This window comes from Paenibacillus sp. FSL M8-0334 (assembly GCF_038000405.1).
GTDB lineage: Bacteria > Bacillota > Bacilli > Paenibacillales > Paenibacillaceae > Paenibacillus_AQ > Paenibacillus_AQ campinasensis.
Map to the genome: position 1 here is coordinate 2,882,175 of NZ_JBBOCH010000001.1, position 57,671 is coordinate 2,939,845.

A 57,671-nucleotide genomic window follows, 5' to 3' on the forward strand; every position below is an offset into this window, starting at 1 on the left:
GACGCGCGATTTGCAGCAGGTGCAGTGCGCGGCGGTCAGCGAGGACGGTGTCACTTTCACGAAGGTGCCGCAAAATCCATTGATCTCGGCCGCACCTTCGGGGGATATCCATCCCAATCATTTTAGAGATCCGAAAGTGTGGCGGCAAGGCGAGTATTACTATTTTGTCCTGGGCTCGCGAAGCCGCAGTGATCGGGGGCAGGCGCTGCTGTACCGTTCCTCTACGCTGCTGGATTGGGAGTTTGTCAGTATATTGGCGCAAGGGGACGCACGCTTGGGTTACATGTGGGAATGCCCTGATCTGTTTGCCTTGGATGAGAAGCATGTGCTTATCATTTCTCCAGAGGGGATGGCGCCGGAGGGCGATCTGTACCACAACAAAAGCCAATCGGGCTATCTCGTAGGGAAGTTTGATGAAGAGCGCGGCACGTTTGAACATGGTGATTTTCATTTGCTGGATTATGGATTTAACTTTTACGCGCCACAGACTACGCTCGACGACCAAGGGCGCCGGGTCATGGTAGGCTGGATGTCCATGTGGGATGACGAGATGCCGGAGAAGAGTGATCAATGGGCGGGCATGATGACCATGCCTAGAGTTCTTACGATGAAGGATAATCAGGTGCTGAGCATGCCGCATCCAGAGCTCTCCCAGCTGCGGGGAGCAAACATTGCGTATAATGACATCACGCTAATAAATGAAGTGAACTTGGAAGGTGTTCGCGGGCATTGCCTGGAGCTGGAACTGAAGGTTCGTGCAGAAGAAGGCTCGGTGTTCGGTCTGAAATTCGGCTGCAGCGAAGACGGCACGGAGGAAACAGTGCTGACCTATGACGGCCGGGAGGGGAAACTGATTCTGGACCGCACGCGTTCTGGACAGGGTCCAGGGGGAGTTCGCAAGGCCCCGGTGCAGTTGCGGGATGGGCGGCTGGTTCTGCGCATCTTTATCGATCAGTCCTGCGCTGAAATATTTGTGGGCGATGGCGAGCTGGCGATGAGTGCCAGATTCTATCCAGGCGAAGCCTCGGACCGCATCGTGTTGTTTGGCGACGGCTCTGCCGTTGTGGAACAACTGGATAAATGGGAGATGAACAGCTGCTGGCTGTAATGATAGATGCATTGATTCTCTGAAGGAATGGGGACGGAGGTTCATGATGAGAGAGCAGAAACGACAATGGTGGAAGGAAAGTGTGGCGTACCAGATTTATCCGCGCAGCTTCCAGGATTCGAACGGAGACGGCATCGGCGACCTGCGCGGCATTACGGAACGCCTCGATTATTTGCAATACCTGGGGATCGATTTGCTATGGTTAAGTCCGGTTTACGATTCGCCGAACGACGATAACGGATATGACATCCGCGATTATCACGGCATCCTGGATGAATACGGCACGATGGAGGATATGGATGAACTGCTGGAGGAGGCGCGCAAGCGAGGCATCCGGCTGGTGATGGATTTGGTTGCCAACCATACCTCGGATGAGCATGCCTGGTTTATCGAGTCCCGTTCCTCGAAGGACAGCCCGAAACGGGACTGGTATATTTGGCGCCCGGGGAATGAGGGGGCGGAACCCACCAACTGGGAATGTGCATTTGGCGGGTCGGCCTGGGAATACGACGAGAACAGCGGGGAATATTACCTCCACTGCTTCTCGAAGAAGCAACCGGACCTGAACTGGGAGAATGAAGAAGTGCGGCAAGCGCTCTATTCCATGATCCATTGGTGGATGGACAAGGGCATTGCCGGCTTCCGGGTGGACGCGATTACGTATATTAAGAAAAATCCGGCGTTCCCGCAGCTTGCTGCTGCAGATGGCAGACGTTACGCGCCGGTGGAACAGGCCAGCCTGAATCAGGAAGGCATCCTCGACTTCCTGCGTGAATTGAAGCAGGAAGCGCTGGAGCCGCGGGGCGCAATTACGGTTGCCGAAGCGCCGGGCGTGCCGCTGGAGCAAATCCGGGACTTTGTTGACGAAACGGACGGCGTATTCACGATGCTGTTTCAGTTTAGTCATGTCGACCTCGACATCAAGCCCGGAGGCAAAGCCGAATTCACCGACTGGGATATGAAGAAGTTCAAGGAGGCATTGTCTCTGTGGCAGCGGGAATCCAACCGGCACGGCTGGATGGGGTTGTTTCTGGAGAACCACGACCATGTCCGTTCGGTATCCAAATTCGGCGATGATGGACAATACCGTGATTTGTCGGCCAAAATGCTGGCGGCGTATTATTTCCTGATGCGAGGGACGCCGTTTATCTATCAGGGGCAGGAGATCGGCATGACCAACTGCCCGTTTGATTCAATCGATGAATACCGCGACATCAGCAGTCTTAATCTGTATCGAGAGGAGACGGCCAAGGGCCGGCCGGCATCAGAGATATTGGACTATCTAGGCAAACGCAGCCGCGACCAGGGACGGACACCTATGCAGTGGAATGCTGAGCGGGAAGCGGGCTTTACCTCCGGGACGCCGTGGATTAAGGTGAACCCTAATTACACCGAGATTAATGTGGAGAACAATATGCGGGATGAGCACTCGGTGCTCCAGTTCTACCGGAAGCTGATCGCCTTGCGGCGTCAGTATTCAGCGCTGGTGTACGGGTTCTATGAGGAGCTTTGCGAAGAGTCCGCGGACATCGGCATGTACCGGCGCGTCCATGAAGGAGAAACGTTTATCGTTGTCTGCAATTTTACCGCTGACCGCGTGGAGTGGGCTGGGCTGACGGAGACGCTGGCAGGCGGAGAACGGGTGTTGTCCAATTATGAGACAGAGGCGCAAGGAAGCCTGCGGCCTTATGAGGCTGCAGTGTACAGATGGGCAGCTGTAACGTAAGAACAGAGCACCCTATGGAGATATTACTACAGTGATCTAATTCTGCAGGTAAAGCAAGCGCTGCTCGGCCAGAATGGATAATGTCTGCAATCCATAGAGCGGGGCTTGCAGGATCTTCGAATACTTCTTGGAACACCCCTGGTTGTCCCTTGTCTGATGCGAGGGCAGCCGTTGACTTCAAAGTGCAGGATTCGATATAATATTGGCTAATCAACCGATGTTAATATGAATCTGCCCACGGGGAAACTTCCTCTCGTCCCTGGCGATGATACGCTATGGGGCGGGAGGTTTTTTGAGTTGAATCAATCGGGATACATGAATAAATAGAAGGAGGCTTGCCCCTGCATGGACGTCAAGGGAACAATGGAGGAGCTCATTGCGGAGCTGAACAAGTACAATTATCATTACTACACACTCGACGAGCCGCTGATCAGCGACAAGGAATATGATGCGCTGTATGATCAGCTTGTGGCACTCGAATCGGAGTCGGGAATCATCCTCCCGGACTCGCCGACGCAGCGGGTGGGTGGAGAGATTCTGAAGGGCTTCACACCGCATCGTCATCTGGCTCCGCTATGGAGTCTCGATAAAGCGCAGAATATCGATCAGCTCCGCACCTGGCATGAACGTGTGGTCCGGCTTGTCAACGACTACAACACGAAGAATCCGGACACTCCTCTACCTAGCCCGTGCTACGCGCTTGAGCTAAAGTTTGACGGACTGACGCTTAACCTGACCTATAAGGACGGCAAGCTTGTCCAGGCTTCCACCCGCGGCAACGGTACGGTGGGTGAAGGCATTCTGCCACAGGTGAAGACGATTAAATCCGTTCCGCTGACCATTCCTTATACCGGCGGGACGATCGAGGTTCAGGGCGAGGGCATTATGAACCTGTCCGTGCTGGAGGAGTACAACAAGACGGCGGCAGAGCCGCTGAAGAATGCCCGCAATGCTGCCGCAGGCGCCCTGCGCAACCTCAATCCGAAAGTGACGGCAGAGCGGAAGCTAAGCGCGTTCTTCTATAATATCGGTTATTCCGATGCCATCTCCTTTCGGGATCATCGGGAAATGATGGCGTTTCTGCAAGAGAACCGCTTCAAGGTGAATCCGTATATTTTCTACTTCGAACAGTTTGATGATGTGATGGAGCAGCTTGCGGATATTGAAAAACGGCGCTCCGAGCTCGACTATCTGATCGATGGCGCAGTTGTTAAGGTTACCGATTTTCGCACCCGAGAGGTGCTCGGTTACACGGACAAGTTCCCGCGCTGGGCGGTCGCTTATAAATTTGAGGCAGAAGAGACGACGACGGTGCTGCAGTCCGTCACCTGGAATGTTGGCCGAACCGGGAAGATCACCCCGCTTGCCAGAGTGGAGGCTGTCGAGCTGGCCGGAGTCACCGTACAGAACTGTACCCTGAACAATATCGGCGATATCGAGCGCAAGAACCTCAAATTCGCACTCGGCACACGGGTGTTTATCCGCCGATCCAACGATGTCATCCCTGAAATTCTCGGCAAAGTGACCGAGGAGAACGACGGGGAGGAGATTGTGTACCCGGAACAGTGCCCGGCGTGCGGATTCCCGCTGGAGCAGCGCGGCGCGCATTTGTTCTGCAACAACAAAACCGGCTGCAAGCCGCAGATTATCGCGCGGATTACGCATTTTGCCTCGCGGGATGCGATGGATATCGAGACGTTCAGCGACAAGACGGCGATCCAGCTGTATGATGAGCTCGGGGTGCGAGAGCCGGCAGATTTGTATGAGCTTTCGTTTGAGAGCCTGCTGAAGCTGGAACGGTTCGGTGAGAAAAAAGCCCAGAATTTGTTGGATGCCATTGAGAAAAGCAAGGAGCGGGATTTAGCCTCATTCCTCTTCGCGCTGGGCATTCCGAACACCGGGAAGTCTACCACCAAGATGCTGGCGGATCACTATCGTGATCTTCATCGAGTGATGGAGGCGACGGCCGAGGAACTGGTCGAGCTGCCGGACATTGGCGGCATCGTGGCCGAGAGCATCGCGGGTTACTTTGCCGATCCATTCGCCCAGGCCAGCATTGAACGCCTGCTGAGGCTTGGCGTGCAGGCGAAAGCGCCGGAAGCGCCGCAGCAAGTGACCAGCGACTCCTTCTTCAGCGGCAAGACGGTTGTGCTGACCGGTACGCTGCATCTGCTGACACGCGATGAGGCGACTTCGAGGCTGGAGGCGTTGGGAGCGAAGGTCACGGGCAGCGTCTCGAAGAAGACCGATCTGCTGATTGCCGGGGAGAAGGCGGGAAGCAAGCTGGCGAAGGCGCAGCAGCTGGGGATTGATATTATCGACAATGAAGAAGAGTTTGTGCGGCTGTTGAACGAATAGAGCGTCTTCTTCATCCCTTCAACGATAACGATGTGTAGCGATAAGTTTTTTGAATATGGAAAAGGATCCCACCCTCGACGGTGCGGGTCCTTTCTTTTTTTACATCATTCTACATAATTGATGGTTATATATATCGACATATGATGTCATTTTATGCTACACAAAGCTAAAAAACGATAAAGGATATTTTATTTTCTATCTAGAATTATTTACCTTGGGTCAGTTTTGTTGACAAAGGAGGGATGCGATTCATTGACGATATGCATGATGCATTCAGACCCGGACGATAGGTTGCAAGTCATTTATTGGGGAGGGGCGAAGCCTTGAGTAAAAAAGTGTTGTCTACATTGCTTAGCTTACTGTTATTGTTATCCTTGATCATCCCAGCAGCAGGTGCTGCACCATCAACGATTGAGCTGAAACAGGGATTAAGTGCAGAGGAAGCGCTGCAGCTTAAACGGATTCTGGATGAACGGGCTCTGCTTTCCCAGTCGCCTGTACTCGATGAAGCATTGGAGAATGTCGGGTCTGGTCCGGTTCATGTCATTGTTGAATTGTCTGAGGAGCCTGTTGCTTTGGCGAAGGGGATCTCCACGTTTTCCGGCCGGTCGTTCACCACATCGGCTGAAGCGAGAGTGGAAGCCCAGGTGCAGAAGCAGCAGGAGAGCTTTGAGCGTACTTTGAATGCAAATGATATTGAATTTGAGATTCATAATCAGTACAGCCATGCTTTTAATGGGGTGGCGCTTGAGGTGGAAGGCAGCCAGGTGGAAGAGCTGCTGGAAATTCCGGGGGTGCTTGGCGTATACCCGGATCTGGAAGTTGAGGTTGAACCGAAGAAGGGCGAGGCTAGCCCTTATATGAAGGATACCGGACCTTACATCGGAGCTCCTGAGGTGTGGGATCTGGGTTACAAAGGAAAAGGCATTAAGGTGGGGGTTATTGATACAGGCATCGATTACACCCATCCTAATTTAATAGATGCTTATAAAGGCGGATACGACTTCGTTGATAATGACGATGATCCTTATGAAGCAACGCCGCTTGACTGGGAGAATGATCCGCAGAACCGTCCGCCGGTGAATGCCAACGGAAGAACCTTCTGGACGGACCATGGCACGCATGTCGCGGGTACGATTGCGGCTCGCCCAGCCGGGGAATTCGGGGTGGTCGGCATTGCGCCGGAAGCCGAGATCTATGCTTATCGCGTGCTGGGCCCGTACGGCAGCGGATATTCCAGCTGGGTGCTGGGCGGGATTGACCGCTCGGTTGCGGATGGGATGGATGTGATCAACCTTTCGCTTGGCAACTCGCGCAATGATCCGGATTATATTACGTCCGTGGCGATGAATAATGCCGCGCTCGCGGGTGTCGTGCCGGTCGTCTCTGCCGGAAACAGCGGTCCGGCTCGCTGGACGCTGGGATCGCCGGCGGCGTCTGCGTTTGCGATTTCGGTGGGCAACTCAACGGGTCCAAGCCATCAGATTACCGCTACGACGTACTTTTTCACGGAGGATGATCCGGATTTGAATCTGCCGCAGACTGATGGAAGCAAGGCTCCGGCGGAGCTTGGTCAGTCCGGTAGTGTGGAGCCGGCGGTTCCGAATGCGGACGCTTCTCCGGAGGCATCTCCTGGAGAGGATGAAGCTGCAGGGCAGGGGGATGCCCCGGCTGAGATCGCCGCTGGATCTGACGGAAGCGCTGAAGCTCAAGCAGCAGAAGTAGCGAACGGCGACGTGGTAGAAGATAACGCGGCTGCGGGGTCTGATGAGAGCAGCGCGAACCTGCAGCAGGCTGGTGATAACGCGGAGGCAACGGATCATTCTTTAGCCGAGGCGGCAGATGAAGCTGCGCTCGAAGCTGCCGCTGCTGCAATCGCGCCTGCACCGGCGCCGGTGAGCGTAGTGTCTGCGACCTACGATATTGATTTTATGGCCTGGAATCTGGCTCATGATCCTGCTGATGTGTTACAGGGAGATTATGAATTGGTATTCGCCGGTCTTGGTTATCCTGAGGACTTTGCAGGACTGGACGCCACGGGCAAAATTGCGTTAATCCAGCGGGGGGTAATCCCGTTTGTGGACAAGATTGAAGCTGCCCGAGTGGCAGGAGCGGCGGGAGCGATCATATACAACAATGTGGATGAGTCCAATCCGGTCGCTATTCTTGGAGACAGCTTTTTCTTCATCCCTACGGCCAGAATGACCAAACAGGATGGGGAGCAGGTCAAAGCGCTGCTCGAGGCCAATCCTGGATTGAAGGTTCGATTCACTGATTTTGACCGGGTTCAGATTGAGGGCGATGACATCAACAGCTCGAGCTCTCGCGGACCGGCCAAGAAAACGCTGGATATCAAGCCGGATGTCGTTGCACCAGGAACGAGCATCCTGTCCTCGATCCCAGCCTACGGCAGAGATGATCCGCAAGCGGATTACGAACAGGCGTATGACCGTTTTACAGGAACGAGTATGGCTGCGCCGCATGTAGCGGGGCTGGCTGCGCTTCTGGTGGAGAAGAACAGAAACTGGAGTCCGTTTGATGTCAAAGTAGCGTTGATGAACAACGCGAAGGTACTGGATACAACAACGTACGACGTGATCGACCAAGGAGCGGGCCGGGTGCAGGCGCTGAAATCGATTCAGGCAGAAGCCTTGGTGAAGGTGCTCGATAAGACGTCTTACGAAGAATATGGTGTGAGAAACGAACATGATAATATTACGGGCAGCATCAGCTTTGGCAATTTCACAGGGTTGACGTCCAAGACGATCAGCAAAAAAATAAGGGTTGAACAGCTGGGGCCAGCCGGAGGCGGAGCGTACACGGTGGATGTGCGCACATTCAAACAAACGCCGGGGGTGTCCGTCACTGTCGATAAGACGTCCTTTACATTGAACGGTCAAGAGGAATTGACCGTCACGATCGAGGTTCCGGAGGGCATCTCCGGTGTGTATGAGCATCACGGATATATTACCTTGAGCAATGGTTCGCAGTCCTATTCCGTTCCGTTTGCCGCTTTCTTCAATCTGGAGATGACGGGCATTAAATACACCAAGGTATATAGCGATACCGAAGCATTTTTACCGCATTTCCAGCTGGATCAATTCCGGGAGCTGGATAAGATCAATCTGGCGTTTGAATTTTATAATCCGATGGAGATTGTCATTGTAGATCTGTACGACAGTTTAAATCCCGAATCCGGCAAGGATAAAGACGGGATTATCGGTCAAATCTTTGGTGCTCAGGGGTCGTTTGGTGCCAATACCGCCTACAGCATTGGCTGGGACGGGAAATATATCGACTACGAGACCGAGGAAGAGCGTGAAATCGAAGATGGGCTCTACTCCATTGAGATTGCAGCTTTGGGAACTAATGGCCGAGCGTTCGGTGACTATGCTTCGATACCATTCTTTGTGAAAAGAGAAGCGCCGGTTATTCAAGCGGATGCTCCTGTTAACGGAAGCCAGCCGGTGCTGACAGGAACGATTGACGACCTGTACGTCACAGCGGCACCTGCCGTGTGGGATGAATGGGCGCTGAAGCTGGATGTGAGTGAGTGGCTGGATGCCCGTTATACCATCAAACGCGGCAACCAATCGGTGAAGCAGGGAACCTTTGATGTGGAACAGGACGGTTCCTTCCGCATCGCGCTTGACGGGCTTGCGAATGGCAATTACGTCGTCGAACTGTCTGTGAAGGATCGCCAAGGGTTCGAAGGCAAGGCGTCCGCCTCGGTTCAGGTGACGGGTAGACCTAGCGATCCTGGTCCGGGTAGTCCGGGTGCGCCGGGTGGCGGCGGTAGTGGCGGCAGCGGTGGCGGCGGTGGCTCCAATGCGGGCGGCGCTCCAGCTCCTGTCCCGTCACCGGCTCCAGAACGGATCGGAGATGCCAGGGTGACCGAGAAGAAGAATGCTGACGAATCGGTTTCGGCTACGATTGAATTGCTAGAGAATGAAGTGACGGCACAACTGGCTGCGGAAAGTGAGGAAGTGCGGCTGGATGTTTCGAAGATTGATTTTGCGAAATACAGTGATTTTACATTTACGCTAAGTAAAGCAGCAGCGGATAGCATCAAGGAGTCCGGCAAGCCATTGGTGATTGAAGGTGCAGGATTTACGCTGACTTTGCCGGCAGATTCATTGAATGAGTTTGCGGTTTCCGGCGGAGGAATCGGGATCACGGCAGCCTATACAGGCATCGAGCGCAGCGATGACTCCAATCTGACGACGGTGACACCTGCGTTTGTGCTCAAGCATGAAGGCGAGCTGGATCAGCCGATCTTGCTCTCGCTGCATTATAATCCCGGTACGGTGAAGGACGCTCGCAAGGTCGGCATCTTCACGGTTTCGGCTGAGGGGACCTTGACGTATGCAGGGCTGCCGCACTCTTCTGCGCGAGGCATCATCAGCATCGAGATCGTTTCTCCTGGCAGCTACATCGCGGCAGAGAATAATGTGACCTTCAACGACATTTCCGGACACTGGGCGCAGCAAGAAATTGAGGTTGCAGCAGCTCATCACGTTACGAACGGCACCGGAGCTGGTCGATTCTCTCCAAGCAGTACGATCACGCGTGCCGAGTTCGCGACATTGCTTGACCGAATTTTTGCGACTGGCATCAGCTGGGAAGAACGAAGCCAGGAGCCGGGAGCCCGTGCCGCACTGACGCGTGAAGAGATGGTGGTCATGATCACAGGGGCGCTTGGCGCAGAGCTCGGCACCGGACCGCTGAATTTCGTGGATGCCAGCTCGATTGCTTCTGAAGCTCAGGCGGCGGTAGCATTTGCCGTGAACAACGGACTGATCAAAGGGATGAACGGCAACCGGTTTGCTCCAGAAGAAACATCGACCCGGGCGCAGGTATCGGTGATTGTATACCGTCTGCTCGAGTATCTGGATAAGATCTGAAGCTTTAAAGCGAGACAACAAAGACCCTGATATCAGGGTTTTTGTTGTTTTTTTCTGGGGATGCCCCTATGAATGGGGCAGGAACGCTTCATCTCACCAAATATCCCTCTTATGAGGGATGTATCTTGGTCTGGGCAAAAGATACTATTTTACTAGGTATGCAGTCTGAATTGGGGTGATTTTGTGTACCGCAAATATGACGCAAGGAGGGAAAGAGCTATTAAACGTGTTGCAGCACAAGCATTTAAGATAATGGCCATGATTGTACCATTGCTACTGAGTACACTGGTCATACCAGTGAAGGATCAGGCATCTGCGTTTAATGTACAGGCCGAAACGATTGGTGCCGTTTATTATGATCCTAGAGGAGTATCCACGGTGCTCCACATCTACAGCGACGGGACAAGCATTAAGTCATTGTCAGACATTAGTCAAGTTCCTTCGGACGCACGCTGGGTTACGTTCATGGTGATTTACATGGAGGGAGCCGAGATTTATTACAGCCGGGACGGTGTTACAACCGAGAAGAAAAAGATTAGCAGCTGGAACGAAATACCTGCCGATGTAAAGTGGCTGACATTAAGCAATTTTGATGGGTCCTTCAGCGAGAATCAGCTTATCTCCAACCAGCAATATACGTACAGCGTTGATGGAGTCAATGTATTAAGTGGTCCTGAAGTGCCGGCCAATGCGTTATGGGCAACATTGAGCTACTATACAACGACCTGGGCTGGCGAGGGTAGGGCCTTGAATTACAGTCGCTCCCGAGAGACTTACACACTTAATGTGGACCCTATTCGGAGCGCTTCGATTCGATCTAATGGGGCGGATCCCACCTATGCCAAAGCCGGCGATGAGGTGACCCTTAGAATTACTTCTCTTCCATCGCGGCGATTGACCGGCCTAAGTATAGCTGGACAGGCTGTGACGGCCAGCTCGAACGCGGACTTAACCGAGTCTTGGGCCACTGTTACACTAGGTCCCTCAACTCCTGAAGGGATAATAGATTTCCTCGTAGAATACGAGGATGGAAGCCAAGGCAGGACCTTAACGGCAACGACTGACGGAAGCTCTGTGCTTTTTGACAATACGCCCCCTTCCGTAACACTTACGCCATCCACATCGGATTGGACGCAGGATAACGTGATCATTAACGTACAATCGCAAGATCTTGGGAGTGGAATTCAAGTCGAAAAATGGGCAGAAGGCCGGCTCGATGCAGCATACTTCCGAAGCGGGGGCAACTTGGCTTCAGGTAAAGTTATAACTGCATATCAGAACGGGTGGTATACCTGGTATGCGAAAGATCGAGCGGGAAATGAAACGGTACAGTCCATTGAAATTGCAAATATAGATCGTATCGCGCCTTCCTTGAACCTGTCTTCTTCTCCGACGGATTGGACTTCAGTGGTTACCATATCAGCAGATGCCGTGGATCATGAGAGCGGAATCTACTTCACGCATTGGGCTCCGGGCGTCCAGCCTGTTTCGTTCTTTAAAAATCGCAGGGGAAACTTTTTTCGAGGCAGCTTTAATGTAACGAGCAATGGCGACTATACCGTTTATGCCGAAGATTATGCAGGAAATGCAGCGACAAGACAGATCGCTATTCATAATCTGGACGACATTCCGCCGGCCATTTCGTGGACACCTTCTACAATCGAACCAACCGCAAAGGATGTCGTCATTACGGTCGACGTCTCTGATCAGGAAAGCGGAGTCGATATCGTGAAGTGGGCGGCTGGACAGCAGCAGGCCTCTTATTTTGCCACAGGTGGCACGGAGGTGCAGGGTGCGAATTTCGCGGTTTCGGAGAACGGGTTATACACGATTTATGCCAGGGACAAAGCTGGGAATGAACAGTTGGAGACCGTAGAAATCACTAATATTTATAACAATGGGTCGAGTCTTCAACTATCTCTCGGCAATCCTGGCTGGACGAATATGCCCGTTCGCATTCAGCTCGATATTACGGGGAATGGAAGTGGTATCTCTGTTCAAAAATGGGCCTACGGCCAGCGGGATTCCCAATATTTCGAAAATGAAGGGACTCTGTTGGCGGGTACGAGTTTTACAGTTGACAGCAACGGGATGTATTCCGTTTATATCAAAGACAATGCCGGATATGAGGATGTGGCTGTTATCGAGGTTACCCGCATCGATCGAGAAGAGCCGGTCATATTGGAGCCGATACTGACCCCAGATACATGGACAAACCAGTCTGTTGAGGTAAAGGCAGATGCCACTGACAATTCAGGGATGGTATCTCGAATGAAGTGGGCGCCCGGTGTGCAGGACGATGTATACTTCCAGCAAGGCGGTGGGAAACCATTCCAAGACGTATTTCTCGTTGATATTAACGGAGATTATACGATTTATGCGGAAGACGCTGCCGGTAACGGGAGTGTGAGGGGTCTGAAGGTGAATAATATTGATGTGCAGCTGCCGATCGTGCATCTGCAGATCTCCACCGATCTGCCAACCAATGAGAACGTTACTGTGATGGCTGACGTTTACGGTACCCTCAGTCCGATAGCCGCGATGAAATGGGCGCCGGGGCAGCGGTCGATATCCTATTTTGGCACGCAGGGGACCGAATTTGACGGAGGCTTTGAGGCGGAGTTAAACGGATGGTATACCATATATGCCGAGAGCGCTGCGGGAAATAAGCAGATTGAAATGATTGAAATTCATAACATATTTAAGGATAAGCCTGTCATTCAGCTTGCAGCCTCCCCAACTGTACCGACGAAAGATAATGTAACGGTTACGGCTTCGGTTTATGCTCCGAACCCGATTGTCGATCGGAAGCTTGCGTATGGACAGCTTGATAAGGCTTATTTCAGCCACGGAGGTGACCTGTGGAGTGATCAGCTGGAGGTCCATGACAATGGCTGGATCACTTATTATGTACGGGATCATGCTGGCAATGAAGCGTTGAAGCAGCTGGAAATTACGAATATTGACCGTGAGAAGCCTGTAATTACACTGCTTGGTGATGCCAGCATTACGATAGTTCAACATACTGACTTTGTTGATCCTGGAGCGGTTGCAAGTGACAATATGGATGGTGACGTCACGGATCGTATCCAGGTTACAGGTCAAGTGGATTCATCGAAACCGGGACAATATATACTTCAATATTCAGTAACTGATCGCGCAGGGAATGAGGCCGAGGAAGTAATTCGAACCGTTACTGTTACGCCTCTGCCTGATAAAGGAGATTCGGAATGGCCTAATCCTTGGCCGGGAAGCGGAGGCACCTGGTCGGGTCCGCCTGCTGCTGATAAGGGAGAGGGGGATGGAGGGACTAAAGTGCCGATTCCTGGAAAGGGAACGGAAGAAACGCCTCCTGAACCAACGGTCCCTGACGCAGGTAAAGAACCTATGGCCTTGCATGATATTTCTGGACACTGGGCAGAAGTGGCAATACGAGCACTATATGATCGGGAGCTGGTGAAGGGATATCCTGATGGGACTTACAAGCCTGACCTTCCGGTTACCCGGGCGGAATTTGTTACACTGCTCGTGCGCAGCCTTCAATTGGACGGAGAAGGTAAGGCTCCTTTTACCGATTCAGCCGATCATTGGGCTAGCAGCGCCATCAATGCTGCAGTTGAACACGGAATTGTTGAAGGATACAGCAGCCGGGCCTTCGGTCCCAATGATCCAATCACCCGGGAGCAGATGGCTGTCATGCTGTCTAGGTCCGGCCAGCAAGCGGGCATTCTTTCCCGTGATTCCGATCCAGGAGAGCTATCCTTTAAGGATCAGAGCTCCATTTCAGCTTGGGCACGTGAACATGTATCTGCCCTCATTGATAGTCGGATGATGAACGGTTATCCTAATGATCGCTTCCTGCCTCAGGGGTATGCAACACGAGCCGAGGTGGCCGCAGTTATATACCGCTTTATCCTAACTCAAGAGCACCGCAAGTAAAATGAAAAAAGCTTACTTAAGGATTATGCCTTAATGTAAGCTTTTTAATTTTCCGAAAGGGGGCTTCAATAGTATGTTGAATTATCCTCCTGAAGCAGACCGAGCGTATTGGCCACCGCCACAGCTTTTCCTCTTCGGTCAACGTTCAGCTTTTCGAGGATTTTCTTAACATGGGTCTTGACCGTCTCTTGACTGAGGGTGAGGTTTGCTGCAATCTCTTTATTGGATAGACCTTTCGAGACCAGACGAAGCACTTCCTTCTCCCTTGCCGTTAAATCGTAGGTATGTCCTGCCCCCTGCGGGCTTGCAGATTGGAGGCGGGGCCCGGAAGGAGACGGGCTGGAATGAAGACTGGCTTTGATGGCGAATAATGCCTGGGAGGCAATGTTTCTCAAGACGGGAAATCGCTCGGGTACGAACGCTTTTGCGGTCATCTCGTTTTCTAAATATAATACGCCCAGAAGCTGCTCCTGAGTTATTACGGGAAGATAAAGTACAGATCCCTTTGGTGTGCGAGATGGAACATTTGCCTTAGATTCGATAAAGCCCTCTCCCTGTGCCGCGGCGGGTCCATACACAACCCCCTTCGTTTCTGCCGATTGATAAAGCAAATGTCGGTTAATCCGATGGGCGGACTCAAGTGGTTTATTCCTGAATGCGGTCTTCATCTGTCTGCCATCAAATTCTGCTTCAGTCACCACATGCCAGGTTCCGTCCTGCTGCATCAGCATGAATCCGCAATGAGCGCCGGCATTCATGACTAACAGCTGCATAAAGCTTTCAGCTACCCGCTTCATCTCCGTTTCCATAGTGAAAATATGTGAGGCCTGAACCACAGCGGCTAACTCCAGCACTTGCGGATAATTGGCTATATGTCCGGATAGGGGCATGGAACCTGCTCCGCCTAAGGCCTGGTCGGTTTTCTGCATTGTTTTGAGAGCGAATGCTTGTTGCGGCGGTTGAACCAGAATCGATTCGGAGGAGACTTGGTTCGTGGCATCGTCTTTGTATAGCGATGTAGTTATCTTGTTCTCAACAGCTAACTGATTTTGTTTAATTGATTCCATAATGTCTTTCATACTTGAATAACGGTCATCCGGGTCTTTTTCCAGCATCTTCATGATGAGCTCGGCTATCCATAGAGGGATGTTTACATCATGGAAGGGCTCAGGTTTCAAGGTTAGATGGGCGTGAGCCCATTGCAAAGCGTCTTGGGCAGCAAAAGGAAGCCTCTGACATAACAGTTCGTAGAACGTCATACCAAGTGAGTAGATATCGGCCCTTGCATCCAACTGATGAGCCATTCTTCCGGTTTGCTCCGGAGACATATAGACAGGGTTGCCTTCCAGGCTCCCATAACCGTTCGGCTCCAATTGCTCCTGGCGTGCGGCGTATCCGAAGCCCGTCAAATACACGTCCTGTGAGCTTTCCTGGATCAGGAGAGTATCGGGCCTGATATTAAGATGAAGAATACCGTGTGAATGGAGTTCATGCAGACGGTAGGCGGCCCGATCTAGCATCTGTATTAACTTTAGAGGAGATGCGCCGTGCCTTCGTACATACTCCCTGGCAGTAATAGCATGGATAGGGTGAAACTCTAGCACCATCATCGTTTTGAGCAAAGTATAGGATACGGGTCTCAGCAGCCCATCCATATTCAGATCTTTGAGAAAATGATATTCATGAATAAGCTTCGCGTTTTCGATTGTTGTTCGTACGCCCTCTTTAACGACTTTTAGGAGCATGGTTTTTCCGGTTCGTTCTGAACGGGCATACACTACCAGTAGATGTGAATCCTGGTAGACGATACTTGTGATCGTATATCCTGGGATTTCCAACATTTCGCTAGTTCCTTTTTCTCGGCCTGTAGTATGCAACTTCATCTATTGCCTCCTACTGTGGCTCGTTTTTATCAGTATACCATGCCTGTTGAGCAAGAGAGTGAAAGAATATAGGTTAACTCATGGCAGAAATCTATGTTTGGATTGGTGGTTATCAGGAAATATGAAAAAACACCCAAACACCCGCATTGGTGTGCGGATGCTGAGTGTTTTGGTGGATAGTATCTCAAGCTTAATTAAGGGTCATCAATTTATTCTTAGCCTTATCTTAGACATATAGTTACTCGCTTGCCCATTCATCCAGCTTGCTGTCTGTTGGCAGCAGCCAGGCAAGGAAGCCGAGGAGCGGAAGGAATCCGACGGCAATCATCACGTGATCAATGCCCCATGCGTCACCGAGATTTCCGAGAACGAGTGACCCGATGCCGCCCATGCCGAAGGCAAAGCCTGTGATTAGTCCTGATACCGTCCCGATATTCCCGGGATGCAGCATCTGTGCATAGACAACGGTCACCGAGAAGCTGGACAGGAGCACGAAGCCGCTAATAACCAGCAGTACCCCGGCCCAGAACGAGGATACGAACGGGAGTATCAGTGCAATTGGAGCTGTCCCGATCATGGAGAACATGATCATGTTGCGTCTGCCGTAACGGTCGGCCAGCGGCCCGCCGAAGAAGGTGCCTATCGCGCCGGAAGCCAGGAACAGAAAGATGTAAATCTGAGCGTTTTCTAAAGAGATCCGGTATGTGTCCATCAGATAAAAAGCATAATAACTGCTAATGGCAGCCCCGTACCATGAACGAATAAATACGAGGACAACGAGAACGATGGTGGCATTTCGCACGCTTTTGCGGCGAGCAGGACTGATCGTTTTGTTGGCTGCTCTTTTCTTGAAGGTGTAGCCTGCCTTGAGCATGCCGGCATACCACGTGGCGATGTAGCTCTGAACAAGGATGCCTGCGCCCGCAACAAAGGTAAAGAACATCGCGCCTGCCTGGCCGAAAGGAACGAAAATGAATTTGGTCAGCAGCGGAGCCAGGGATTGGCCAGCATTCCCGCCCACCTGGAAGATCGATTGAGACAATCCTTTTCGCATCCCGGCAGCCATATGGGCTACCCGCATGCCTTCCGGATGGAAGGTGGCTGAACCCAGTCCGATCAGAATAACGGCTAACAGAACCAGGGCATACGTTGATGCGTAGGCAAGCAGAAATACGCCGGCAAACGTAAAGCACATGCCGATAGGCAGCAGGATCGGGGTGGGTCTGCGGTCTGCTGCGTACCCGATCACCGGTTGGATAATGGAAGAAGTGAAATTGATAGCGAATGAAATCCAGCCAATCTGGGTGAAGGTGAGCAATAAGTTATCTTTTAATATAGGAAAAATGGCAGGAATCACCGATTGGATCGAATCGTTGAACAAGTGCACAAAACTGATGGCAAGCAGTATTCGGTATACGGTTGCCTGCTGGACACCTCCCGTTGCAGGATTGGGGGGAGGAGATGAAGCTTTATCAAGCGCGACGCCTCTGTCCGCCATATATGAAACTCCCTTCTTATGTAGGTTGTTGAATATAAGAACACGGATGACCTAACCTTAAAACCTTTTCGGATTGAAATCAATGGGGAATTCAACAAAATCCCGAAAGGGATTCATTAACCGAGATTCAGCGCTGGCTGCAAGCAAAAGATATTTTGGCAAAGGGCTTGCTATTTTTTCGTCTCCATGCTATATTACTAACTGTCGCTTTTTTCATATGCTTTATTGCTAGTTTGGATGGCATTGAAAAAAGGTGTTGACATAAGGTTGGTATCTTGGTATGATATAAACCTGCGCTGCTGATGAGGATTCATCAGGGACGCGCAAAATCAAGTTCTTTGAAAACTGAACAAATGGAACACGTCAATTGATAAAGTAACGTTTAAATTACGTTAGCTTCTAAATGAGCTTAATCGCTCTTGACAATACTCGACAGATTGGATTCGCTCAGCCGAGTGGAACCCCGATCTGACGAGATCGATCATCCTCTGGGTGGTCGTTGATGGAACACCTCATGACCTTCGGGCATGAGATTCCTTCCATCTTTATTGGAGAGTTTGATCCTGGCTCAGGACGAACGCTGGCGGCGTGCCTAATACATGCAAGTCGAGCGGAATCGATGGAGTGCTTGCACTCCTGAGATTTAGCGGCGGACGGGTGAGTAACACGTAGGCAACCTGCCCTCAAGACTGGGATAACTACCGGAAACGGTAGCTAATACCAGATAGGATATTTGGCTGCATGGCCGGATATGGAAAGGCGGAGCAATCTGTCACTTGAGGATGGGCCTGCGGCGCATTAGCTAGTTGGTGGGGTAATGGCCTACCAAGGCGACGATGCGTAGCCGACCTGAGAGGGTGAACGGCCACACTGGGACTGAGACACGGCCCAGACTCCTACGGGAGGCAGCAGTAGGGAATCTTCCGCAATGGACGAAAGTCTGACGGAGCAACGCCGCGTGAGTGATGAAGGTTTTCGGATCGTAAAGCTCTGTTGCCAGGGAAGAACGCCAGAGAGAGTAACTGCTCTTTGGGTGACGGTACCTGAGAAGAAAGCCCCGGCTAACTACGTGCCAGCAGCCGCGGTAATACGTAGGGGGCAAGCGTTGTCCGGAATTATTGGGCGTAAAGCGCGCGCAGGCGGTTCTTTAAGTCTGGTGTTTAAACCCGGAGCTTAACTTCGGGACGCACTGGAAACTGGGGAACTTGAGTGCAGAAGAGGAGAGTGGAATTCCACGTGTAGCGGTGAAATGCGTAGATATGTGGAGGAACACCAGTGGCGAAGGCGACTCTCTGGGCTGTAACTGACGCTGAGGCGCGAAAGCGTGGGGAGCAAACAGGATTAGATACCCTGGTAGTCCACGCCGTAAACGATGAATGCTAGGTGTTAGGGGTTTCGATACCCTTGGTGCCGAAGTTAACACATTAAGCATTCCGCCTGGGGAGTACGGTCGCAAGACTGAAACTCAAAGGAATTGACGGGGACCCGCACAAGCAGTGGAGTATGTGGTTTAATTCGAAGCAACGCGAAGAACCTTACCAGGTCTTGACATCCCTTTGACCCCTCTAGAGATAGAGGTTTCCTTCGGGACAGAGGAGACAGGTGGTGCATGGTTGTCGTCAGCTCGTGTCGTGAGATGTTGGGTTAAGTCCCGCAACGAGCGCAACCCTTGATCTTAGTTGCCAGCACGTAATGGTGGGCACTCTAAGGTGACTGCCGGTGACAAACCGGAGGAAGGTGGGGATGACGTCAAATCATCATGCCCCTTATGACCTGGGCTACACACGTACTACAATGGCTGGTACAACGGGAAGCGAAGCCGCGAGGTGGAGCCAATCCTAAAAAGCCAGTCTCAGTTCGGATTGCAGGCTGCAACTCGCCTGCATGAAGTCGGAATTGCTAGTAATCGCGGATCAGCATGCCGCGGTGAATACGTTCCCGGGTCTTGTACACACCGCCCGTCACACCACGAGAGTTTACAACACCCGAAGTCGGTGGGGTAACCGCAAGGAGCCAGCCGCCGAAGGTGGGGTAGATGATTGGGGTGAAGTCGTAACAAGGTAGCCGTATCGGAAGGTGCGGCTGGATCACCTCCTTTCTATGGAGAATCGCTCTCTGCAACGAGAGCATTCAAATAGGCTGACCGAAAGGTCGCCGATCCCTTTGCGAAAGCAAAGGCACACATTGACGTGCTTTCATTTGTTCAGTTTTGATGGAATTTGAGGGGCTATAGCTCAGCTGGGAGAGCGCCTGCCTTGCACGCAGGAGGTCAGGGGTTCGATCCCCCTTGGCTCCACCAATTCTTTTCCATCTAAACATTGATCCTTGAAAACTAGATAACGAAACGAATTTGCGTTTTAGAAATATCCTTTTGATGAAATTAAACTTGGCTTTGCGCCAAAACTAATTTCATCATAGCTGAACTTGTGTCACAACAAGTTTCAATAAAAGTAGCACGCGAAGGTTTTGAGATCATCGATCCTTTGGAGGTTTGTTTCCACCACTGAACGGTTTTATCCAATCAGGGAAACAAACGGACAACAGAGCGAGGAGCGCAAAACCGGAGCAAATGGTTAAGCTACTAAGAGCACACGGAGGATGCCTAGGCGCTAGGAGCCGATGAAGGACGTGGCGAACGACGAAATGGCCTCGGGGAGCTGTAAGCAAGCTTTGATCCGGGGATGTCCGAATGGGGAAACCCGGCTGGTGTAATAACCAGTCACTCACAGCTGAATACATAGGTTGTGAAGAGGCATACCCAGGGAACTGAAACATCTAAGTACCTGGAGGAAGAGAAAACAAGAGTGATTCCGTCAGTAGCGGCGAGCGAACGCGGAACAGCCTAAACCGAAGAGCTTGCTCTTCGGGGTTGTGGGACGTCTCACATGGAGTTACAAAGGTTTAGATTAGTTGAACAGGTCTGGAAAGGCCGGCCATAGAAGGTAAAAGCCCTGTAGTCGAAAATGTGAACCCTCCGAGACGGATCCCGAGTAGTGCGGGGCACGTGAAACCCCGTATGAATCTGCCAGGACCATCTGGTAAGGCTAAATACTCCCTAGCGACCGATAGTGAAGCAGTACCGTGAGGGAAAGGTGAAAAGCACCCCGGGAGGGGAGTGAAATAGAACCTGAAACCGTGTGCTTACAAGAAGTCAGAGCCCGTTCAATGGGTGATGGCGTGCCTTTTGTAGAATGAACCGGCGAGTTACGTTCCCATGCAAGGTTAAGGCGAGAAGCCGTAGCCGCAGCGAAAGCGAGTCTGAATAGGGCGAATGAGTATGTGGGCGTAGACCCGAAACCGTGTGATCTACCCCTGTCCAGGGTGAAGGTGCGGTAACACGCACTGGAGGCCCGAACCCACGTACGTTGAAAAGTGCGGGGATGAGGTGGGGGTAGCGGAGAAATTCCAATCGAACTCGGAGATAGCTGGTTCTCCCCGAAATAGCTTTAGGGCTAGCCTCGGAATAAAGAGTCATGGAGGTAGAGCACTGATTGGGTGCGGGGCCCGCAAGGGTTACCAAGCTCAGTCAAACTCCGAATGCCATCGACTTATGTCCGGGAGTCAGACAGTGAGTGCTAAGATCCATTGTCAAAAGGGAAACAGCCCAGACCATCAGCTAAGGTCCCCAAGTGTGTGTTAAGTGGGAAAGGATGTGGAGTTGCACAGACAACCAGGATGTTGGCTTAGAAGCAGCCACCATTTAAAGAGTGCGTAATAGCTCACTGGTCGAGTGACTCTGCGCCGAAAATGTAACGGGGCTAAACACACCACCGAAGCTATGGCTTGAATCGACTTCACTGCTTCTTTGAGGTTGTGAAGACCAGGATGAACATTTTTGTCAGACTTGCGATGAAATCAAGGATGACCAAATGCTTCTCGGGGATAAACACATCACTTCGAAGGCGGAGTGAAGTCGATTCAGGGGTAGGGGAGCGTTGTATACAGCATTGAAGGTGTACCGTAAGGAGCGCTGGAGCGTATACAAGTGAGAATGCCGGTATGAGTAACGAAAAGATCAGTGAGAATCTGATCCGCCGAAAGCCCAAGGTTTCCTGAGGAAGGCTCGTCCGCTCAGGGTAAGTCGGGACCTAAGGCGAGGCCGAAAGGCGTAGTCGAAGGACAACAGGTTGAAATTCCTGTACCACCATAAACCGTTATGAACGATGGGGGGACGCAGGAGGGTAGTGACGCGGACTGATGGATGTCCGTCCAAGCAGTGAGGCTGATGTGTAGGCAAATCCGCACATCGTAAGGCTGGGCTGTGATGGGGAGTGAAAATTACAGTAGCGAAGGTCATGATCTCACACTGCCAAGAAAAGCCTCTAGTCAGGTGAAGGTGCCCGTACCGCAAACCGACACAGGTAGGCGAGAAGAGAATTCTAAGGCGCGCGGAAGAACTCTCGTTAAGGAACTCGGCAAAATGACCCCGTAACTTCGGGAGAAGGGGTGCCTCGGTAGGGTGAATAGCCCGAGGGGGCCGCAGTGAAAAGGCCCAAGCGACTGTTTAGCAAAAACACAGGTCTGTGCGAAGCCGTAAGGCGAAGTATACGGGCTGACGCCTGCCCGGTGCTGGAAGGTTAAGGGGAGCGGTTAGGAGCAATCCGAAGCTGTGAACCGAAGCCCCAGTAAACGGCGGCCGTAACTATAACGGTCCTAAGGTAGCGAAATTCCTTGTCAGGTAAATTCTGACCCGCACGAATGGCGTAACGACTTGGGCGCTGTCTCAACGAGAGATCCGGTGAAATTTTAATACCTGTGAAGATGCAGGTTACCCGCGACAAGACGGAAAGACCCCATGGAGCTTTACTGCAGCTTGATATTGAATTTGGGTACGATCTGTACAGGATAGGTGGGAGCCTAGGAAACCTGAGCGCCAGCTTGGGTGGAGGCGCCGTTGGGATACCACCCTGATCGTATCTAGGTTCTAACCTGGTGCCCTTATCGGGTACAGGGACCGTGTCAGGTGGGCAGTTTGACTGGGGCGGTCGCCTCCTAAAGAGTAACGGAGGCGCCCCAAGGTTCCCTCAGAATGGTTGGAAATCATTCGAAGAGTGCAAAGGCATAAGGGAGCTTGACTGCGAGACCAACAAGTCGAGCAGGGACGAAAGTCGGGCTTAGTGATCCGGTGGTACCGCATGGAAGGGCCATCGCTCAACGGATAAAAGCTACCCTGGGGATAACAGGCTTATCTCCCCCAAGAGTCCACATCGACGGGGAGGTTTGGCACCTCGATGTCGGCTCATCGCATCCTGGGGCTGAAGTAGGTCCCAAGGGTTGGGCTGTTCGCCCATTAAAGCGGTACGCGAGCTGGGTTCAGAACGTCGTGAGACAGTTCGGTCCCTATCTGTCGTGGGCGTAGGAAATTTGAGAGGAGCTGTCCTTAGTACGAGAGGACCGGGATGGACGTACCGCTGGTGCACCAGTTGTTCCGCCAGGAGCACGGCTGGGTAGCTACGTACGGAAGGGATAAGCGCTGAAAGCATCTAAGCGTGAAGCCCCCCTCAAGATGAGATTTCCCAATTCGTAAGACCCCTTGAAGACGACGAGGTAGATAGGTTGGAGGTGGAAGTGCAGCAATGCATGGAGCTGACCAATACTAATCGGTCGAGGGCTTATCCTACAAGCTTTACGAAGTAAAGCTCGCTACGGAAGCATATGCTAACCCCGATACAACATTGGGGTATGCTACGGATAATATAACGCAAATCGTTTCGTATCTAGTTTTCAGGTGATCAAAACATCTGAAATCAAGCTGCATGTCCTTTATAAGGATTGATATTTTCTCGCAGCGATTTTGAGAAGCGGAAGCTTCGAAAAATCATGTCTGGTGGCGATAGCGGAGGGGTTCCACGCGTACCCATACCGAACACGACCGTTAAGCCCTCCAGCGCCGATGGTACTTGGACCGAAGGGTCCCGGGAGAGTAGGACGTTGCCAGGCGAACAACCGAATAAAGCCCGTTATCGAATATTCGATAACGGGCTTTATTATTTACAGCATGAATGGTTAAGGAAATGAAATTCATGTAGTCAGTCTAATTATTATTGAGTATGGAGTAGTCGGCTCAAATTTTTGCATGAAGAATATGGGGGAACTCTGCCGCCAGACAGGTATAAACTAAGTTCTCTCGGCTGGTGTCCGTTGACCGTAAGGCAAGACGGTGAGCGTCGTCTGCATCGGCTGTCCGTTTCTGATCCATGTTAGCGTGTAGGATCCCCGGGCTGCATAGAGGTTACTTTTTCCTCGAGTTGGTCATAGTTCTGGATACAATGATCATCCGCCTGCACTATGACATCACCTGCCTCGATAATGCCATCTGCAGACGTATTAGGAATAACCTCGAGGACCTTGGTGCCAGACACTTCGTGATCCTGGTATGTATAATGCTGAACACCGATCCAACTAGTCCAGAAGGAAGAGCGGATGTCTTTGCTATCCTCAAGCACATATTTCATATTCTGCATAAAACGATACGTACCAAACGCCATATTGTCCATCATCATATACTCTTGTTCACTGGCCCAGTGTCCAGTGTATTCAATCGCGACCAGTGTTCCATCAGCATGCTCTTCGAGCGTCCATATTGTGAACTCTCCGGCTTCGTTCTGAAGGGCCAGCTTCTTGTATGGAATCAGCTCAACGATCTTACCTCGGTAAGAGACGCCCCACCCATAATCCAGTTCGACAATCCCTCCTACGGTCAGGTCGATTCGACAATGACGTGTCTCCCAGCGGTTTCGCTCCTCGGGATCGGTTAATGCGCTCCATGCTCGTTCTGGTGTCGAGCGGATCAGAATCTCTCTTTTGACATGGTTAAAAATGTTTCCCATACTAAGACTCCTCCTCAAGATATTGTTTCAATCGATTCAGCTTGTTGTCCAGAATACGTCCGATTTCATTCTGAAGACGCTGATACTCTACTTCGAAAACAGGGGTATTTAATCGGTAAAAGCAATATTTACCTTCCCGTCGCTCGAGTACAAGCTTCTCTTCTAACAAAATAGCAAGGTGTTTCTTAATTGCAGGCTGTGAGATGGTAAACGACTTTACAATCTCCAATTGGGGAAGTTCCCGTTCAGCTAACATATTCAGAATCTGTCTTCGGATGGGATCGGATATAGCCCGGTATATATCGCTCATCCAGTATCTCCTTCCTGAATAAAATATAACCATAAGGTTATATGAAATAGATTAATCCTATTCAGCATAGATGTCAAATTTTTTATAAAAACAACTATTTACAATACCAAAACACTAGTGTACTATTTAACTATGACACCAACACGGATGAGGAGTGGAAACATGAACGGATCATATGCGCCCGCCGAGCGGGAGGCGCACGGGGGAGCCGGAAATGCAGCAATGGCGGTCTCGGAAACCAGCCAAGCGGTTCTGTCAGTAGCAGGCGTGACGAAAGCGATCGGCAATCGAAAGATTGTCGACGGGCTGACCTTTGATATTTACCGGGGGGAGGTTGTAGGTTTGCTAGGCCCTAACGGTGCAGGCAAGACAACAACCATCCGGATGATTGTAGGCCTGATTGAAATGACCAGCGGTGATGTGTTCGTCCAGGGGCATAGTATTAAGAAGGATTTTGTAAATGCAATTCGTTACATCGGTGGGATTATCGAGAATCCCGAGTTCTATCCATACATGAGCGGCTATGACAACTTGAGACAGTATCAACGCATGGCCGAGGGTGTGAGCATCGGAAGGATTATGGAAGTGGTGAAGCTGGTCGGACTGCAGGATGCGATTCATAAGAAGGTCCGCGCCTACTCGTTAGGGATGCGTCAGCGGCTTGGGATCGCCCAGGCATTGCTGCACAGCCCTTCCATCCTGATTCTGGATGAGCCGACGAACGGACTGGATCCGGCAGGCATTCGCGAAATGCGAGATTACTTGAAGAAGATTGCTAAGGAAGAGGGCATATCCATACTCGTCTCAAGTCATCTTCTGTCGGAGATGGAATTGATGTGCAGCCGGGTTGTAGTCATTCAGGAGGGCAAGCTGTTAACCGAGCGCTTGATTGGTGAGCATTCGGCGGATAATGTTCAGCAGCAGGTGATGATCTCGCTACGAGTAAACGATGTCGAGCTGGCACAGCAGACAGCGAAGCTTCATCAAGGGATCCAGGTGCTGGACGCGCAGCCGGATAACGGGACAGTCACAGTACAGCTCCCAGAGGAGGATATCCCTTCACTTGTGGATTCCTTGTCTGCAGCAAGAGTAAGAGTCTACCGCATAGAAGAGTGCAAGTCCTCGCTTGAGGATGAGTTCCTGAAATGGACAGGAGGGAATCGCATTGCGTAGCTTTGGGTATTTGCTCTGGAATGAGTGGTTGAAAATGTTTAAGAAACGCAGCTTCTTTATACCGTATCTTTTGCTGGCAGGGATGGTCATTTTTGTGGCGTTTATTCTGTCCGAGTTCGCGCAGGGTTCGGCGGATGGCTATGGTTTTGCGGAGATGGCGCTGTCGACAAGAGGTATGGGGGCCATGCTGACACTGCTTGCGATTGTTATGACGGCCGGCACCGTTTCGAAGGAGCACAGCATGGGCACGATCAAGTTTTTGCTGATTCGGGCGCAGACGCGGACCAAGATTCTGGCGTCGAAATATGTCATGGTGCTGATCTACTCCGCAACGCTTGTTGTTTTTCTCGGAGTGATTGCTGTATTGACCGGACAAATTGTGTTTGGCCCGGGGGATGGGGCCGGGGCGACTACGTTCAGTGAGGTGCTTAGGGCCGGCGTTTACAACTTGGTGTATACTGCCGTCTATGTGACTTTGGCCTTCACAGCTGGCATTCTCACCCGATCCACAGGATCGGCCATCGGTATCGGCATGTTTATGATCGTGGCGGAAAGCCTCGCCGTCCAGCTGCTAGCCAGATATAGCTGGTCCAAATATTTGCTGTTTTTCAACGTCGATCTGTCCATGTATGATGGAGGCGCCGGATCAGTATTTCCGGGCATGAGTTTAATGTTTTCTATTATTGTTCTCGCTGCATACCTTCTCTTCTTTCTTATGGCTGGATTTATCACGTTTAATAAACGGGATGTCGCCTAGGAAAATGAGCTAGTGCAAACAACGCTAGTATAGGTGCATGTAGGGAAGAGTGGCCGAAAGGAGTAACGGGAGCATGAGTATTGAGTTCGATAATAACCTGCCGATCTATTTGCAAATTATGACTTACCTGAAGAAAGAAATCGTGATCGGAAAGCTTCGGCCCGGTGATAAAATTCCATCTGTCCGTGAGCTTGCAGCAGAGCTGCAAATCAATCCGAATACAGTGCAGCGAACCTTTCAAGAATTGGAGCGTGAAGGTATCGTGGAAACACGTCGCGGCTTGGGCCGATTCGTAACCAGTGAGGAAGAGAAAATTATGACGATAAAAAAAGAGATGGCTGGCGAACTGCTGGAGAATTTCATCAAAGGCATGCAGGAGCTGGGCTTTGAAGAGCAAGACATCGTAGCGATCGTAACCGATGCGGTGAAACCATAACCGGTAATAGGAGAAGGGAGAATGTACAGCATGGATCAACTGCTTCAATTCGACCATGTCAGTAAAGTATATATGCGAGGAAGAACAGCTCTTAACAACGTATCCCTGAACATTGGCAGCGGAAAAATCATCGGACTGCTGGGGACCAACGGGAGCGGAAAGAGCACCTTTATGAAGATTGCCGCCGGACTGCTGCAGCCCTCCTCAGGCCATGTGACGATCAGCGGAACCCCGGTCGGGCTTGATACCAAGTCTATCGTCTCGTTCATGCCGGACCGGCCGCTGACGGAAGCATGGATGAAGGTGTCGGATGCGGTCGCATTTTTTCAGGATTTCTACCAGGACTTCGATGTCCAGAAGGCACACAACATGCTGGAATTTATGAATATTCAGCTTAACGATCGAATCAGCGCGCTGTCCAAAGGGATGAATGAGAGACTGCAGCTGACGCTGGCACTGTCCCGCAATGCCCGGCTGTATATGCTGGATGAACCGATCGGAGGGGTGGACCCGGTAGCCAGAGGCAAAATTCTGGACGCGATTGTGGAGTTCTATAATGAGGACAGCTCACTGATCATTTCCACACATCTTGTAAGGGACATTGAACGAATATTTGATGAAGTTGTGTTTATACGAAATGGTGAAATTGTGCTGCATGATGAAGTTGAGAATATCCGCATGAAGCATGGAAAAAGTGTAGATGAGATGTTCAAAGGGGTGTTCGCGGAATGATAAGGCTTCTGAAATACGACTGGAAACGCAACTCTACCACGGTGCTAGGAGCACTCGTAGTTCTGATCATTGCTCAAATCGCCATCATGGTCATGGGATTCATGTGGGGATGGCTTCCGGCCGCTATGCTGGGTCTCGGTATCATGGCCTACAGCTCCGTTGGTGTGCTAATGGTAGTGCTTGTGGTGAAAACCTTCGACTATAACATCAAGAGCTATCAGCGGCGTCTGCTCCCCCTCCATTCCATATGGTCGATTCTGTCCCCCTTGCTGATGGGGTGTCTCGGTGTGCTGTGCTTAGGTGCAGTGGTTCTGCTTCACTTGTGGATGTACTTCAACCTGCTTGGTCTTCACGATTCCAGCTTGGCATTCCACACCGTTTTCGATAATTGGGACTACCTGAAGGCACTGATCATGCTCGTTTGGAACTTTATCTTCCTGATGCTGACGATTTTCTTTGCTACTGCAGTATCTAGAACTACATCAAGTAGAGCCGGAGTCTGGATCGGCATCCTTACATTCCTTGTGCTGCACTCTATCATCGGATGGGTGTCCCAAAAGCTGTTTGGAGATGGATACTGGTCGCAAAGCGGGTCTATTAACGAAGAAGGAGTGTTCTTTCAACTTGGCCCGGTGGGTCAGTCCTGGGGGGATGCGATACTTGAAGTTATAGTCTCCATCCTCCTCCTGTATGCAACAGCATATCTGATTGAACGGAAGGTAGCAGCCTGAGCAAGTCGCGGTTATTACGAAATATGGGTTTTAAAAATAGACAACGAAGGCAAGCTCGGTGACCGAATGGGCCGAGCTTGCCATTTCTTTTACCATCAAACATTATAACGTTATATTCACATCGCTATGAATCTATGCTATGCTAGGGAAGACAGTAAGATGGATAGCAGTAACTGGAACGGATTCATTAAGCAAATGGCTCAGGACAGTCAGTATAGGAATTGCAACAGGGAATGGGAAAGGAAGGGATGAGGCCATCTTGGAAAAGCAACTCGTAATTCGCAATGTCCAGACGGTACAGGGTACATCAATGGATATTGTCGTTGAGAACGGCCGGATTGCGGCTATAACCCCGGCTAACTCGGCCCAGGGGGATAAAGTGTATGACGGCTCGGGACAGTATGTCTCCAGCGGCTGGATCGATATGCATGTGCATGCGGTTCCCGGATTGGATCCCTACGGTGACGAAATTGATGAGATTGGCGTCAAGCAAGGGGTAGCCACCATTGTAGACGCAGGCAGCTGCGGTGCAGACCGTATCGGAGAACTGGCGCAGGATGCAGCGCGGGCCAAGACCAACGTGCTCGCATTCCTGAACATTTCGCACATCGGGCTGGAGCGCATTGATGAGCTGTCGAATCTGGACTGGATTGATGCTGAGCGCGTCATGGAAGCGCTCGGGTCTTACCGGGATATAATTGTCGGACTGAAGGCAAGGATTAGCCGGAGCGTCGTTAAGGAGCAAGGAGTGGAGCCGCTGCGGCGGGCGAGGAAGCTGTCGCTTGATACATCGCTGCCGCTGATGGTGCATATCGGCTCAGGCCCTCCCGGGATTGAACAGGTCATTTCCCTGCTGGAGAAGGGCGACATCGTTACCCATTACTTGAACGGGAAGGCGAACAATCTGTTCACCCCGGATGGTAACCCGTTGCCGGCGCTTCAGGAAGCTATTGCGCGCGGGGTACATCTGGACGTCGGGCATGGAACTGCCAGCTTCTCCTTCCGGGTCGCCGAATTTGCCAGAAGACACGGGATTGCCCCGAACACGATCAGTTCGGATATTTACAGAGGTAACCGGTTGAACGGCCCGGTGTACAGTCTGGCTCATGTGATGTCCAAGTTTTTGCTGCTGGGCTACAGCCTGAACGAAGTGATTGCAGCAGTGACTGAAGCAGCAGCCGTCTGGCTGGGAAGGCCTGAGCTTGGGCGGATCCAGGTTGGGGATCCTGCGCATCTGACGCTGTTTACCGTCACCGAGGGGGATATTGAACTGACGGACTCCGAGGGAGAGACGAGAATTGCCAAACGATATATTGAGCCAAAAGGAGTTGTGGTCCATGGATCATTCACTGCATGCTAAATACGGATTGAAGCGAGTTGTTAATGCGAGCGGGCGCATGAGCATTCTCGGGGTGTCAGCCCCGACGGATACGGTCATGGAAGCGATGAGAATCGGCGGACAGAGTTATGTGGAAATTGCCGATCTGGTGGACAAAGCTGGCGACTACATCGCCCGTATCCTTGGATCGGAGGCTGCGGTCGTGGTGAACTCGGCTTCCAGCGGCATCGCGCTGTCCGTGGCGGCGATTGTGACCCAGGGCAACCGCAGACGAAGCGACAGGCTGCATCAAGAACCGATCGCGAACAATGAGATCATCATGCTCAAAGGGCATAATGTTCAGTATGGGGCGCCGGTAGAGACGATGGTATACCTTGGCGGCGGCAAAGTCGTTGAGGTGGGGTATGCCAATGAAGGCCGCAAGGAGCATATTGAGGAGGCCATCGGCGAGCATACCGCGGCTATTTTATATGTGAAGTCCCATCACTGTGTTCAGAAGAATATGATATCGGTTGAGGAAGCCGCCGAGGTGGCACGGGCGCATGACATTCCGCTGATCATCGATGCGGCAGCCGAGGAAGACATCCATAAATATGTGAAGTACGGCGATCTGGCTATATACAGCGGGTCGAAAGCGATTGAAGGGCCCACCTCCGGCATCGTGGGCGGCAAGCGTCAGTATATCGAATGGGTGAAGGTACAGCTTCACGGCATTGGTCGCAGCATGAAGGTGGGCAAAGAGACCACGTTTGGCTTGCTGCAGGCGCTGGATGAATACATCGTCAAGGAAGACAAGAGTGAGCAGGAGAAGGCCGCGCTGGAAGCCCTGAAGGGGCTGTCTGCTCTCTCGGGCATCGAGGTTGCGATTGTGCAGGATGAGGCAGGACGTGCGATATTCCGGGGCCGGGTGAAGGTGAATCCGGATGAGGCAGGCGTGACAGCCAAGGAGATGAACGATCAGCTCCGCGAGGGCGCAATTGCCATCTACACGAGGGACTACGGCGTGCGTCAGGGTTATTTCGATATCGATCCGCGCTCTTTGGCGGGAGACGATTTGCAGGTCATTATTTCAAGAATTCAGCAAATAGCAGGAGGCAAATAATTATGGCAAACATCGATAACAGATTGTACAAGAACCGGACTGCGCTGAACGTCCTGGCTGGCAGCATTCAGAATGCAAAAGAAGTATTCGAAGCGGCGGAAGGATATGTGCTCGTTGGCGTTCTCTCGAAAAATTATCCCACTGTGCAGGAAGGGGTAGCTGCGATGAAGGAGTACGGGGCAGCGATTGAAGATGCCGTGTCCATCGGTCTTGGGGCAGGCGACAATCGTCAGGCCGCTGTCGTGGCCGAGATTGTAAAAAGCTACCCGGGCACGCATATCAATCAGGTATTCCCGGCGGTAGGAGCCACCCGGGCCAATCTTAACGGTGCTGACGGCTGGATCAACAGCCTGGTGTCCCCGTCCGGACAGGTCGGCTATGTGAATATCTCCACGGGGCCGTATAGCGCGGCTAACAGCGAGCATGCGGTTGTGCCGGTTAAGGCGGCAATTGCTCTTGTGCGTGATATGGGGGGCAATGCCCTGAAATACTTCCCGATGCAGGGGCTTAAACTCGAAGATGAGTATCGAGCAGTTGCTAAGGCATGTGCCGAGGAGGGCTTTGCGCTTGAGCCGACCGGCGGCATCGACAAGGACAACTTTGAAGCGATTGTCCGCATCGCACTGGAAGCCGGGGTACAGCAGGTCATTCCGCACGTCTACTCGTCCATCATCGACGCCGCGAGCGGAGATACGATCGTGAGTGATGTTCAAGAGCTGCATCAGAAACTTAAAGCGCTGGTGGATCAGTATGCCTAAGGTTATCGCTGCGTTCGGCGAGGTCATGATGCGGCTTCAGGTTCCGGGCTACGCATCCTTGGCACAGGAGAGTCATCTGAATTATTCCTTCTCGGGAACGGGTGTCAATATTGCGTCTGCGCTGTCGCGCCTCGGACATACCGGTTATCTGATCAGCACGCTGCCGGATAATCCGCTCGGGGAGGCAGCCTTGGCCTACCTGCGTAAGCTTGGCATCCATACCGGATTGGTCAGCAGGGCTGGCAAATATATCGGCATGTATTTTCTGGAGAACGGCTTTGGCGTCCGTCCGGGCAGGGTCACTTACACCGACCGGCTCGGCAGCAGCTTCAACACCGCGGGAGACGATGTCTACGACTTTGAAGCGATCGCTGACAGCATTGATCTGGTGCATTTTTGCGGGATTACGCTTGCGATGAATGATCAGGTACGCTCTCAAATGAAAAGCCTCGCCCGTGCCGTCAAGGCCCGCGGCGGCAAGGTGGTCTTTGACTGCAATTATCGGCCTTCCTTGTGGGGGACGGACCGCTATGCTTATGCCAGACCGCATTATGAAGAGATGCTGTCCTTGGCGGATGTGGTGTTCATGAATGAGAAGGATGCGATGTACATCCTGGGACTGACCACGACGAAGACGGAACGCCGGGCGCAGCTGGAGGAGTTGATTCCACAGGCGGCAACCAAGTATGATATAAAGGTTGCAGCCGGCACTCATCGCAGCATTAACGGCGATAATACGCATTCTTTGCAGGGATATATTTATACGGGGGGCGCTTTCGAATATTCGAAGCAACTCACCTTCTCGGTTCACGACCGGATCGGGGCCGGGGATGCGTATGCAAGCGGCATAATTCACGGCACCCTTGAAGGGTATGACCCGAAGCGAACCGTAGAGTTCGCAGCCGCTGCCGGAATGCTTGCGCATACCGTGACCGGGGATACGCCTACGGCCAATGAGCGCGAGATTGTCCAGGCGATGAATGAGCACATGTCAGATGTTGAAAGGTAAGATCAGAGATGACGATTACACGGAAGAACGGTCCGCTATATTTGCAGATCAAAAAAATTATAAAAGACCGCATTCTGCACGGCGTCTATCCGCTCGGGTCCCATATTCCGTCCGAGCCGCAGCTGGAGCGGGAATTCAACGTCAGCAAGATGACGATCCGCAACGCAATCCAGGAGCTGTACCAGGAAGGTTATGTGGACAAGCGAAGCGGCGTGGGCACCATTGTGATCCGCAACACCTCTTTTTCTAAGCTGTCCAAGGGCAAACGCTTCACCGAGATTCTGGTCGAGGAAGGTCATCAGATCCAGAAGCAGCACCTGAGCTTTGGCTGGACGCAGCCGGAGCCGGGCACCGAATTGTACGAGAAATTCGGCGAACGCTGCCGGTATATTGAGCGCCTGTATTTGCTGGACGGTCAACCGTACATTCACTATATTCATTATATTTCATCCAGAGTTGACCTGGGGGAGGAGCTTGATCAAAGCGAGCTTCCCTCACTATATGACCGGATTGAAGAGAGCAGAATCACGCTGGAGCAATTCCGTGACCGGTTCACGGTTGCACCGGCGCAGGAGGAGACCGAACGGCTGCTCGGGGTGAAGCCGGGCACACCGCTTCTGAAAAGGCTCCGCTCCTCCTATGATGCCGAAGGCTCGATTATAGAGTACAGCATTGGCTACTACAACACGGAGCTCCAGCATTATTTGATCACCTATGATCTGTAAGACCTCCAGTTCTGTCGATGGCTCCCGGTTATTGTCCGGGGTCGGCCCGGCACTAGGAGTTGAACAGCAGCACATAGATCAAGAGCATTCCCGTCCTTGCCATAAGGATTGGGGGATGCTCTTTTGTGTGTACAGGGGGCTGTGAGCGGAAGGCTGCCTTCAGGGCTATAAACAGGCTGGAAATGGGGTACAATAATGATGTGAGGCGTGAATGGAACATCATAATAGAAAGCCCTTGGCAAAATAAAAAAATGTGCTATAATAAAGTTAAAGTCAAAGAAAGTCAAAGTCAACGAAGGGTTCGCAGTTTTTGATTATGGTTAATTCAACCTATAAGCAAGGCTCTGTGCGGACGTGTAAGATCCCTATCCATCTTTACGTTTCAAGCAGTGGAGGATGAACAGACAATGCGTAATATCTCTGATATTATCGAACAATACCTAAAGAGCATTATACAGGAAAGCCCGGAAGGAACCGTTGAGATCCAGCGGAATGATCTGGCGGAGCAGTTCTCATGCGTGCCATCCCAGATCAATTATGTCATCAGCACACGGTTCACGCTCGAGAAGGGGTTTCTCGTGGAGAGCAAGCGCGGAGGCGGCGGCTATATTCGTATACAGCGTATCGAATTGCCGCAGCATTCGGCGCTTCATAAGCATCTTAACCACACGATTGGCAATATGATTGACCAGACGGTGGCAGAGGGGCTGATTTATCAGCTTGAGGAAGCCCGGTTGCTCACCAAGCGGGAGGCTTGCTTGATGCGCGCCGCAATTTCTCGGGAGTGCCTGAACGTCAAGCTTCCTTATCGGGATGAGCTGAGAGCCCGGATTATGAAGGCCATGCTTGTATCTTTATTAGGTAAGTGAGTCTGTCTGTTAAGGAGGCATGTGATATGTTATGCCAGGAATGCGGCAAACGGCCAGCAACGCTCCATTTCACCAAAATTGTGAACGGGGAGAAAACAGAATTTCATTTTTGTGAATTCTGTGCCCGAGAAAAAGGGGAATTGATCCCCGGAACGTCGAATGGTTTTTCTATACACAGTTTGTTGTCGGGCCTCCTGGATCTGGATCCTTCCGGAAAAGGGCAGACGCCAGGTGCGATATCGGCACAATCTCTGCGGTGTGAAGAATGCGGCATGACCTACTCCCAGTTCAGTAAGGTCGGACGCTTCGGCTGCAGCTCCTGCTACAACTACTTCTCGGATCGTCTGGACCCGCTGTTCAAGCGCGTTCATGGGAATACGGCGCATATCGGCAAAGTGCCGAAGCGCAGCGGCGGCCGGATCAAGATCAAGCGCAGACTCGACGAATTGAAGAAGGAACTTCAATATCGGATCGTGCGTGAAGAGTTTGAGGCTGCGGCCGAAATCCGGGATCAAATTCGAGAGCTCGAGAAGAACATGGCTCAAGGTTAGCGCTTCGTGAGCGATGAGCCAATGAAACTGGACTTGAAGTAGGAGGGATTGCGTGATGTCCAATCTTCGGTTTACGGAACATGCGCTCAGCGAATGGATGCGTGGAAGCGGTCAGGACTCCGACATTGTCATTAGCACTCGCGTCCGGGTAGCCCGCAACCTTCAGCATCTTCCTTTCCCGCTGTTGGCAACGAACCAGCAGTCCGGTGAAGTGCTTGAGCGCCTGACCAAAGTCATCGAGGATGAGCAGCTGTTGAACGACTTCGGCGTGCTGCATGTCATACCGTTAAATGAGATTAACGATCTGGACAAACAGGTGCTCGTTGAGAAGCATCTGATCAGTCCGAATCTGGCCAGCGAGTCCCGCAACGGCGCTGTGGTGCTGACAGATGATGAATCGGTAAGCATTATGATCAACGAGGAGGATCATCTCCGCATTCAATGCCTGTACCCCGGCTTTCAGGTTCATGAAGCCTGGGAGCGGGCATCGGCGCTGGATGATATATTCGAGTCCAGAGTCGATTATGCCTTTGATGACAAGCGGGGCTACTTGACCAGCTGTCCGACGAATGTCGGCACCGGGCTTCGGGCTTCGGTGATGATGCATTTGCCGGCGCTGGTCATGACGCAGCAGATCAACCGGATTCTGTCGGCGGTGTCGCAGGTAGGGTTGACGGTCCGAGGGATTTACGGAGAAGGCAGTGAGGCGCTGGGCAACCTGTTCCAGATTTCGAACCAGATTACGCTCGGGCAGACCGAGGCCGAAATTATCGAAAATCTGCACAGTGTCGTGCTTCAGATCATAGAACATGAGAAGAACGCCAGAGAGCGGCTTCTGAATGAATCCAAGATCCGGATTACGGACCGGGTGATGCGTTCCTACGGCATTCTGTCCTATGCGGCGGTCATGGATTCGAAGGAAGCGGCACAGCGCTTGTCGGATGTCCGGCTCGGGGTGGATCTGGGCATTCTGGAAGGACCGCCAAGCTCGGTCATGAATGAGCTGAATGTGAAGACACAGCCCGGCTTTCTGCAGAAGACGTTCGGCGAGAACATGAATCCTTCGGAGCGGGATGTGTACCGGGCGAAACTGATCCGGGAAACGCTTGGTCATACTTGTAGTTAATGATATGAATTGAACTGCAATACGATAATAACGATACGAATCGAACATGGAGGTGCAATACGATGATGTTTGGCAGATTTACAGAACGTGCGCAAAAGGTGCTGGCACTCGCTCAGGAAGAGGCCGTTCGTCTGGGCCACAACAATATTGGAACAGAACATATCCTGCTCGGACTCATCCGTGAAGGGGACGGTATCGCAGCGAAAGCGCTGATTGGCCTTGGCCTTGGACTGGAGAAAATCCAGGACGAAGTGGAGAGCCTGATCGGACGCGGACAGGAGCAGCCGACGAATATTGCTTATACGCCTCGCGCCAAAAAAGTCATTGAGCTCTCGATGGATGAGGCTCGCAAATTAGGCCATACTTATGTAGGGACTGAGCATATTCTGCTCGGTCTGATCCGTGAAGGAGAAGGCGTCGCAGCACGCGTGCTGAACAACCTCGGCATCAGCCTGAACAAGGCGCGCCAGCAGGTGCTTCAGCTGCTCGGAAGCAGCGAAGCCGTGTCGAGCCATCACGGAACGCCACAGAACGTCAGCACACCGACGCTGGATAGTCTGGCCCGGGATTTGACGGCCATTGCCAAGGAAGGCAATCTGGACCCTGTCATCGGCCGCAGCAAGGAAATCGAGCGTGTCATTCAGGTGCTCAGCCGTCGTACGAAGAATAATCCGGTGCTCATCGGTGAGCCGGGCGTTGGTAAAACGGCGATTGCCGAAGGGCTGGCGCAGCGGATCATCAACAATGAAATTCCGGAGACGCTTCGCGACAAGCGGGTCATGACACTCGATATGGGCTCTGTCGTGGCAGGCACGAAATACCGGGGCGAGTTCGAGGACCGTCTGAAAAAAATCATGGATGAAATTCGTCAGGCCGGCAACATCGTTCTGTTCATCGATGAGCTGCATACGCTGATCGGCGCTGGCGGTGCGGAAGGCGCCATTGATGCATCGAACATTTTGAAGCCGTCCCTTGCTCGGGGCGAATTGCAGTGCATCGGTGCAACGACGCTGGACGAATATCGCAAATATATCGAGAAAGACGCAGCCCTGGAGCGCCGCTTCCAGCCGATTACGGTCGATCAGCCGTCTCCGGAGGAAGCGATCCAGATCCTGTACGGACTGCGTGACCGTTACGAAGCGCATCACCGTGTGAAAATAACGGATGAAGCAATCGAGGAAGCGGTAAAATTGTCGGACCGTTACATTACAGACCGCTTCCTGCCGGATAAAGCGATTGACCTGATCGATGAGGCCGGATCGAAAGTCCGTCTGCATACGTACACGATTCCGCCGAACCTGAAGGATCAGGAAGCGCGTCTGGAGGATATCCGCAAGGAGAAGGACGCCGCGGTCCAAAGCCAGGAATTCGAGAAGGCTGCCGCGCTTCGCGATACGGAACAGAAGCTTCGTGAAGAGCTTGAAATTACGAAGAATCAGTGGAAAGAGAAGCAAGGCCGCACGGACTCCGAGGTAACCCCTGAGGATATCGCGGACGTTGTAGCCAACTGGACCGGCATTCCGGTCAACAAGCTGAAGGAAGAAGAGACCGAACGTTTGCTGAAGCTGGAGGAGATTCTCCACAGCCGCGTCATCGGCCAAGAGGAAGCGGTGAGAGCCGTCAGCCGTGCTGTGCGCCGTGCGCGCGCCGGTCTGAAGGATCCGAAGCGCCCGATGGGCTCCTTCATCTTCCTCGGCCCTACAGGCGTCGGGAAGACGGAGCTGGCTCGTGCGCTGGCCGAAGCGATGTTCGGCGACGAGAACGCCGTGGTTCGGATCGATATGTCCGAGTATATGGAGAAGCACTCCACTGCGCGTCTCGTCGGAGCGCCTCCGGGATATGTTGGTTACGAAGAAGGCGGCCAGCTGACCGAGAAGGTTCGCCGCAAGCCGTATTCCGTTGTGCTGCTCGATGAGATCGAGAAGGCTCACCCGGAAGTGTTCAACATCCTGCTCCAAGTGCTTGAGGATGGTCGTCTGACCGATTCCAAGGGCCGCGTGGTCGATTTCCGGAATACGCTGATCATTCTGACGTCCAACGTGGGCGCAGAGGCGATCAAGCGCAACTCGACGCTTGGCTTCACCGCCGCGAGCGATGCCGGACGCGACTACAACAACATGAAGGGCAAAGTGATGGATGAGCTGAAGAAGAGCTTCCGTCCGGAGTTCCTGAACCGGATCGACGAGATCATCGTGTTCCACTCGCTCGAAGAGAAGCACATCGCCGAAATTGTGACGCTGATGTCCGACGAGCTGCGCAAACGGCTGCTGGAATTCAACGTGGAATTCGAGCTGACCGACAAAGCGAAGAGCTTCATTGCCAAGGAAGGGTACGATCCGGCCTTCGGTGCTCGTCCGCTCCGCCGGGCACTGCAGAAGCATGTTGAGGACCGGTTGTCCGAGGAACTGCTGAAGGGCAATGTGGTCAAAGGCGACTCGGTGGTCATCGACGAGGAGAACGGCGAACTGGTCGTTCGCAAGACAGGCAAAGTAACAGCCGCTGCCGAAGCGGAATGATCATATAGATCGATTGAATAGAAGAACTGCACTGAGCGTCCGGGGGGATTCGTCCTTGGGCGCTCATGCTTTTTTATCGGGATCAGCCAGGTTCCTCTGCGTATACTTGCGCAAATGTGTTTGCACTTTTCTAACGTGTGTTATGCAACGATCATCCTAAATCCGACGGCGATAGACAAATTTGTTAAACAACGGTTAATTATAGCTAAAAAAAGTGTGCCGCCACACCGAAATCAACAATAGGGACAACTTCCTTATAAAACCATGGGTATAGGCACCTAAAGTTACTGAATAGTCTTTACGATGAATTGTGTTCAATGGTAAACTTTGAGTAATGTCTGATTTTGCAGTCTTTTACGGAATCCGACAATGACCGAACGTGATAAAGGAGACATTCATGGCCAAAACTAAGACGAAATTTACTTGTACTGAATGCGGCTATGAAGCCCCTAAATGGTACGGTAAATGTCCGGGCTGCCAATCATGGAATTCCATGGTGGAGGAGACCGAGACAGTTGTCAAGACCCAGGGGAGGAACTCCCCTCTTTTTCATAGTAAAGAAAAACCTCTTTCGATCATAAATATAGAGAGTGGCAAGGAACCCCGTATCCAGACCGGGATTACGGAGCTGAATCGTGTTCTCGGCGGCGGGCTCGTTCCCGGCTCCCTTGTGCTTGTCGGCGGGGATCCCGGGATCGGTAAGTCCACGCTGCTGCTCCAGGCCTCGAACCGTTTGGCACAGAGTGGTGTGCGGGTGCTGTATATATCGGGAGAGGAATCGGTCCGCCAGACCAAGCTTCGTGCTGATCGGCTCGGGGCGCTGTCCGAAGAGCTGTTCGTGCTGTGCGAGACGAACCTGGAGGCGATTGAAGAGGCGATCGAGAGCGTGCAGCCGGGCTTTGTTGTCATCGACTCCATTCAGACGGTTTATCTGCCGGAGGTGACGAGTGCGCCTGGCAGTGTAGCTCAGGTGCGCGAATGCACATCCCGGTTTATGCGCCTAGCCAAGGTGAAGGGCATCGCCACGGTTCTCGTTGGCCATGTGACCAAGGAAGGGGCCATTGCTGGACCGCGCATGTTGGAGCATATGGTGGATTGCGTGCTGTATTTCGAAGGCGAGCGGCATCACACGTACCGCGTGCTGCGCGCCGTTAAGAATCGATTCGGCTCGACGAATGAAATCGGCATTTTCGAAATGGGCGAGGATGGGCTGCGCGAGGTCGGCAATCCTTCCGAGCTGTTCTTGTCGGAGCGTCCGCTCGGCGTGGCCGGCTCGACGGTGGTGGCGAGCATGGAGGGCACGCGGCCGGTGCTTGTGGAACTGCAGGCGCTGATCTCAACCACCCATTTTCCTTCGCCAAGACGAATGGGTACCGGGGTCGATCATCACCGGATGAATCTGATCATCGCCGTTCTGGAGAAGCGAATGGGCATGTTCCTCCAGACGCAGGACGCATACCTGAACGCAGCCGGGGGCGTCAAGCTGGATGAGCCGGCGGTGGATCTGGCGATTGCCGTCAGCATTGCCTCCAGCTTCCGCGATATTCCGACCAAGCCCTATGATGTCATCTTTGGCGAAGTGGGTCTGACCGGTGAAGTTCGGGCGGTGTCCCGGGCAGAACAAAGGGTGAAGGAAGCGGAGAAGCTTGGCTTCAAGCGTGTCATCCTGCCGGAGAAGAGCCTGAAAGGCTGGAAACATCCGAAAGGAATTCAAATTATAGGAGTTAATACCGTTGCAGATGCACTGGCGGTTGCGTTAGATTAGGGGGCATATGAAGGTGAAGGAATCGAGCCAACTGGATAAAATGAATGATCTGCTTAAGCTGGTAGCTCCGGGAACACCGTTTCGCGACGGCCTGGAGAACGTGCTGCGGGCGAAGACAGGGGCGCTGATCGTGGTCGGCTACAGCCCGGAAGTGATGGAGGTTGTGGATGGGGGATTCTCCATTAACTGCGATTTCTCGCCCAACTATTTATATGAGCTGGCGAAGATGGACGGCGCCATCATTCTCAGCGAAGACCTGAAACGAATTTTGTACGCCAACACCCAGCTGATCCCGGATTCCTCCATCGCCTCCATCGAGACGGGGATCCGTCACCGGACTGCGGAACGGGTGGCCAAGCAGACAGGCAAGCTCGTTGTGTCCATCTCTCAGCGCCGGAACATTATTACGCTGTATCAAGGCTCGCTACGGTATGCGCTGAAGGAAATCGGCGTCATTCTGACCAAGGCGAACCAGGCGATTCAGACGCTGGAACGCTATCGGGCAGTCCTCAATCAGACGCTGACCAACCTGTCGGCATCGGAGTTTGAAGAACTGGTCACCATTCCGGAAGTGGTCAACGTTATTCAGCGAGTGGAGATGGTGCTTCGGATCAAGAAGGAGATCAAGCGCTATATTAATGAGCTTGGCAATGAGGGCCGGCTGATCAGCATGCAGATGGATGAGCTGGTCAGCAATATGGAGGAAGAAGCCTGGCTGCTGTATGCGGATTACGTGCGCGAGTACAGCGAGGAGAAAATCCGCGAAATCATACTGGCTTTGAAACGCTCAACGGATGAAGAACTGCTCGACATTCATCACATTGTGCGTCTACTCGGATATCCGGCCTCGGCGGCGGCCTCCGAGGAGGAGATTCTGCCGCGGGGCTATCGCATTTTGAATAAAATTCCCCGTCTGCCGAATGTGATTATCCGCAACCTGGTGGACCGGTTCCAGGATCTGCCGAGCATTATGGCTGCTTCCATCCACGAGCTGGATGAAGTGGACGGCATCGGAGAGGTTCGCGCACGGACCATCAAGGAAGGGCTCAAGCGTTTGCAGGAACAAGTATTCATTGACAGGCAAATTTAAAACCCCTACAATCAATGGATGTCTGCACGTACACTGTTAGACGACGAGGTGAATATACACATGACAAAATCAATTCCGAACATGTTTACGTTAGGTAATCTGTTTCTCGGAATGATTGGTATTATCCTGGCTTTTGAAGGCCGGACCAGCATGGCTGCGATTATGATTATTATCGCCATGCTGCTCGACGGACTCGACGGGCGTGTCGCCCGGGCCCTGAACTGCCAGAGCGAACTGGGCAAGGAACTGGATTCATTGTCCGATGTTATATCGTTTGGTGTTGCGCCTGCTTTGATCATGTACACAGCTGTTTTCAGCGATTTGAATAACGCATTGGCCTGGACCGTGACAGCCATCTTCCCGATGTGTGGAGCGATGAGGCTGGCAAGATTTAATGTTCGTCCCGGCATACCTGGGTATTTTATCGGACTGCCGATCCCGGCAGCAGGCGGCGTACTGGCTACGCTGGCATTGTTCAACGAAGAGATTATGGCGCCTTACATGATCGTGGCGATGCTGCTTCTGTCTTATCTGATGGTCAGCAGCGTCAAGTATCCGAATTTCAAAAAAGTCGGAATTCCAAAGACTGCCATCAAATTTACTCCGATTGTCATTATCGGCGCTGTCATGGTTGCCGTGTTCTTCCCGGAGCAGACATCGATGCTGATCTTTGTGCCGCTTGTGCTGTATGCAGGCTACGGGCTGCAGCAGAACCTGCGCAGATTCAGAAGAAAAAAGCGCAAGAAGGACAACAATTCCGAAGAAGCTTACCAATCTTCCGATCACTAGCAACCTGCCATTATTCATCATTCGAATATTTCCAATAATAAAAAGCATTTATTTCCTGCCCTTAAGCAGTGAAATAAATGCTTTTTATATGCATATAAAAGGCCGTTCCTTATATCGAAGAACAAAATGATCGTCTGGTGCTGCCAGCGCAAGTGCTGATTATGACAAGTTAAACAGACCGAGCGTCGAGCATTTCTGGGACTCTTTGCTCACAACATCATCCAGCTGGATGTCCAGCAGATTAGCCAGGGCGGACATGTAGAAAAGGCTTCGTCCAAGCTCGGAGCTGACGGCCTCACGGCAGTTCTCGCACAGCTCACCCTTCACATGCGTGCCGGCGAGTTCCCGGGCATGCTCAAGGTCAGCGCCGATATCGAAGGTCTGCTTCGTGGCGTGAAGCTCGATGCATCCGCATTCCGTAACAGCCTTGGTGACAGCTCGGTTAACGGATGCGCTGCTTTGACCATTTTTGGACAATACATCCATCAAGCTGCGATGACGGAGCAACAATTCGGAAACTTGATCCTGAAAAGCCTGTAAACTAGGAGCGCTCATTTTTACATCCACCTCGATATTTATGAATTGAATTCATTATATTCCACACGTTCAGCCGATTTCAACCAATTTAGGGATTGGCAGGGCGGTAAGGCACAGGGGGAGGCAGCAACAGAACGGCGGCTGGCAAGGAGACGAACATGACAAGGAAACATTTTCAAAAAAAGCTAACCAAGACGATTATGCTGTAAAAAATTGGACCATACTGGAAAGTAAGAAGAGGGAAACATTGATTTCTGAAGTAAAAGGAGGTGCGAAAGCTCATGATTAAAAAAGCTATCTTAGCATTTGCGGTTTTATGCGGAGCATGGTGCGGATATACGCTGTACCATACGGTCCCGCAATCATTCTCGGAGCTCTCGCCGATATTTGATCAAGGTATATTCGCGGCAGGCAGCGGGGCATCCGCGCTGTTGGGGGGATTGTTGTTTGGCGTGATTGGCATGCTCGTGGCTGACAAGGTGGCAGGCCGTCTGCAAACGATGATTTCCGCTTTCTCGCGGATTCCGATGAATGAGCTGGCTGCCGGTACGGCAGGACTTCTGGGCGGATTGCTGCTGTCGCTGTTAATGTCGCCGGGGCTGCTGTGGCTTGGACAAGCCGGGAAGCTGATGCAGGTCGGAATTACGCTCTTGGGCGGATACATTGGTCTTAGGATCGGGCTGGAGAAGAAGGAAGAGCTGGCTTCGCTATGGATGTCCGGCAAATGGAGCCAGGTGGCCGAGCCGGAAGGCAGACGCATTGAGGAGCATAAGATTCTGGATACGAGTGTCATTATTGATGGCCGCATTGCCGACATTTGCAAAACCGGATTTATTGAGGGGACGATTGTCATCCCGGAATTCGTACTGGAGGAGCTCCAGCATATTGCGGATTCCTCGGATCTGCTGAAGCGCAATCGCGGTCGGCGGGGACTGGATATTTTGAATAAAATTCAGAAAGAGCTCGAAGTGAAGGTACTCATCTATGAAGGGGATTTCGAAGAAATATCCGAAGTGGACAGCAAGCTGGTCAAACTCGCCAAAGTGCTTCAGGGGAAAGTGGTAACCAATGACTTTAATCTGAACAAGGTGTGCGAGCTTCAAGGCGTATCCGTGCTGAATATCAACGATTTGGCCAATGCGGTCAAGCCGGTGGTGCTGCCAGGGGAAGAAATATTGGTTCAAATTATTAAGGACGGGAAAGAACACGGCCAAGGCGTTGCCTATCTGGATGACGGTACGATGATCGTTGTCGAGGGAGGACGGGAATATATCGGCACCATGATGGAGGTGCTGGTGACAAGCGTGCTGCAGACCTCGGCCGGCCGAATGATCTTCGCCAAACCGAAACTGTTGGAAAAAGCCCAGTAAACGGAGTATGATGAAGGTATACATATGTCCGTTTTCGCCACGCCGTGGTTGAGAGTGGGAAAGACAGGAGTTTTGGGTATGTTGTCGAGCTTCGGGGCCGTCATTGTGGCGGCGGGGAAAGGGTCCCGCATGGGGACCCGGGAGAGCAAGCAATATCTCATGTTGAATGAGAAGCCAATTATGATTCATACGCTGGAAGTGTTCAACCGGCTGCCCTGGCTGCGGGAGATCGTACTCGTCACGGGCGAGGGCGAGGTGGAGCGCTGCCAGAGGTGGATTCAGGAATACCGATTGGACAAGGTGTCAGCCGTCATTACCGGCGGCAGCGAGAGACAGCAGTCCGTTTACCAAGGAATCAAGCAAATTTCTTCAGATTGGGTAATGATACATGACGGTGTCAGACCGTTTGTCACATCGGAAGAAATTGAACGGTGCCGGGACGCGGCGCTCCGCGAGGGCGCATCGGTGCTGGGGGTTCCTGTCAAGGACACAATCAAGCAGGTGAACGGTCAAGGCTTCATTGCAGGAACGCCGGATCGCCAAAGCTTGTGGGCCGTTCAGACCCCACAGGCTTTTCGTCTTTCCGATCTGCTGCAGGCTCACCAGTCAGCGGAGCAGGAAGGGTTTGTCGGCACGGATGACGCCATGCTGGTCGAGCGTATGGGCGTTCCGGTGGCGGTGGTCGAGGGGAAATACAGCAACATCAAAATCACCACACCAGATGATCTGGAGTATGCAATGTTCTTACAGAAACGCAAGGGAGAGAGCAGGGAATGATTCGTATTGGACAAGGATTTGACGTGCATCAGCTGGTGGAGGGGAGGCCGTGCATCATTGGCGGTGTGACCATTCCTTATGAGAAAGGGCTGCTCGGGCACTCGGATGCGGATGTGTTGCTGCATGCCATTTCGGATGCCATTCTGGGCGCGCTGGCGTTTGGGGATATCGGGCGGCATTTTCCAGATGACGATCAGGCTTTTAAGGATGCCGACAGCCTGGAGCTGCTGCGCCAGGTATGGGCGATGGCCAAGGAGCGGGGTTACTCGCTTGGCAATGTCGATGCAACGATTATTGCACAGAAGCCGAAGATGGCGCCGCACATCCCGCAGATGGTCGAGATTATAGCGGGAGCGCTTGAAGCGAGTGCCGAGCAAGTCAATGTCAAGGCTACAACAACCGAGCAGCTGGGCTTTACCGGACGCGGCGAGGGGATTGCCGCACAGTCTGTTGTGTGTCTCGTGAAAGGTATGCTATCATCTTGAAGGAATCTTTGAAGTAAGCGAACGGAGGGGTTGGAAATGACCGGAGAAGTCCGTGTGCGCTATGCACCGAGTCCAACGGGACATTTACATATCGGAAATGCTAGAACGGCTTTATTTAATTATTTATTCGCCCGCAAGCATGGGGGCAAATTTATTATTCGGATTGAAGATACGGATGTTAAACGCAACGTGGAGGGCGGAGAACAGAGCCAGCTGAAATATTTGAAGTGGCTGGGGATGGAATGGGACGAAAGCGTTGATGTCGGCGGAGCGTATGGACCATACCGTCAGACAGAGCGTCTGGATATATACAAGCAATACTGGCAGGAGCTGCTGGATCGCGGTCTGGCTTACCGCTGTTATTGTACAGAGGAAGAGCTGGAGAAGGAGCGGGAAGAGCAGATGGCCCGCGGTGAAACGCCGCGCTATTCCGGCAAGCACCGGAATCTGACGGAGGAGGAGCGCCGCGCGTTCGAGGCGGAAGGCCGTGTCGCCAGCATTCGCTTCCGCGTGCCGGAGGATCGGGTATACACGTTCGACGATATGGTGAAAGGAACGATTTCCTTCAACAGCAAGGAGACCGGAGACTTTGTCATCGTGAAGAAGGACGGCATTCCGACGTATAACTTTGCCGTGGCGGTGGACGATCATCTGATGAAGATCAGCCACGTGCTGCGCGGTGAGGATCATATCTCCAACACGCCTCGCCAGCTGATGATCTACGAAGCGTTCGGATGGGAGCCGCCGAAGTTCGGGCATATGACCCTTATTGTCGGCGAGGATCATAAGAAGCTGAGCAAGCGGAACGAATCGATCATTCAGTTCATTGAGCAGTATGATCAGCTCGGCTATTTGCCGGAAGCGCTGTTTAACTTCATCGCCCTGCTCGGCTGGTCTCCGGAAGGAGAGGAAGAGGTGTTCTCGAAAGACGAGCTGATCCGCATCTTCGATGAGCACCGTCTCTCGAAGAGCCCGGCTGTATTCGATACGAACAAGCTTGCGCATATGAACAACACGTATATCAAGAATGCCGATCCAGATCGTGTGGCTGCGCTGGCTATTCCGCATCTGCAGAAGGCGTCCCGCCTGCCAGACGTGCTCTCGCCGGAAGAGGATGCTTGGGCGCGTGCGCTCGTGGCGCTGTATCAGGAGCAGATGACGTCTGCGTCCGATATCGTGGATCTGTCCGAAGTGTTCTTCCGGACGCATCTGGAGCTGGATGAAGAGGGGATTGAGGTCATGAGCGGCGAGCAGGTGCCGGCCGTGCTCTCTTCGTTCCTCGGCAAGCTGGAGCAGTCCGATGAATTCAGTGCCACGAAGATTGCGGCGCTGATCAAGGAAGTGCAGAAGGAAACCGGATTTAAAGGCAAGCAGCTGTTTATGCCGATTCGTGTAGCCTTGACGGGACAGACCCATGGACGCGACCTGAACCAGACCATCTGGCTGCTTGGCCGTGACCGCGTGCTTGATCGTCTGCGCTCCCAGATCAAGGGAGCCTGAGATGTCCGCTGAAACAGGCGCATAATCCGCCTTGTCAGCTCCTTGCTTCATCGGGTATAATTACACTCAAACTAAAGTGAATTATAAGATATAAGGTGTATGGCGGTGGCTCGTATACCGGGCTTACAGGCCGCTCCTTATATTGCCAATATCATCTTGCAAAAAGCTACGATCAGGAGAAGTACGCATACAACAGACACGCCCAGAGAGGATAACCGGCTTAAAGGACAAGATCAGCTTGACGAAGCCGGCTGAGAGTTATCCCGTTCGTCTGCAGCGGAAATGCACCTGTGAGCTGCGTGGTTGAAGCGAATCACATTCGTTAGATCATGCCGGTTGTCTGCCGTTAATGACTTGAGTGGAACCGTAGAAACCCGTCCCTGACCGGGGAGGAGCTATTGACGGTTCAAGCAGAGTGGAACCGCGGATCTGGCGCCTCTGCAGCGAAAGCTGCAGGGGCGCTTTTTTCTAAACAACAATTTGTCGACATTTGCGGGGAGGCTGTGACCCACACATCTTGATCAGCAGCTATGCATGTGGTCTTTTCACCGCCGTGCTTGGACTCGAATAGCAGAAGGAGAGAGGGAGCGCACATGTTCAAACAAATCAAGTCGGACATTCGGGCCGTGTTTGAGAATGACCCGGCTGCCCGCGGACTTTTTGAAGTCATCTTTACCTACTCGGGCCTGCACGCCCTCTGGGCGCATCGGGTGGCACATGCGCTGTTCAAGCGGCGCTGGTATACACTGGCCCGCATCATATCGCAGATCAGCAGATTCATGACCGGGATCGAGATTCACCCCGGGGCCAAGATCGGGAATAGACTGTTTATTGACCATGGCATGGGCGTTGTGATCGGGGAGACATGCGAGATCGGCGACGACGTGGTTATCTACCAGGGGGTAACTCTGGGCGGTACGGGGAAGGAAAAAGGAAAGCGGCATCCGACCATCGGCAACAACGTGGTCATCGGTTCGGGCGCGAAAGTGCTGGGATCGTTTACGATTGGAGACAATTGTAATATCGGATCCAATGCCGTCGTTCTGCGGGAGGTTCCCCCGAACAGCACTGTGGTTGGCAACCCGGGGAAGGTGGTCAAGCAGAATGGGGAGCGGATTCGAGATCGCCTCGATCACACGAACCTGCCGGACCCGATCGTCGATATGCTTCGTTCGATGCAGAAGGAGATCGATCAGCTTCGGGCAGAGATAGAGGAGGTCCGTGGAGAGAGCGGGCATAAGGAAAGAGAGCCGGAGGCATTGGTATCCTCGGTCAAGAAGGAATAGCCGAAGAAGCGGCCTGTCCGGCCGGAAGGGAGCCGCAAACCGCTTGGGCAGATTGATAACGAGCAAGAGGAAAGGATTGTGACCTGACCATATGGCACTGCAAATTTATAATACATTAACCAGGAGCAAGGAAACCTTTGTGCCGGCGCAGCCGGGCAAGGTGAAGATGTACGTGTGCGGACCGACCGTATACGACTATATTCATATCGGAAATGCGCGTCCGATGATCTTTTTCGACGTAGTTCGGGCATACTTCGAGAATCAGCGCTATGATGTCAACTATGTGGTGAACTTTACCGACGTCGATGACAAAATGATCCGCAAAGCCGAACAGACCGGGACGACGGTGCCTGAGGTTGCGGAGAAATTTATCGCAGCTTATTACGAAGATTTGGACGGCCTGGGCATTCCGAGAGCGACGCTGAATCCCCGCGTCACGGAAAACATGGAAGAGATCATTGATTTCATCCAGGAGCTTGTGGACCGGGACTTTGCTTATGAGAACGGCGGCGACGTCTTCTTCCGGACCCGGAAGTTTGATGATTACGGCAAGCTGTCCCAGCAGAAGCTGGACGAACTGCAGTTTGGCATCCGGATCGAAGTGGATAAGCGCAAGGAAAGCCCGGAAGACTTCGTGCTGTGGAAAGCGGCGAAGCCGGGAGAGATCTACTGGAGCAGCCCTTGGGGCGACGGCCGTCCGGGATGGCACATCGAGTGCTCGGCCATGGCTCGCCGTTATCTCGGCGACACGCTGGACATTCACGGCGGTGGCCAGGACCTGCAGTTCCCGCACCATGAGTGCGAGGTGGCCCAGTCGGAGGCGCTCACAGGCAAGCCTCTGGCCAATTACTGGATGCACAACGGCTATATCCGCATCAACAATGAGAAAATGTCGAAATCGCTGGGCAACGGGGTGCTGGTGAAGGACCTGCGCGAGCAATATGCCAAAGAGGTCATCCGTTATTTCATGCTGTCCACGCATTATCGCAATCCGCTGAACTACAGCGATGAGGTGATGGCGCAGGCGATCAGCAGTGTCGAGCGGCTGGCGAATGCTGCCGGGAATGTGAAGCATCGGCTGAGCGCTGCCGTCGGTCTGCCTGATGAGGCGCCGAGCGAGGCTGTTGCTGCGAAGATGTCGGCTGTGCTTGCAGAGTTCCATGAGAAAATGCAGGATGACTTCAACACGCCAGATGCGATTACGGCAATGTTCCTGTGGGCGAGCGAGGCCAACCAGCTTCTGCAGGAAGCTTCGGTTCCGGCGGCTGATCTGCAGGCGGTGCTCCGCGCCTTTGAAGAGATGAACGGCGTGCTTCGCATCGTGGATTCGGCAGAGGCCGAGGAGATGCTGGATGAGGAGATCGAGCAGCTGATCGCCGAGCGCACGGAGGCCCGGAAGAACAAAAACTGGGCGCGTGCGGATGAAATTCGCGACATGCTGGCTGCACAGGGCATCCTCCTTGAGGACACGGCGCAAGGCATGCGCTGGCGGCGGAAATGAGCGGGCCAGGACCAGACGTGCCGGATTTTGGATGGTTTGATTTTCCGCCATCCAAGCCGGCGCGGCTCATCCCCCCGATCGTGCTCGCTTATATCGGAGACGCCATCTACGAGGTGGCGGTTCGACAATATTTGATCTCCAAGGCGAATCTGCGGCCGCATCATCTGCATCGCTTGGCCACCGGGCTGGTCTCGGCCAAGGCGCAGAGCCGGATCATCGCTTATCTGGAGCCGATGCTGACCGATGAGGAGCGGGATGTCGTGCGGCAAGGGCGCAACGCCAAGTCGGGCACGATGCCCAAGAATGCGAATGTGCTGGAATATCGCCATGCGACTGCGTTCGAGTGCCTGATCGGGTATTTGTATTATACGGGCAATCAGGATCGGCTCCGCGAGCTGATTGGCACAAGCATCGAATACATTGAACAATAAACGGGGCGGTCTGTCGGCTTCGGTATGATAACAACATTTTGGCTGGGGCCTGTATTCGGGTCCCGGTTCAAGCAGGAGGAGCAAATCAGTTATGCAGGAAGAAGAAATTGTCGCCGGCAAGCATTCCGTGACGGAAGCGCTGCGATCGGGACGAACGATTAATAAAATATGGATTGCGGAAACCGCGCAAAAGCATCTGACATCGCCGATTATCGCCGAGGCGAAGAAGCTTGGCATCGTGATCCAGCATGTCGACAAGCGCAAGCTGGATCAGCTTGCCCCCGGGGTTCAGCATCAGGGCGTTGTCGCGCAGACAGCGCCATACGCATACGCCGAGGTGGATGATCTGCTCAAGGTGGCGGAGGAGAAGGGGGAGCCGCCGTTTCTGCTCATTCTGGATGAGATCGAGGACCCCCATAATCTCGGCTCTATCCTGAGAACGGCAGATTGTACCGGAGTCCACGGCGTCATATTGCCGAAGCGCCGCTCGGCGCAAATTACGGCGACGGTCTCCAAAACCTCGGCCGGCGCGGTGGAATATGTGCCGGTGGCGAGAGTCACCAATCTGGCCCAGACGATTGAGCAGCTGAAGGAGCTGGGCGTGTGGATTGTCGGCACCGTGGTCGATGCGGATTCGGATATTTACGACGCCACCGTGTTTGACGGCCCGGTTGCGGTCGTGATCGGGAATGAGAATAAAGGCATGGGGCGTCTGATTCGGGAGAAATGCGACGTGCTCGCCAAATTGCCGATGGCTGGCAGAATCAACTCGCTGAACGCGTCGGTTGCCGCTGGTGTCGTCATGTATGAAGTGCTTCGCCGCCGCCATATGAAGGGTTAGAGATCCATGGCCGATTGGCGCGATGTGCTGCTGGTGGACGGCTACAATATGATCGGCGCCTGGCCGTTTCTTGCAGAGCTGGCCAAGTCCAGCATGCAGGATGCGCGGGATGCGCTTTTGGAGAAGCTGGCCGATTACCAGGCCTTCTCGGGCCGGCGGGTCGTGGCGATCTTTGACGCCTACCGGGTGCCTGGCCTCGGTAAATCCTACACCCAGGGCAAGGTTCAGGTGTATTTTACGAAAGAGAAGGAAACGGCTGATGAATGCATCGAGCGCCTGGTCGGGGAGTTTAGTCACCGCCGGCGCAAAATTTATGTCGCAACGAGTGATCTGATTGAGCAGCACGTTATTTTTGCGCTGGGGGCGCTCCGGGTGTCTGCCAGAGAGCTGCTGATCGAGGTGGAGCAAAGCGAGCAGGAGGTGCAGCGTCAAATCCGGAAGGAAGAGACGAAAAACCGGAATACGCTTGATTCCACGCTGCCGCCGGATGTGAGGCAGATGCTGGAACGCTGGCGCCGGGAATGAAGCCTGGAAGAAAGGACGCTTTGGCAGCCGCAGGTTGCGCATGATCTCCCGCAATAAAAAAATTTATACTTGACATTAAATGTTAATATCGGTCTATTTAGGCAATCTGTGGTTGACGGTCTGATAGACATCATATATACTTGTCATATATTTCAAGCGAGTGACGGACTACCGTGCGTTCCGGGCCGGAGGGATTCTATTGAGTGTAGACCTCAGAGAAGTCGTGTTGTCAGGGTATGATGTGATTAGTGATGAAGACATTGTCGAGGCGGTCCGCGAGGGTGACAGCGGTGCGCTTGAGTATTTGATCAACAAGTACCGGAATTTCGTGCGCGCCAAAGCACGCACCTATTTTCTCATTGGCGCTGACCGGGAAGACATTGTCCAGGAAGGCATGATCGGCCTTTACAAGGCGATCCGTGATTTTAAGGGAGACAAGCTTTCCTCGTTCAAGGCTTTTGCCGAGCTGTGCATCACAAGGCAGATCATTACGGCGATCAAGACGGCCACGCGGCAGAAGCATATCCCGCTCAATTCCTATATTTCGCTGGACAAGCCTATTTATGATGAGGATTCGGACCGTACCCTGCTTGACGTCATTTGCGGCACAGCAGTCAGCGACCCGGAGGAACTGATCATTAACCAGGAAGAATTCGTTGGCCTGGAAGATAAGATGTCCGAAATTTTGAGCGACCTCGAGCGTAAAGTGCTCATGTTGTATTTGGACGGTCGTTCATATCAGGAAATTGCGGTAGATCTCAGACGTCATGTGAAATCGATTGATAATGCGCTCCAGAGAGTCAAGCGCAAGCTTGAGCGTTACCTGGAGGTAAGGGATAACGGATAGAACTCATTCATTTATTTTGCTATCGTACATGTTACTTGGATCAGGAAAGGCTCGAACAGAGCCTTTTTTCATTTTTTGGATAGTCTGTTTTAGGTTTTTGTAAGATTGAACATAATGGTATAGAATGATCAGCAATACCGGTTTACCAAGTTCTGTACCTTGCAATCAGAGAGAAAAAGGCTTGAAATGGCGCTACCCTTGTGATAAAGTGATTTAGGTAGGCCTAAATTCGCGTGTTTTATGAATGAATCGTTGTTGCTTATGCGGGCACAGCGGTTTTATTCATCTCGCAGAAATAACCGCGTTTTACGTAATGCTAAGGCGATGTTATTTCTACTAGGATCAATATCGGTTCTTCTGATAAAGAAGGACGTCTTCGGGAGGTGCACATCATGCGGGTAATTATCACTTTGGCTTGTACAAGCTGCAAACAAAGAAACTACACAACCACCAAAAACAAGCGAAATCACCCCGACCGCATGGAGATGAAGAAATTTTGCAAGTTTTGTAACGAGCAAACTCCTCATCGCGAAACAAGATAGTTTTCTTTTGGAGGTGTAGTCGGCGTGAAACGTGGTTTCAAGTCTCTGTTTTCCTTTTTCTCTGAAAGCTGGGCGGAACTTAAAAAGGTTCGCTGGCCCAATCGTAAAGAGCTGACGAACTATACGTTGATTGTTCTTGGCACCATAGTGTTTGTCGCGATTTATTTTTGGGTTGTAGACATCGGTATTTCCGCTGTGATCGAAGCGATAATTTAGAAGGGTCCCAGGTGGCTTGATATGGAAAAAAGATGGTACGTGGTTCATACCTATTCCGGGTATGAGAATAAAGTCAAAGCCAATTTGGAAAAACGTGTCGAGTCCATGGGCATGGAGGACAAAATATTCCGGGTTCTTGTTCCGATGGAAGAAGAGGTCGTAAGCAAGGACGGAAAGAAGAAAACCGTCATGCGTAAGGTTTACCCGGGATATGTCTTGGTCGAGATGATTCAGACCGATGATTCTTGGTATGTTGTTCGCAATACGCCAGGGGTAACGGGCTTTGTCGGTTCGACAGGCTCAGGCTCCAAGCCGACGCCTTTGCTTCCAGAAGAAGTTGAACAGATTCTGAAGCATATGGGTATGGAAGAGCCGAAACCGAAGATCGAATTCGATATCAAGGAATCCGTTCGAATCAAGGTTGGTCCTTTTGCGAATTTTGTGGGCTCCGTGGAAGAAATATTGGCTGATAAGAGCAAGCTGAAGGTTCACGTCAACATGTTTGGACGGGAAACCCCGCTGGAGTTGGACTATACTCAAGTGGAGAAGATATAGATTTTTTGTTCTTCGGGTTTCTTGTGGGAGGGCGCTTTGCCGCGTCCGTTAACCACTATTGAGGCAAGGAGGTGTCTATCATGGCTAAAAAAGTAATCAAGGTAGTTAAACTGCAAATTCCTGCAGCTAAAGCGAACCCGGCTCCTCCGGTAGGTCCAGCATTGGGTCAAGCGGGTGTCAACATCATGGCATTCTGTAAAGAATTCAATGCGCGTACCGCCGATCAAGCTGGTCTGATTATTCCGGTTGAAATTTCGGTATTTGAAGATCGTTCCTTTACGTTCATTACCAAAACTCCACCGGCTGCTGTTCTGCTTCGCGTTGCTGCCAAGATCGAAAAAGGATCCGGCGAACCGAACAAGAAAAAAGTGGCTACGGTTAAGCGTGACGCAGTTCGTCAAATCGCTGAAACCAAAATGCCTGACCTGAACGCTGCATCTGTTGAAGCTGCAATGAAGATGGTTGAAGGTACTGCTCGCAGCATGGGCATCACAATCGAAGACTAAGGTCTCGTGAACCCGGACGTTCTTCGTCCGGAAATATGTGGGAGGATTTTCCGCTATCACCACAAAGGAGGAAATACGAATCATGGCTAAACACGGTAAGAAATACCTTGAAGCTGCCAAGCTGATCGACAGCGAAGCAGTGTATGAGCCTTCTGAAGCCGTTGGACTGGTGAAAAAGGCAGCTACAGCTAAATTCGACGAAACTGTCGAAGTAGCAGTGCGTTTGGGTGTTGACCCTCGTAAACAAGACCAGGCTGTTCGTGGTGTTGTTGTCCTGCCGCATGGTACGGGTAAAACACAACGCGTTCTGGTATTTGCAAAAGGTGACAAAGCGAAGGAAGCGGAAGCGGCTGGCGCTGATTTTGTAGGCGATCAAGATATGATCAACAAAATCCAGCAGGGCTGGTTCGAGTTCGACGTCTGCGTAGCTACACCTGATATGATGAGTGAAGTTGGTAAACTGGGCCGTCTGCTCGGCGGTAAAGGCCTGATGCCTAACCCTAAAGCCGGTACGGTTACTTTCGACGTTGCCAAAGCGGTTCAAGAAATCAAAGCTGGTAAAATCGAGTACCGTCTGGACAGAGCAGCTCAAATTCACGCGCCAATCGGCAAGGTGTCCTTCACTGAAGAGCAATTGAATGAGAACCTGAAAGCTCTCATCGATGCTTTGAACCGTGCGAAACCAGCTGCTGCTAAAGGTGTATACCTGAAAGGCATCGCCGTTTCGTCCACGATGGGACCGAGCGCTCGTGTGAACACAGCAACGTTCAAGTAATAAATACCGTTGACTTTGGTCAATGATGTTTGTTATGATGAAACAGTTGTGAGTTTATGAGACTGTTCGTTAAAGTTGAATATGCTTACCGTAGACAGTAGGTGCCCTAAGCAGGCTTAATTTCCTACCGAGGTGTTATGATAGAATGTCAGCAGCTTGTCCGGCTATGCCGGTCAAATGATGATTTCATCAGGCCTTCGTGATTCTACGGAGGCTTTTTTAGTGCCCGTAGGAAGAGAGCGGGGGGCTTGGCCTCAATCGCTACTTAGTACAACCAGGAGGTGTAATCATTGGCAAACGCAAAAGTGATTCAAGCGAAACAAGAAGCGGTTGATGTGATCGCAACGAAGCTGCGCGAGAGCGTAACGACCGTTGTTGCTGACTACCGTGGATTGAACGTTGCGCAGGTTACTGAACTGCGTAAACAGCTTCGCGAAGCTGGCGTTGAATTTCAAGTTTTGAAAAACTCGCTGCTTCGTCGTGCAACTGCGGCTGCAGAACTGACAGAACTCGATGAAGTGCTGACAGGTCCTACAGCTGTTGCATTCAGTGTCAATGACGCCGTCGCTCCGGCAAAAATCCTGAACGATTTTGCTAAACAGAACGACGCGTTGAAATTGAAAGGCGCCGTAGTAGAAGGTCGTGTAATTGGAGAAGGCGAGATCAAAGCTCTGGCTGAGCTTCCATCCCGCGAAGGTCTCCTTTCCATGCTCCTCAGCGTCCTTCAAGCTCCAGTTCGCAACTTCGCGCTTGCAGTTAAAGCTGTGGCAGAGAAGGAAGAGCAAGGCGCATAAGCAGTGTGAACGATTCGCTGTATGATTGTAACTATACAAAATTCTTATAATAAACGGAGGTTCAACTTAAATGAGCAAAGAGCAAATCTTGGAAGCAATTAAAGGCATGTCCGTTCTGGAACTGAACGATCTCGTTAAAGCAATCGAAGAAGAATTCGGCGTAACTGCTGCAGCTCCAGTAGCTGTTGTAGGTGGCGGCGGCGCTGCTGAAGCTGCTGAGCAATCCGAATTCGACGTAGTACTGGCTAACGCTGGTGCATCCAAAATCAACGTTATCAAAGTGGTTCGCGAAATCACTGGCCTCGGCTTGAAAGAAGCGAAAGAGCTGGTTGACAACGCTCCTAAAGCTCTGAAAGAGAAAGTATCCAAAGACGAAGCTGAAGCTGTTAAAGCGAAGCTTGAAGAAGCAGGCGCAACTGTAGAGCTGAAGTAATTTCTCTCTAACGGATATGTCAGCATGATGCAAACCCCTTGAATTTAGGTTCAAGGGGTTTGTTATTGTGAGGCGTTAACCCAAGACAGGTCTGTTTGAAATCAGCCGGGGGTATACTGGTACAATTGGCGCTCTTTGCTCCTTGTTCGGGGGAAAGAGGGGAAACTGGATTCAGATGGAGGGGCGTATGCCGAATCAGCACTATTACTCTAATCAGCCGAAGACGGCGCATGATCGCAAAGAGCTGAGTGCAGTCCTTCGGGGAAACACGTTCCGTTTTATCAGCGATGCGGGGGTATTTTCCAAGGGCGGCGTAGATTATGGCAGCAAAGTTTTGATAGAAGCGATGGACATTCGGCCAGATGCTTCCGTGCTGGATGTCGGGTGCGGTTATGGGCCCATCGGTTTGGCTGCGGCGAAGCTCGCTGCTGCCGGACATGTGACGATGATCGACATTAACAGCAGAGCTGTCGAACTGGCGAAGGAAAACGCGATTCGCAACAGCATTGCGAATGTCACGGTGATGGAATCGGATCTGTTTGCTGCGGTGAAAGGCCAGCAGTTTGATGTGATCCTGACGAATCCTCCGATCCGTGCGGGAAAAGAAACGGTGTTTGCGATTTTTGAAGAGGCGTGGCATCATCTTCGCGACAATGGTGAGCTGTGGATCGTGATCCAGAAGAAGCAGGGCGCTCCTTCGGCGAAGGCGAAGCTGGAGAGTCTGTTCAAGAAGGTGGAAGAGGTAACGAAGGATAAGGGTTATCGCATCTTCAAGGCGACAAAGGCTTGAGGAAATGAACGCAAATGCATGAAATGAAAATTAATGTTTCAAAATACGGCAGGGCTGTTGACTCGGTTGACCCGCTGTGTTATTATTATAAAATGTCAGTATTAGGATGGTCTCTTTGTCTTTAGTTTGCTGAAATGTCAAGGCCTAATGTGAAGGGAACTGCATAAAGTCCGTCGCATTAACGTATAATATGTACATTTTGGGCAAATCTACTGGATATGAGATGATTATCATAACCATGGATAAGCTGCTCTTTTTTCGAAAGTTGATTCGATAAGGGCTTTTCTCTATTTATGGGAGTGTCCTCTGTATGTACCATTATAGTGTTACAAACAGAGGTTCGCAATGAATTTTTAAAGTGAGTAGACATGAGGGGTGAGTTTAAGTTGGCAGGACATCTTGTTCAATATGGTCGACGCACTCGGCGCAGTTATGCTCGTATCCACGAGGTACTCGAAGTTCCGAACCTGATCGAAATCCAACAAAAATCTTATGAATGGTTTTTGGAGGAAGGGCTTCGCGAAATGTTTCAGGACATCTCGCCAATCCAGGATTTCACAGGCAACTTGGTTCTGGAGTTCATTGACTACAGCCTTGGAGAACCGAAATACACCGTCGATGACGCAAAAGAACGCGACGTTACTTATGCGGCGCCGCTCCGCGTGAAGGTCCGTCTCATCAATAAGGAGACTGGAGAGGTCAAGGAGCAGGAAGTGTTCATGGGGGATTTTCCGCTCATGACGGAAACCGGAACATTCATTATCAATGGTGCCGAACGGGTTATTGTCAGCCAGTTGGTTCGCTCTCCCAGCGTCTATTTCAGCACGAAAGTGGATAAAAACGGTAAGTCAACCTACACTGCTACAGTGATCCCGAACCGCGGCGCATGGCTGGAACTCGAAATGGACGCGAAGGACATCATCTATGTCCGGATCG

General features: G+C 52.1%; 46 protein-coding genes, 1 tRNA gene, 3 rRNA genes and 1 other annotated feature (2 of these 51 cut by a window edge). Of the genes, 45 read left to right on the plus strand and 5 right to left on the minus strand.

Features of this window, described 5'->3' with window-relative positions; genetic code table 11:
- The 5 genes from MKX64_RS12540 to MKX64_RS12560 all read left to right on the plus strand — a co-directional run.
- Positions 1-1,108, plus strand: the 3' portion of a protein-coding gene (locus MKX64_RS12540) for a glycoside hydrolase family 32 protein (RefSeq protein WP_341036022.1). Its footprint begins 392 nt before the window's first position; the window shows 1,108 of its 1,500 coding nt (coding positions 393-1,500); its start codon lies off the left edge, out of view; it ends in the stop codon at positions 1,106-1,108.
- Positions 1,109-1,154: 46 nt separating this feature from the next.
- Positions 1,155-2,834, plus strand: a complete 1,680-nt coding sequence (locus tag MKX64_RS12545) for a glycoside hydrolase family 13 protein (RefSeq protein WP_341036302.1) — start codon at positions 1,155-1,157, stop codon at positions 2,832-2,834.
- A 345-nt stretch (positions 2,835-3,179) separates the two neighbouring features.
- Positions 3,180-5,192, plus strand: coding sequence for an NAD-dependent DNA ligase LigA (ligA, locus tag MKX64_RS12550; protein ID WP_341036024.1), 2,013 nt, complete (start codon positions 3,180-3,182; stop codon positions 5,190-5,192).
- Between the two features lie 323 nt (positions 5,193-5,515).
- A complete protein-coding gene (locus MKX64_RS12555; RefSeq protein WP_341036025.1) occupies positions 5,516-10,096 on the plus strand; it encodes a S8 family serine peptidase in 4,581 nt (1,526 codons plus the stop codon).
- A 258-nt stretch (positions 10,097-10,354) separates the two neighbouring features.
- Positions 10,355-14,035, plus strand: a complete 3,681-nt coding sequence (locus MKX64_RS12560; protein WP_179292214.1) for an S-layer homology domain-containing protein — start codon at positions 10,355-10,357, stop codon at positions 14,033-14,035.
- A gap of 65 nt (positions 14,036-14,100) precedes the next feature.
- Here the strand turns inward: MKX64_RS12560 and MKX64_RS12565 are convergent, their stop codons facing one another.
- A complete protein-coding gene (locus MKX64_RS12565) occupies positions 14,101-15,918 on the minus strand; it encodes a protein kinase domain-containing protein (protein ID WP_095267884.1) in 1,818 nt (605 codons plus the stop codon).
- A 238-nt stretch (positions 15,919-16,156) separates the two neighbouring features.
- Complete coding sequence (locus tag MKX64_RS12570) at positions 16,157-17,416, minus strand: MFS transporter (RefSeq protein ID WP_095267885.1); 1,260 nt, start codon at positions 17,414-17,416, stop codon at positions 16,157-16,159.
- 545 nt (positions 17,417-17,961) lie between these two features.
- On the opposite strand from MKX64_RS12570, the gene MKX64_RS12575 reads away from it, so the two are divergent.
- The 4 genes from MKX64_RS12575 to rrf all read left to right on the plus strand — a co-directional run bounded on the left by MKX64_RS12575 (position 17,962) and on the right by rrf (position 23,356).
- Positions 17,962-19,514: ribosomal RNA gene (locus tag MKX64_RS12575) — 16S ribosomal RNA — on the plus strand.
- A gap of 125 nt (positions 19,515-19,639) precedes the next feature.
- Positions 19,640-19,715: transfer RNA gene (locus tag MKX64_RS12580), tRNA-Ala, on the plus strand.
- A gap of 272 nt (positions 19,716-19,987) precedes the next feature.
- Positions 19,988-23,036: ribosomal RNA gene (locus MKX64_RS12585) — 23S ribosomal RNA — on the plus strand.
- 203 nt (positions 23,037-23,239) lie between these two features.
- Positions 23,240-23,356, plus strand: a 5S ribosomal RNA gene (rrf, locus tag MKX64_RS12590).
- Together the 16S, 23S and 5S rRNA genes with 1 tRNA gene alongside form the textbook arrangement of a ribosomal RNA operon.
- A gap of 260 nt (positions 23,357-23,616) precedes the next feature.
- Here rrf and MKX64_RS12595 read toward each other — a convergent pair.
- Together MKX64_RS12595 and MKX64_RS12600 are read right to left on the minus strand one after the other, a co-directional pair.
- A complete protein-coding gene (locus MKX64_RS12595) occupies positions 23,617-24,246 on the minus strand; it encodes an SRPBCC family protein (RefSeq protein WP_244908299.1) in 630 nt (209 codons plus the stop codon).
- A 1-nt stretch (position 24,247) separates the two neighbouring features.
- Entirely contained in the window at positions 24,248-24,556 is a 309-nt protein-coding gene (locus MKX64_RS12600; protein WP_095267497.1) for a metalloregulator ArsR/SmtB family transcription factor, read from the minus strand.
- A gap of 222 nt (positions 24,557-24,778) precedes the next feature.
- On the opposite strand from MKX64_RS12600, the gene MKX64_RS12605 reads away from it, so the two are divergent.
- The 17 genes from MKX64_RS12605 (at position 24,779) to pssA (ending at position 42,024) form a co-directional block, all read left to right on the plus strand.
- A complete protein-coding gene (locus tag MKX64_RS12605) occupies positions 24,779-25,729 on the plus strand; it encodes an ABC transporter ATP-binding protein (protein WP_244908300.1) in 951 nt (316 codons plus the stop codon).
- Positions 25,722-26,486, plus strand: coding sequence for an ABC transporter permease (locus tag MKX64_RS12610; RefSeq protein ID WP_095267499.1), 765 nt, complete (start codon positions 25,722-25,724; stop codon positions 26,484-26,486). The genes MKX64_RS12605 and MKX64_RS12610 overlap by 8 nt, the downstream gene beginning before the upstream one ends.
- A 73-nt stretch (positions 26,487-26,559) precedes the next feature.
- Positions 26,560-26,922 (plus strand): GntR family transcriptional regulator, encoded by a 363-nt coding sequence (locus MKX64_RS12615; protein WP_095267500.1) that lies wholly within the window; start codon positions 26,560-26,562, stop codon positions 26,920-26,922.
- 30 nt (positions 26,923-26,952) lie between these two features.
- Entirely contained in the window at positions 26,953-27,654 is a 702-nt protein-coding gene (locus MKX64_RS12620) for an ABC transporter ATP-binding protein (RefSeq protein WP_095267572.1), read from the plus strand.
- The gene (locus tag MKX64_RS12625) at positions 27,651-28,385 is read left to right on the plus strand and encodes a hypothetical protein (RefSeq protein WP_095267501.1); all 735 of its coding nucleotides are present in this window, start codon (positions 27,651-27,653) and stop codon (positions 28,383-28,385) included. The genes MKX64_RS12620 and MKX64_RS12625 overlap by 4 nt, the downstream gene beginning before the upstream one ends.
- Before the next feature lie 310 nt (positions 28,386-28,695).
- Entirely contained in the window at positions 28,696-29,745 is a 1,050-nt protein-coding gene (locus tag MKX64_RS12630) for an amidohydrolase/deacetylase family metallohydrolase (RefSeq protein WP_425320452.1), read from the plus strand.
- Entirely contained in the window at positions 29,723-30,826 is a 1,104-nt protein-coding gene (locus MKX64_RS12635) for a DgaE family pyridoxal phosphate-dependent ammonia lyase (protein WP_095267503.1), read from the plus strand. Before MKX64_RS12630 ends, MKX64_RS12635 begins: the two co-directional genes overlap by 23 nt.
- A 2-nt stretch (positions 30,827-30,828) precedes the next feature.
- On the plus strand, positions 30,829-31,584 hold the full coding sequence (gene dagF, locus MKX64_RS12640) for a 2-dehydro-3-deoxy-phosphogluconate aldolase (RefSeq protein WP_095267504.1): 756 nt from the start codon (positions 30,829-30,831) through the stop codon (positions 31,582-31,584).
- Positions 31,577-32,593 (plus strand): sugar kinase, encoded by a 1,017-nt coding sequence (locus tag MKX64_RS12645; protein WP_155618806.1) that lies wholly within the window; start codon positions 31,577-31,579, stop codon positions 32,591-32,593. Before dagF ends, MKX64_RS12645 begins: the two co-directional genes overlap by 8 nt.
- Positions 32,594-32,601: 8 nt before the next feature.
- Positions 32,602-33,318, plus strand: a complete 717-nt coding sequence (locus tag MKX64_RS12650; RefSeq protein ID WP_095267506.1) for a GntR family transcriptional regulator — start codon at positions 32,602-32,604, stop codon at positions 33,316-33,318.
- Positions 33,319-33,725: 407 nt separating this feature from the next.
- Positions 33,726-34,187: a CtsR family transcriptional regulator gene (locus MKX64_RS12655; protein ID WP_095267507.1), complete on the plus strand. Its 462-nt coding sequence runs from the start codon at positions 33,726-33,728 to the stop codon at positions 34,185-34,187.
- A gap of 26 nt (positions 34,188-34,213) precedes the next feature.
- Complete coding sequence (locus MKX64_RS12660; RefSeq protein WP_341036033.1) at positions 34,214-34,738, plus strand: UvrB/UvrC motif-containing protein; 525 nt, start codon at positions 34,214-34,216, stop codon at positions 34,736-34,738.
- A gap of 55 nt (positions 34,739-34,793) precedes the next feature.
- Complete coding sequence (locus tag MKX64_RS12665; protein WP_095267509.1) at positions 34,794-35,864, plus strand: protein arginine kinase; 1,071 nt, start codon at positions 34,794-34,796, stop codon at positions 35,862-35,864.
- A gap of 62 nt (positions 35,865-35,926) precedes the next feature.
- Positions 35,927-38,380, plus strand: a complete 2,454-nt coding sequence (clpC, locus tag MKX64_RS12670; RefSeq protein WP_095267510.1) for an ATP-dependent protease ATP-binding subunit ClpC — start codon at positions 35,927-35,929, stop codon at positions 38,378-38,380.
- 397 nt (positions 38,381-38,777) lie between these two features.
- The gene (gene radA / locus MKX64_RS12675) at positions 38,778-40,145 is read left to right on the plus strand and encodes a DNA repair protein RadA (RefSeq protein WP_095267511.1); all 1,368 of its coding nucleotides are present in this window, start codon (positions 38,778-38,780) and stop codon (positions 40,143-40,145) included.
- 7 nt (positions 40,146-40,152) lie between these two features.
- Positions 40,153-41,235 (plus strand): DNA integrity scanning diadenylate cyclase DisA, encoded by a 1,083-nt coding sequence (disA, locus tag MKX64_RS12680; protein ID WP_155618807.1) that lies wholly within the window; start codon positions 40,153-40,155, stop codon positions 41,233-41,235.
- Positions 41,236-41,295: 60 nt separating this feature from the next.
- Positions 41,296-42,024 carry a CDP-diacylglycerol--serine O-phosphatidyltransferase gene (gene pssA, locus MKX64_RS12685; protein WP_095267512.1) on the plus strand — a complete coding sequence of 243 codons (729 nt, stop codon included), beginning with the start codon at positions 41,296-41,298 and terminating at the stop codon, positions 42,022-42,024.
- 159 nt (positions 42,025-42,183) lie between these two features.
- Here the strand turns inward: pssA and MKX64_RS12690 are convergent, their stop codons facing one another.
- Positions 42,184-42,579 (minus strand): DUF1573 domain-containing protein, encoded by a 396-nt coding sequence (locus MKX64_RS12690; protein WP_095267513.1) that lies wholly within the window; start codon positions 42,577-42,579, stop codon positions 42,184-42,186.
- 263 nt (positions 42,580-42,842) lie between these two features.
- Here MKX64_RS12690 and MKX64_RS12695 point away from each other — a divergent pair, with 263 nt between their 5' ends.
- The 19 genes from MKX64_RS12695 to rpoB all read left to right on the plus strand — a co-directional run.
- A complete protein-coding gene (locus tag MKX64_RS12695) occupies positions 42,843-43,931 on the plus strand; it encodes a PIN/TRAM domain-containing protein (RefSeq protein WP_095267514.1) in 1,089 nt (362 codons plus the stop codon).
- A 78-nt stretch (positions 43,932-44,009) separates the two neighbouring features.
- Positions 44,010-44,708: a 2-C-methyl-D-erythritol 4-phosphate cytidylyltransferase gene (ispD, locus tag MKX64_RS12700; RefSeq protein WP_179292195.1), complete on the plus strand. Its 699-nt coding sequence runs from the start codon at positions 44,010-44,012 to the stop codon at positions 44,706-44,708.
- Positions 44,705-45,193, plus strand: coding sequence for a 2-C-methyl-D-erythritol 2,4-cyclodiphosphate synthase (ispF, locus tag MKX64_RS12705; protein ID WP_095267515.1), 489 nt, complete (start codon positions 44,705-44,707; stop codon positions 45,191-45,193). The genes ispD and ispF overlap by 4 nt, the downstream gene beginning before the upstream one ends.
- 36 nt (positions 45,194-45,229) lie before the next feature.
- On the plus strand, positions 45,230-46,693 hold the full coding sequence (gene gltX, locus MKX64_RS12710; RefSeq protein ID WP_095267516.1) for a glutamate--tRNA ligase: 1,464 nt from the start codon (positions 45,230-45,232) through the stop codon (positions 46,691-46,693).
- A 593-nt stretch (positions 46,694-47,286) separates the two neighbouring features.
- Positions 47,287-47,979, plus strand: coding sequence for a serine O-acetyltransferase (gene cysE, locus MKX64_RS12715; RefSeq protein ID WP_095267517.1), 693 nt, complete (start codon positions 47,287-47,289; stop codon positions 47,977-47,979).
- Positions 47,980-48,070: 91 nt separating this feature from the next.
- Positions 48,071-49,480, plus strand: coding sequence for a cysteine--tRNA ligase (gene cysS, locus MKX64_RS12720; RefSeq protein WP_095267518.1), 1,410 nt, complete (start codon positions 48,071-48,073; stop codon positions 49,478-49,480).
- The gene (locus MKX64_RS12725) at positions 49,477-49,911 is read left to right on the plus strand and encodes a Mini-ribonuclease 3 (protein ID WP_095267519.1); all 435 of its coding nucleotides are present in this window, start codon (positions 49,477-49,479) and stop codon (positions 49,909-49,911) included. The genes cysS and MKX64_RS12725 overlap by 4 nt, the downstream gene beginning before the upstream one ends.
- A gap of 91 nt (positions 49,912-50,002) precedes the next feature.
- Positions 50,003-50,752, plus strand: coding sequence for a 23S rRNA (guanosine(2251)-2'-O)-methyltransferase RlmB (gene rlmB / locus MKX64_RS12730; protein ID WP_095267520.1), 750 nt, complete (start codon positions 50,003-50,005; stop codon positions 50,750-50,752).
- 6 nt (positions 50,753-50,758) lie between these two features.
- On the plus strand, positions 50,759-51,277 hold the full coding sequence (locus MKX64_RS12735; protein WP_095267521.1) for an NYN domain-containing protein: 519 nt from the start codon (positions 50,759-50,761) through the stop codon (positions 51,275-51,277).
- A 199-nt stretch (positions 51,278-51,476) separates the two neighbouring features.
- Entirely contained in the window at positions 51,477-52,124 is a 648-nt protein-coding gene (sigH, locus tag MKX64_RS12740; RefSeq protein ID WP_095267522.1) for an RNA polymerase sporulation sigma factor SigH, read from the plus strand.
- 392 nt (positions 52,125-52,516) lie between these two features.
- Positions 52,517-52,666 carry a 50S ribosomal protein L33 gene (gene rpmG, locus MKX64_RS12745; RefSeq protein WP_006212941.1) on the plus strand — a complete coding sequence of 50 codons (150 nt, stop codon included), beginning with the start codon at positions 52,517-52,519 and terminating at the stop codon, positions 52,664-52,666.
- Positions 52,667-52,690: 24 nt separating this feature from the next.
- Entirely contained in the window at positions 52,691-52,882 is a 192-nt protein-coding gene (gene secE / locus MKX64_RS12750; protein ID WP_095267523.1) for a preprotein translocase subunit SecE, read from the plus strand.
- 21 nt (positions 52,883-52,903) lie between these two features.
- Complete coding sequence (gene nusG / locus MKX64_RS12755) at positions 52,904-53,437, plus strand: transcription termination/antitermination protein NusG (RefSeq protein ID WP_095267524.1); 534 nt, start codon at positions 52,904-52,906, stop codon at positions 53,435-53,437.
- A gap of 80 nt (positions 53,438-53,517) precedes the next feature.
- On the plus strand, positions 53,518-53,943 hold the full coding sequence (gene rplK, locus MKX64_RS12760; protein WP_095267525.1) for a 50S ribosomal protein L11: 426 nt from the start codon (positions 53,518-53,520) through the stop codon (positions 53,941-53,943).
- A gap of 82 nt (positions 53,944-54,025) precedes the next feature.
- Complete coding sequence (gene rplA / locus MKX64_RS12765; protein ID WP_095267526.1) at positions 54,026-54,718, plus strand: 50S ribosomal protein L1; 693 nt, start codon at positions 54,026-54,028, stop codon at positions 54,716-54,718.
- Positions 54,719-54,788: 70 nt separating this feature from the next.
- Positions 54,789-54,948, plus strand: a sequence feature (ribosomal protein L10 leader region).
- Between the two features lie 60 nt (positions 54,949-55,008).
- A complete protein-coding gene (gene rplJ, locus MKX64_RS12770) occupies positions 55,009-55,512 on the plus strand; it encodes a 50S ribosomal protein L10 (RefSeq protein WP_095267527.1) in 504 nt (167 codons plus the stop codon).
- Positions 55,513-55,582: 70 nt separating this feature from the next.
- The gene (gene rplL, locus MKX64_RS12775) at positions 55,583-55,945 is read left to right on the plus strand and encodes a 50S ribosomal protein L7/L12 (protein WP_095267528.1); all 363 of its coding nucleotides are present in this window, start codon (positions 55,583-55,585) and stop codon (positions 55,943-55,945) included.
- Positions 55,946-56,132: 187 nt separating this feature from the next.
- The gene (locus MKX64_RS12780) at positions 56,133-56,735 is read left to right on the plus strand and encodes a class I SAM-dependent methyltransferase (RefSeq protein ID WP_095267529.1); all 603 of its coding nucleotides are present in this window, start codon (positions 56,133-56,135) and stop codon (positions 56,733-56,735) included.
- 386 nt (positions 56,736-57,121) lie between these two features.
- Positions 57,122-57,671 carry the 5' end (the start) of a DNA-directed RNA polymerase subunit beta gene (gene rpoB, locus MKX64_RS12785; protein WP_095267530.1) on the plus strand. The gene runs 2,996 nt beyond the window's last position, so the window shows 550 of its 3,546 coding nt (coding positions 1-550); its start codon is at positions 57,122-57,124; its stop codon lies beyond the right edge, outside the window.

Excerpts from the sequence above, each read along its gene's own strand:
- gltX (WP_095267516.1), top strand. The coding sequence starts at position 45,230 with ATGACCGGAGAAGTCCGTGTGCGCTATGCACCGAGTCCAACGGGACAT.
- MKX64_RS12695 (WP_095267514.1), top strand. The coding sequence starts at position 42,843 with ATGATTAAAAAAGCTATCTTAGCATTTGCGGTTTTATGCGGAGCATGG.
- dagF (WP_095267504.1), top strand. The coding sequence starts at position 30,829 with ATGGCAAACATCGATAACAGATTGTACAAGAACCGGACTGCGCTGAAC.
- MKX64_RS12655 (WP_095267507.1), top strand. The coding sequence starts at position 33,726 with ATGCGTAATATCTCTGATATTATCGAACAATACCTAAAGAGCATTATA.
- clpC (WP_095267510.1), top strand. The coding sequence starts at position 35,927 with ATGATGTTTGGCAGATTTACAGAACGTGCGCAAAAGGTGCTGGCACTC.
- ispD (WP_179292195.1), top strand. The coding sequence starts at position 44,010 with ATGTTGTCGAGCTTCGGGGCCGTCATTGTGGCGGCGGGGAAAGGGTCC.
- ligA (WP_341036024.1), top strand. The coding sequence starts at position 3,180 with ATGGACGTCAAGGGAACAATGGAGGAGCTCATTGCGGAGCTGAACAAG.
- rplL (WP_095267528.1), top strand. The coding sequence starts at position 55,583 with ATGAGCAAAGAGCAAATCTTGGAAGCAATTAAAGGCATGTCCGTTCTG.
- MKX64_RS12595 (WP_244908299.1), bottom strand. The coding sequence starts at position 24,246 with ATGGGAAACATTTTTAACCATGTCAAAAGAGAGATTCTGATCCGCTCG.
- rpmG (WP_006212941.1), top strand. The coding sequence starts at position 52,517 with ATGCGGGTAATTATCACTTTGGCTTGTACAAGCTGCAAACAAAGAAAC.
- radA (WP_095267511.1), top strand. The coding sequence starts at position 38,778 with ATGGCCAAAACTAAGACGAAATTTACTTGTACTGAATGCGGCTATGAA.
- cysE (WP_095267517.1), top strand. The coding sequence starts at position 47,287 with ATGTTCAAACAAATCAAGTCGGACATTCGGGCCGTGTTTGAGAATGAC.
- pssA (WP_095267512.1), top strand. The coding sequence starts at position 41,296 with ATGACAAAATCAATTCCGAACATGTTTACGTTAGGTAATCTGTTTCTC.
- MKX64_RS12605 (WP_244908300.1), top strand. The coding sequence starts at position 24,779 with ATGGCGGTCTCGGAAACCAGCCAAGCGGTTCTGTCAGTAGCAGGCGTG.
- MKX64_RS12645 (WP_155618806.1), top strand. The coding sequence starts at position 31,577 with ATGCCTAAGGTTATCGCTGCGTTCGGCGAGGTCATGATGCGGCTTCAG.
- MKX64_RS12635 (WP_095267503.1), top strand. The coding sequence starts at position 29,723 with ATGGATCATTCACTGCATGCTAAATACGGATTGAAGCGAGTTGTTAAT.
- MKX64_RS12735 (WP_095267521.1), top strand. The coding sequence starts at position 50,759 with ATGGCCGATTGGCGCGATGTGCTGCTGGTGGACGGCTACAATATGATC.
- MKX64_RS12615 (WP_095267500.1), top strand. The coding sequence starts at position 26,560 with ATGAGTATTGAGTTCGATAATAACCTGCCGATCTATTTGCAAATTATG.
- MKX64_RS12625 (WP_095267501.1), top strand. The coding sequence starts at position 27,651 with ATGATAAGGCTTCTGAAATACGACTGGAAACGCAACTCTACCACGGTG.
- disA (WP_155618807.1), top strand. The coding sequence starts at position 40,153 with ATGAAGGTGAAGGAATCGAGCCAACTGGATAAAATGAATGATCTGCTT.
- MKX64_RS12780 (WP_095267529.1), top strand. The coding sequence starts at position 56,133 with ATGCCGAATCAGCACTATTACTCTAATCAGCCGAAGACGGCGCATGAT.
- MKX64_RS12565 (WP_095267884.1), bottom strand. The coding sequence starts at position 15,918 with ATGAAGTTGCATACTACAGGCCGAGAAAAAGGAACTAGCGAAATGTTG.
- MKX64_RS12570 (WP_095267885.1), bottom strand. The coding sequence starts at position 17,416 with ATGGCGGACAGAGGCGTCGCGCTTGATAAAGCTTCATCTCCTCCCCCC.
- rplK (WP_095267525.1), top strand. The coding sequence starts at position 53,518 with ATGGCTAAAAAAGTAATCAAGGTAGTTAAACTGCAAATTCCTGCAGCT.
- ispF (WP_095267515.1), top strand. The coding sequence starts at position 44,705 with ATGATTCGTATTGGACAAGGATTTGACGTGCATCAGCTGGTGGAGGGG.
- rplA (WP_095267526.1), top strand. The coding sequence starts at position 54,026 with ATGGCTAAACACGGTAAGAAATACCTTGAAGCTGCCAAGCTGATCGAC.
- nusG (WP_095267524.1), top strand. The coding sequence starts at position 52,904 with ATGGAAAAAAGATGGTACGTGGTTCATACCTATTCCGGGTATGAGAAT.
- rlmB (WP_095267520.1), top strand. The coding sequence starts at position 50,003 with ATGCAGGAAGAAGAAATTGTCGCCGGCAAGCATTCCGTGACGGAAGCG.
- MKX64_RS12560 (WP_179292214.1), top strand. The coding sequence starts at position 10,355 with ATGATTGTACCATTGCTACTGAGTACACTGGTCATACCAGTGAAGGAT.
- MKX64_RS12650 (WP_095267506.1), top strand. The coding sequence starts at position 32,602 with ATGACGATTACACGGAAGAACGGTCCGCTATATTTGCAGATCAAAAAA.
- MKX64_RS12630 (WP_425320452.1), top strand. The coding sequence starts at position 28,696 with ATGGATATTGTCGTTGAGAACGGCCGGATTGCGGCTATAACCCCGGCT.
- MKX64_RS12620 (WP_095267572.1), top strand. The coding sequence starts at position 26,953 with ATGGATCAACTGCTTCAATTCGACCATGTCAGTAAAGTATATATGCGA.
- MKX64_RS12690 (WP_095267513.1), bottom strand. The coding sequence starts at position 42,579 with ATGAGCGCTCCTAGTTTACAGGCTTTTCAGGATCAAGTTTCCGAATTG.
- MKX64_RS12725 (WP_095267519.1), top strand. The coding sequence starts at position 49,477 with ATGAGCGGGCCAGGACCAGACGTGCCGGATTTTGGATGGTTTGATTTT.
- MKX64_RS12545 (WP_341036302.1), top strand. The coding sequence starts at position 1,155 with ATGAGAGAGCAGAAACGACAATGGTGGAAGGAAAGTGTGGCGTACCAG.
- MKX64_RS12660 (WP_341036033.1), top strand. The coding sequence starts at position 34,214 with ATGTTATGCCAGGAATGCGGCAAACGGCCAGCAACGCTCCATTTCACC.
- cysS (WP_095267518.1), top strand. The coding sequence starts at position 48,071 with ATGGCACTGCAAATTTATAATACATTAACCAGGAGCAAGGAAACCTTT.
- MKX64_RS12665 (WP_095267509.1), top strand. The coding sequence starts at position 34,794 with ATGTCCAATCTTCGGTTTACGGAACATGCGCTCAGCGAATGGATGCGT.
- MKX64_RS12600 (WP_095267497.1), bottom strand. The coding sequence starts at position 24,556 with ATGAGCGATATATACCGGGCTATATCCGATCCCATCCGAAGACAGATT.